Source organism: Brevibacterium sp. S22 (assembly GCF_004745485.1).
GTDB lineage: Bacteria > Actinomycetota > Actinomycetes > Actinomycetales > Brevibacteriaceae > Brevibacterium.
This window is the reverse complement of record NZ_RHFG01000021.1, coordinates 1-57,671: the sequence shown is the minus strand read 5'-3', so window position 1 is coordinate 57,671 and position 57,671 is coordinate 1. Positions and strand designations below refer to the sequence as shown.

At 65.3% G+C, this 57,671-nt stretch carries 52 protein-coding genes and 1 riboswitch (1 of these 53 running past the window's edge); of the genes, 10 read left to right on the top strand and 42 right to left on the bottom strand.

The genetic code is table 11. The features are described from left to right. On the top strand, positions 1-782 hold the 3' portion of the coding sequence (locus EB835_RS15280) for an ABC transporter substrate-binding protein (protein ID WP_135810311.1). 769 nt of this gene lie to the left of the window's left edge; the window shows 782 of its 1,551 coding nt (coding positions 770-1,551); its start codon lies beyond the left edge, outside the window; the stop codon is at positions 780-782. Between the two features lie 147 nt (positions 783-929). On the opposite strand, the gene EB835_RS15275 is transcribed toward EB835_RS15280, so the two are convergent. The 10 genes from EB835_RS15275 to EB835_RS15230 form a co-directional block, all read right to left on the bottom strand. Beyond that, on the bottom strand, positions 930-1,496 hold the full coding sequence (locus EB835_RS15275) for a cysteine hydrolase family protein (protein ID WP_135810310.1): 567 nt from the start codon (positions 1,494-1,496) through the stop codon (positions 930-932). A 109-nt stretch (positions 1,497-1,605) separates the two neighbouring features. Continuing rightward, a complete protein-coding gene (locus EB835_RS15270; RefSeq protein ID WP_135810309.1) occupies positions 1,606-2,556 on the bottom strand; it encodes a hypothetical protein in 951 nt (316 codons plus the stop codon). Positions 2,557-2,689: 133 nt separating this feature from the next. Continuing rightward, positions 2,690-3,340, bottom strand: coding sequence for an energy-coupling factor transporter transmembrane component T family protein (locus EB835_RS15265; RefSeq protein ID WP_135810308.1), 651 nt, complete (start codon positions 3,338-3,340; stop codon positions 2,690-2,692). Beyond that, a complete protein-coding gene (locus EB835_RS15260; protein WP_135810329.1) occupies positions 3,337-4,047 on the bottom strand; it encodes an energy-coupling factor ABC transporter ATP-binding protein in 711 nt (236 codons plus the stop codon). The genes EB835_RS15265 and EB835_RS15260 overlap by 4 nt, the downstream gene beginning before the upstream one ends. A gap of 14 nt (positions 4,048-4,061) precedes the next feature. Continuing rightward, complete coding sequence (locus tag EB835_RS15255) at positions 4,062-4,718, bottom strand: biotin transporter BioY (RefSeq protein ID WP_135810307.1); 657 nt, start codon at positions 4,716-4,718, stop codon at positions 4,062-4,064. Between the two features lie 170 nt (positions 4,719-4,888). Then, on the bottom strand, positions 4,889-6,472 hold the full coding sequence (guaA, locus tag EB835_RS15250; protein ID WP_135810306.1) for a glutamine-hydrolyzing GMP synthase: 1,584 nt from the start codon (positions 6,470-6,472) through the stop codon (positions 4,889-4,891). 141 nt (positions 6,473-6,613) lie between these two features. Next, entirely contained in the window at positions 6,614-7,051 is a 438-nt protein-coding gene (locus tag EB835_RS15245; protein ID WP_135810305.1) for a DUF3817 domain-containing protein, read from the bottom strand. A gap of 2 nt (positions 7,052-7,053) precedes the next feature. Continuing rightward, a complete protein-coding gene (locus EB835_RS15240) occupies positions 7,054-8,031 on the bottom strand; it encodes an SURF1 family protein (protein ID WP_135810304.1) in 978 nt (325 codons plus the stop codon). A gap of 49 nt (positions 8,032-8,080) precedes the next feature. Next, on the bottom strand, positions 8,081-9,214 hold the full coding sequence (locus EB835_RS15235; RefSeq protein WP_135810303.1) for a GuaB3 family IMP dehydrogenase-related protein: 1,134 nt from the start codon (positions 9,212-9,214) through the stop codon (positions 8,081-8,083). A gap of 91 nt (positions 9,215-9,305) precedes the next feature. Beyond that, positions 9,306-10,253, bottom strand: coding sequence for a LysR family transcriptional regulator (locus EB835_RS15230; RefSeq protein ID WP_135810302.1), 948 nt, complete (start codon positions 10,251-10,253; stop codon positions 9,306-9,308). A 195-nt stretch (positions 10,254-10,448) separates the two neighbouring features. Between EB835_RS15230 and EB835_RS15225 the strand changes: the two genes are divergently transcribed. Further along, positions 10,449-11,141, top strand: a complete 693-nt coding sequence (locus tag EB835_RS15225) for a LysE family translocator (protein WP_240688776.1) — start codon at positions 10,449-10,451, stop codon at positions 11,139-11,141. Positions 11,142-11,247: 106 nt separating this feature from the next. Here the strand turns inward: EB835_RS15225 and EB835_RS15220 are convergent, their stop codons facing one another. The 3 genes from EB835_RS15220 to panB all read right to left on the bottom strand — a co-directional run bounded on the left by EB835_RS15220 (position 11,248) and on the right by panB (position 14,676). Further along, positions 11,248-12,597 (bottom strand): mechanosensitive ion channel, encoded by a 1,350-nt coding sequence (locus EB835_RS15220; RefSeq protein WP_135810300.1) that lies wholly within the window; start codon positions 12,595-12,597, stop codon positions 11,248-11,250. A gap of 295 nt (positions 12,598-12,892) precedes the next feature. Continuing rightward, a complete protein-coding gene (panC, locus tag EB835_RS15215) occupies positions 12,893-13,747 on the bottom strand; it encodes a pantoate--beta-alanine ligase (protein WP_135810299.1) in 855 nt (284 codons plus the stop codon). After that, on the bottom strand, positions 13,747-14,676 hold the full coding sequence (gene panB / locus EB835_RS15210; RefSeq protein ID WP_205749952.1) for a 3-methyl-2-oxobutanoate hydroxymethyltransferase: 930 nt from the start codon (positions 14,674-14,676) through the stop codon (positions 13,747-13,749). The genes panC and panB overlap by 1 nt, the downstream gene beginning before the upstream one ends. Before the next feature lie 354 nt (positions 14,677-15,030). On the opposite strand from panB, the gene nadA reads away from it, so the two are divergent. The 6 genes from nadA (at position 15,031) to EB835_RS15180 (ending at position 20,925) form a co-directional block, all read left to right on the top strand. Further along, on the top strand, positions 15,031-16,314 hold the full coding sequence (gene nadA, locus EB835_RS15205) for a quinolinate synthase NadA (RefSeq protein WP_135810298.1): 1,284 nt from the start codon (positions 15,031-15,033) through the stop codon (positions 16,312-16,314). Continuing rightward, on the top strand, positions 16,314-17,909 hold the full coding sequence (nadB, locus tag EB835_RS15200) for an L-aspartate oxidase (protein WP_135810297.1): 1,596 nt from the start codon (positions 16,314-16,316) through the stop codon (positions 17,907-17,909). The genes nadA and nadB overlap by 1 nt, the downstream gene beginning before the upstream one ends. Further along, positions 17,903-18,754: a carboxylating nicotinate-nucleotide diphosphorylase gene (gene nadC, locus EB835_RS15195; protein WP_135810296.1), complete on the top strand. Its 852-nt coding sequence runs from the start codon at positions 17,903-17,905 to the stop codon at positions 18,752-18,754. Before nadB ends, nadC begins: the two co-directional genes overlap by 7 nt. Before the next feature lies 1 nt (position 18,755). Further along, complete coding sequence (locus EB835_RS15190) at positions 18,756-19,931, top strand: cysteine desulfurase family protein (protein WP_135810295.1); 1,176 nt, start codon at positions 18,756-18,758, stop codon at positions 19,929-19,931. Between the two features lie 183 nt (positions 19,932-20,114). Continuing rightward, positions 20,115-20,330 (top strand): hypothetical protein, encoded by a 216-nt coding sequence (locus tag EB835_RS15185; RefSeq protein ID WP_135810294.1) that lies wholly within the window; start codon positions 20,115-20,117, stop codon positions 20,328-20,330. 70 nt (positions 20,331-20,400) lie between these two features. After that, positions 20,401-20,925 carry a DUF1648 domain-containing protein gene (locus EB835_RS15180; protein WP_135810293.1) on the top strand — a complete coding sequence of 175 codons (525 nt, stop codon included), beginning with the start codon at positions 20,401-20,403 and terminating at the stop codon, positions 20,923-20,925. Positions 20,926-21,031: 106 nt separating this feature from the next. Here the strand turns inward: EB835_RS15180 and EB835_RS15175 are convergent, their stop codons facing one another. The 14 genes from EB835_RS15175 to EB835_RS15110 all read right to left on the bottom strand — a co-directional run bounded on the left by EB835_RS15175 (position 21,032) and on the right by EB835_RS15110 (position 39,353). After that, complete coding sequence (locus tag EB835_RS15175; RefSeq protein ID WP_135810292.1) at positions 21,032-21,772, bottom strand: TenA family protein; 741 nt, start codon at positions 21,770-21,772, stop codon at positions 21,032-21,034. Positions 21,773-21,911: 139 nt separating this feature from the next. Then, positions 21,912-22,781: a bifunctional hydroxymethylpyrimidine kinase/phosphomethylpyrimidine kinase gene (thiD, locus tag EB835_RS15170; protein ID WP_135810291.1), complete on the bottom strand. Its 870-nt coding sequence runs from the start codon at positions 22,779-22,781 to the stop codon at positions 21,912-21,914. Further along, positions 22,778-23,524: a thiamine phosphate synthase gene (gene thiE, locus EB835_RS15165; RefSeq protein WP_135810290.1), complete on the bottom strand. Its 747-nt coding sequence runs from the start codon at positions 23,522-23,524 to the stop codon at positions 22,778-22,780. Before thiE ends, thiD begins: the two co-directional genes overlap by 4 nt. Further along, positions 23,521-24,435, bottom strand: a complete 915-nt coding sequence (locus EB835_RS15160) for a hydroxyethylthiazole kinase (protein WP_135810289.1) — start codon at positions 24,433-24,435, stop codon at positions 23,521-23,523. The genes thiE and EB835_RS15160 overlap by 4 nt, the downstream gene beginning before the upstream one ends. Beyond that, positions 24,423-24,555, bottom strand: a riboswitch (TPP riboswitch). It overlaps the preceding gene by 13 nt. Positions 24,556-24,869: 314 nt before the next feature. After that, positions 24,870-26,081 carry a sugar ABC transporter permease gene (locus tag EB835_RS15155; RefSeq protein WP_135810288.1) on the bottom strand — a complete coding sequence of 404 codons (1,212 nt, stop codon included), beginning with the start codon at positions 26,079-26,081 and terminating at the stop codon, positions 24,870-24,872. Then, complete coding sequence (locus tag EB835_RS15150; RefSeq protein WP_205749951.1) at positions 26,078-26,902, bottom strand: ATP-binding cassette domain-containing protein; 825 nt, start codon at positions 26,900-26,902, stop codon at positions 26,078-26,080. Before EB835_RS15150 ends, EB835_RS15155 begins: the two co-directional genes overlap by 4 nt. A 113-nt stretch (positions 26,903-27,015) precedes the next feature. Then, complete coding sequence (locus EB835_RS15145; RefSeq protein ID WP_135810287.1) at positions 27,016-28,110, bottom strand: substrate-binding domain-containing protein; 1,095 nt, start codon at positions 28,108-28,110, stop codon at positions 27,016-27,018. Between the two features lie 92 nt (positions 28,111-28,202). Next, a complete protein-coding gene (locus EB835_RS15140; RefSeq protein ID WP_135810286.1) occupies positions 28,203-29,300 on the bottom strand; it encodes a LacI family DNA-binding transcriptional regulator in 1,098 nt (365 codons plus the stop codon). 166 nt (positions 29,301-29,466) lie between these two features. Beyond that, a complete protein-coding gene (locus tag EB835_RS15135) occupies positions 29,467-32,091 on the bottom strand; it encodes a GNAT family N-acetyltransferase (protein ID WP_205749950.1) in 2,625 nt (874 codons plus the stop codon). After that, positions 32,088-33,629 (bottom strand): lysine N(6)-hydroxylase/L-ornithine N(5)-oxygenase family protein, encoded by a 1,542-nt coding sequence (locus EB835_RS15130; RefSeq protein WP_135810285.1) that lies wholly within the window; start codon positions 33,627-33,629, stop codon positions 32,088-32,090. Before EB835_RS15130 ends, EB835_RS15135 begins: the two co-directional genes overlap by 4 nt. Next, complete coding sequence (locus EB835_RS15125; protein WP_240688775.1) at positions 33,626-35,371, bottom strand: pyridoxal phosphate-dependent decarboxylase family protein; 1,746 nt, start codon at positions 35,369-35,371, stop codon at positions 33,626-33,628. The genes EB835_RS15130 and EB835_RS15125 overlap by 4 nt, the downstream gene beginning before the upstream one ends. Positions 35,372-35,864: 493 nt before the next feature. After that, positions 35,865-37,391 carry an IMP dehydrogenase gene (gene guaB / locus EB835_RS15120; RefSeq protein WP_135810284.1) on the bottom strand — a complete coding sequence of 509 codons (1,527 nt, stop codon included), beginning with the start codon at positions 37,389-37,391 and terminating at the stop codon, positions 35,865-35,867. A 171-nt stretch (positions 37,392-37,562) separates the two neighbouring features. After that, positions 37,563-38,225, bottom strand: a complete 663-nt coding sequence (locus tag EB835_RS15115; protein ID WP_135810283.1) for a GntR family transcriptional regulator — start codon at positions 38,223-38,225, stop codon at positions 37,563-37,565. A 9-nt stretch (positions 38,226-38,234) separates the two neighbouring features. Next, complete coding sequence (locus tag EB835_RS15110) at positions 38,235-39,353, bottom strand: pseudouridine synthase (RefSeq protein ID WP_135810282.1); 1,119 nt, start codon at positions 39,351-39,353, stop codon at positions 38,235-38,237. A 155-nt stretch (positions 39,354-39,508) separates the two neighbouring features. Between EB835_RS15110 and EB835_RS15105 the strand changes: the two genes are divergently transcribed. Next, positions 39,509-39,961: a hypothetical protein gene (locus EB835_RS15105; protein ID WP_135810281.1), complete on the top strand. Its 453-nt coding sequence runs from the start codon at positions 39,509-39,511 to the stop codon at positions 39,959-39,961. A gap of 151 nt (positions 39,962-40,112) precedes the next feature. Here EB835_RS15105 and EB835_RS20785 read toward each other — a convergent pair whose 3' ends face one another. The 15 genes from EB835_RS20785 to EB835_RS15035 form a co-directional block, all read right to left on the bottom strand. After that, a complete protein-coding gene (locus EB835_RS20785; protein ID WP_276606004.1) occupies positions 40,113-40,238 on the bottom strand; it encodes a hypothetical protein in 126 nt (41 codons plus the stop codon). Then, positions 40,235-40,894: a DUF1707 SHOCT-like domain-containing protein gene (locus EB835_RS15100; RefSeq protein WP_168216751.1), complete on the bottom strand. Its 660-nt coding sequence runs from the start codon at positions 40,892-40,894 to the stop codon at positions 40,235-40,237. The genes EB835_RS20785 and EB835_RS15100 overlap by 4 nt, the downstream gene beginning before the upstream one ends. Before the next feature lie 190 nt (positions 40,895-41,084). After that, on the bottom strand, positions 41,085-42,506 hold the full coding sequence (locus EB835_RS15095; RefSeq protein WP_135810279.1) for an FtsX-like permease family protein: 1,422 nt from the start codon (positions 42,504-42,506) through the stop codon (positions 41,085-41,087). Beyond that, the gene (locus tag EB835_RS15090) at positions 42,503-43,279 is read right to left on the bottom strand and encodes an ABC transporter ATP-binding protein (protein ID WP_135810278.1); all 777 of its coding nucleotides are present in this window, start codon (positions 43,277-43,279) and stop codon (positions 42,503-42,505) included. Before EB835_RS15090 ends, EB835_RS15095 begins: the two co-directional genes overlap by 4 nt. Before the next feature lie 252 nt (positions 43,280-43,531). Continuing rightward, entirely contained in the window at positions 43,532-45,130 is a 1,599-nt protein-coding gene (locus tag EB835_RS15085; protein ID WP_135810277.1) for a polysaccharide pyruvyl transferase family protein, read from the bottom strand. A gap of 323 nt (positions 45,131-45,453) precedes the next feature. Then, positions 45,454-47,046 (bottom strand): chaperonin GroEL, encoded by a 1,593-nt coding sequence (gene groL, locus EB835_RS15080; RefSeq protein ID WP_135810276.1) that lies wholly within the window; start codon positions 47,044-47,046, stop codon positions 45,454-45,456. Between the two features lie 36 nt (positions 47,047-47,082). After that, on the bottom strand, positions 47,083-47,376 hold the full coding sequence (gene groES, locus EB835_RS15075; RefSeq protein WP_039209993.1) for a co-chaperone GroES: 294 nt from the start codon (positions 47,374-47,376) through the stop codon (positions 47,083-47,085). 393 nt (positions 47,377-47,769) lie between these two features. Next, positions 47,770-48,990, bottom strand: coding sequence for a resuscitation-promoting factor (locus EB835_RS15070; protein ID WP_135810275.1), 1,221 nt, complete (start codon positions 48,988-48,990; stop codon positions 47,770-47,772). A gap of 301 nt (positions 48,991-49,291) precedes the next feature. Further along, the gene (locus EB835_RS15065) at positions 49,292-50,269 is read right to left on the bottom strand and encodes a TatD family hydrolase (protein ID WP_135810274.1); all 978 of its coding nucleotides are present in this window, start codon (positions 50,267-50,269) and stop codon (positions 49,292-49,294) included. Beyond that, on the bottom strand, positions 50,269-51,984 hold the full coding sequence (gene metG, locus EB835_RS15060) for a methionine--tRNA ligase (protein WP_135810273.1): 1,716 nt from the start codon (positions 51,982-51,984) through the stop codon (positions 50,269-50,271). Before metG ends, EB835_RS15065 begins: the two co-directional genes overlap by 1 nt. A 163-nt stretch (positions 51,985-52,147) precedes the next feature. Further along, positions 52,148-53,212, bottom strand: a complete 1,065-nt coding sequence (locus tag EB835_RS15055; RefSeq protein WP_135810272.1) for a hypothetical protein — start codon at positions 53,210-53,212, stop codon at positions 52,148-52,150. Between the two features lie 339 nt (positions 53,213-53,551). Next, positions 53,552-54,520: a 16S rRNA (cytidine(1402)-2'-O)-methyltransferase gene (gene rsmI / locus EB835_RS15050; RefSeq protein ID WP_346763155.1), complete on the bottom strand. Its 969-nt coding sequence runs from the start codon at positions 54,518-54,520 to the stop codon at positions 53,552-53,554. Continuing rightward, complete coding sequence (locus EB835_RS15045; protein WP_135810271.1) at positions 54,517-54,951, bottom strand: DUF4190 domain-containing protein; 435 nt, start codon at positions 54,949-54,951, stop codon at positions 54,517-54,519. The genes rsmI and EB835_RS15045 overlap by 4 nt, the downstream gene beginning before the upstream one ends. A gap of 165 nt (positions 54,952-55,116) precedes the next feature. Beyond that, positions 55,117-55,614: a DUF4190 domain-containing protein gene (locus tag EB835_RS15040; protein WP_135810270.1), complete on the bottom strand. Its 498-nt coding sequence runs from the start codon at positions 55,612-55,614 to the stop codon at positions 55,117-55,119. Positions 55,615-55,838: 224 nt separating this feature from the next. Continuing rightward, positions 55,839-56,645, bottom strand: coding sequence for a DUF4190 domain-containing protein (locus EB835_RS15035; RefSeq protein WP_240688774.1), 807 nt, complete (start codon positions 56,643-56,645; stop codon positions 55,839-55,841). Between the two features lie 282 nt (positions 56,646-56,927). On the opposite strand from EB835_RS15035, the gene EB835_RS15030 reads away from it, so the two are divergent. Then, the coding region (locus EB835_RS15030; RefSeq protein ID WP_240688773.1) for a phospholipid carrier-dependent glycosyltransferase at positions 56,928-57,671 on the top strand (744 nt) is incomplete at its 3' end.

Sequence of the window (57,671 nt, the reverse complement as noted above, 5' to 3'; positions counted from 1 at the left end):
CTCTACCGCCGGACAATATCGACATGCTTGAGGGCGATGACAATATCTCCGTCACAACCGGAGACAATGGTTTCAACGCAGCGATCTTCAACAAGAAGACCGGTGTGATGTCTGACCCGAATATGCGCCGTGCGGTGTTGGCCGCGACAAACATCGACGACATCCAGAAGGCAGCCTTCTCTCAAGACAAACTCTTCGACACGAATGGCGCGCTGATGCCGAAGTCCTCCGAGTGGTACTCGACTGAAGGCTTGGGCGACTACAACAATCCCGATCCTGAACGAGTTGCTGAACTGCTCAAGAAGGCCGATTACAACGGAGAGCCAGTCCGCATTCTCACCTCCCGCGAGTACGAAGAGCACTACAACAATGCCGTGGTGATGAACCAGGAACTCAATGAGGTCGGAATCAAATCGCGACTGATCGTCACGGACTGGGCCACTGTCCTACAGAACAGGACCGACGAATCAAGCTACGAAATCTTCATCACCGGTTTCTCACCGACTTCGACTCCACTGACTCAGGTGTTCTTCGACCCTGTATGGCCTGGTTGGACAGATAGCCCCGAGATCGAAGACGCATTCGACAAAGTGATCCATGCACCCAGTAGTGAGAAGGCGGTCTCAGCCAAAGACGGCCTGCAGAAGGCGTTCTATGACTATCTGCCGGTGCTGAAATTCGGAGCGAGAACGACGACCACAGGCATCAGGTCGGGGTTCAGCGGTCACGTATTCACTGCCGCGTCGGGCGACATCTTCTACAACGTCTACCCGGACAGCTGAGGGCTGAATCCCCTGCTAAGCGTCGCGAGCGGAATGATGAGTCGAATGCAGACCTCTTGCCAAGGGTCTGCATTCGACTTATCAGACGGCAATCGGCGTATAGTATGTGGGTTTCAGTGCTGGGACGGCACACGGGGCACGTAGGCGTCATCCGAGACCCGACGTCCAGTCGGCGACAGTGAGCACCTTCGCCTGTTTGGGGAACACCTTCTCGGTGAGCACCTGATGGACCCCGGGGTCGCGGTCGGCGCAGGCGTCAGAGAGCACGGTGAGTTCGAAGTCGAGGTCGGCGGCCTGACGCACGGTTGAGAGCACGACACCGCTCGTGGCGACTCCGGTCAGCACGAGGGACGAGGCACCGTATCCACGCAGCAGCACCCCGAGGTCGCTGCCGGTGAAAGCGCTGATACGCCGCTTGGTCACGATCGGCTCGCCCTGATGCCGGTCGAGGGTCTCGTGGATGCTCGTCGAGGCATGAGTCTCATCGACATCCCCGTGGGCAGCGATCTGAGCGAATGATGCAGTCGCCGCCAGCTCGGGCTGCCCCTCGCGCAGCGCCACCCTGACCCACACGACGGGGATGTCATGCTCGCGTGCGGCGGCAACGGCGTCGCGGGCGCGTTCGAGGACTCCGGTGGAGGTGAAGACCTCGTCTCCGGCGATGCCATTCTGGAAGTCCATGGCCAGCAGGACGGTGCGGTTCGCTCCGGTCATCATGTCTCCTTCGGTTCTGGAGGGGCTCGGCCTCTCTTCCGACGAGGCTACTCCCTGCTTCACAAGATCCGCTGAGCCTGACCTCGAGACCGACTGAACCTCACACGCCTCATGGCGTTCTGCGGCGCGCTCCCTCCCGCAGTGCACGTATCTGGCGCATGAGATCACGAGCCACTGACTGCCCGGGAGCAGACGGCTTTCCTTTGTCGACAGCATAGCGCGCTGGTAAGATAGGCGGCGAAGCAACGTCATGCCCCGGGCTACCGGATAATCCCGGCCTTTGGGAAGACGGCCCCCTGGTTATTGCGCAAGCACCCAGGGGGTGCTTCATATTCACCAGCTTTCCGTCGACGGCGTTGATCATCGTCAGTTTGCCCTCCCGCAGAGTCGGCTCGATGAACCTCACATCATCGCGGAGGACATTTCGTTGCACTGCCCACGACACTGTGTCCGCCGACCACAACAGCGGCTCGTCACCCATCCGGCCGTGAGTGAATGCCACCTCGGGGTGAATTGCGCCGGTCTTACGCAGCTTGTCGACGACCTGTTCGTCGAGACCGTTGAGCCTCTGATCCTTGTTATTGTCAGCGACGATCCCACGAACAGCCTCCTCTCCGGTTCCGCTGACGAGGTTGCGGACGAGCCGGTCCAGGCACATGGCCCTCGCTCGTGCGAGGTCTCTCCTGGAGCTGCCTGCCAACGGCAGCTTCACAGCAATCACGTTCCACACCGATTCATCGGTAACCGCTTCGATCATCTCGACGATGTCACCACGATCGACATCGGTTCCTCGAAACTTCTTGTTCGTGTGCCAATAGGATCCTCCGGCCACATCCACCAGCCTCTCACGAATGGCATCCAAGCGAGCATGAGAGAAGATGACAGCGGCCATCTGATAGAACGAAACATCCTGCCCTGCCGGCCCGTCCCCCGCACCCGTCGGGTGCCGCATCGACTCGTCGACGAACGCGATCGGACTGGGTGCAGCGGCAAGGTAGAACCTCTCCAATACAGGCGACCGCAGACTTGGGCTCGACATGTCTCCGCTTTCATCCGGCAACGTTGCTCTCATCCGATAACGTGCCAGCACCCTACGGGCCGCCCATGACACGGAATGGTTCAAGGCACACCAGGTCGGGGCAGCAGATCAGAGCGGAACTGTCGACCGGAGACGGCCGATTACGCAAACGCCCTCAGTCCACGATGCCGCGGGCATCGAGTGCTCGGCCGGTGTCCTGCGCGTATTTCACCGACCGCAGGATCGCCGGCACCACCCTGGCCTTGATGCTCGAGTCCAGACCACGGGCTCGGGCGGCCCGTTCGGCCTCGCCCAGCAGACCGGAGATATGCGAGATCGCGCGCACCATCAGGCTCGCTGTCAGTGCGATCGCATCCGAGTTCACGCCGAGGTGCTGAAGCGGGCTGACCAGCGTGGTGAACGCGTCGAGCAGCTTCGCCACCGACGTCGTCAGAGTCAGGAGCAGCGCCGCCTGCACACATGCGAACACGGTCCCGCCGACGGCCAGACCCGACTCCATGGAACCGAAGAAGTACTGCAGCCCCATGACGATCGCCACGAGCACCGCTACGTAGACCCACGTGCGCAGGAAGTACTTCAACCGCAGCCGGGCGGTGAATCCGATGACCACGAGGACGGCGAACATCGACCAGTTGATCATCGCGTCACGGAAGATGAGCGCAACGATGCCGATGACGGCGATCACCGCCAGCTTCACTCCCGTGGGCACATCGTGCAGCCATCCCCGAGGATGTGCCACCCTGCCGAAGAGCTGCGGACGGGCCTTGATGCCGGCGTTCCTGCGCCATGTGTCCTGCTGGGTCATGGCGTATCACTCATGATGAGGTTCCGATAGGTTTCGACCGCCTCGGCGGGGGTGGAGTCGGCGACGATGCGACCGTTCTCCACGACGAGGCCGCGCTGGGCGATCTGGGCGAACTCGAGGTCATGGGTGGTCAGGATGATGCGCACCCCGCGCCTGGCCACCAGTTCCTGCAGATGCACACGCAGACGCTGCCTGTTCCGCAGGTCGAGCAGAGTCGTCGGCTCATCGAGGACGAGGATCTGCGGATCCACCGCGAGCACCGCGGCCAGGGCCACCAGCTGACGCTGGCCGCCGGAGAGTTCGTAGACGCTGCGTTCGGCCAGGTCAGCGATGCCGAGCTCAGCGAGCACCGCCAGGGCAGCGGCCCGCCTGCCCGACTTCGGCACGGACTTGCGCAGGGACAGTTCGATGTCCTCGACCGGGGTCGGCATGACCAGCTGCGCGGCCGGATCGGTGAAGACGAAACCGACCCGTGATCGCACTTTCGCGGGCTGCCGACGCGGATCGAAACCATCGACGAGGACCTGCCCCGCATTCGCGGTGACCAGTCCGTTGAGCAATTGCAGCAGAGTCGACTTCCCCGAACCGTTGGCGCCGATGACGGCGATGACGTCCTCGGTCAGGGTGAGGTTGACGTCCTGCAGGATCGGACGCACGACATCGCCGTCTGGTCCTTCGTCGAGGACTCCGACGCCGACGTCGCTCATCCGGATCTCTCGTGTCACTTCGCGGCCTGTGCCTGCCCGGCCGACACCGATTCGACGCTGATGCCGCGACGCCGCAGCACATCGGGGAACGCGCGGTGGATGAGCACCGCCACCGAGGCGGCCAGGATGTTCTTGACAACATCGCCGGGCCAGTACGCGAGGTCTGCGACGGCGGCCACACCGAGGGGCAGGTCGCCGTTGAGCGACATGCCGAGGATGCCCAGCGGGTGGTTGAGCAGGAGGCTGCCGCCGAAACCGCCGAGGAACAGCACCACACCGAGCTTCATTCCGCTGAAGCGACGCACGGCCCAGCGGGCGATGAGGCCGGCGAGAAGAGCGTAGAGGGCGAAGGAGAGGATGTAGCCGGCGCTCGGACCGGCGAGGACGCCGATTCCGCCGCGCATTCCCGAGAAGATCGGGAGCCCGACGAGACCGAGGACGACGTAGAGCAGGGTGGCTGCGAATCCGCGCCACGGTCCGAGCACCATTCCGCACAGAGCGATTGCGAAGGTCTGCAGGGTGATCGGCACGCCGAGAGGGCCCACCGGGACCGGGGGCATCATCGCGAAGGCTGCGAGCATCGCTGCGAAGACCGCGACGAGAGCGATATCGCTGCCGGCCGATCGGGAACGGATGATCCCCGCCGAGGTTGCGCTGTGGGCCTGTGTCATGAGTACTCCGTTAGTCGTGATCCGTCCGGACCGTGATCAGGGACGCCCGAGGCGGCCTCGAGCACCCTATCACTGTAACTGAACAGTGTTCAGGGCCAGTATTCGGGGGCGCGGTCGAGGCCGCCTCGGTGAGGGGGTCCGCACGTTGACCCGTCAACGGTCGCGGAGGATCACTCCCATTCGATGGTGCCCGGGGGCTTCGAGGTGACGTCGAGGACGACGCGGTTGATGTCGTCGACCTCGTTGGTGATGCGGTTGGAGATCACGGAGAGCACATCGTAGGGCACGCGCGTCCAGTCCGCGGTCATCGCGTCCTCGCTCGAGACCGGGCGCAGCACGACGGGGTGGCCGTAGGTGCGACCGTCTCCCTGGACGCCGACGGAGCGGACATCGGCGAGGAGGACGACCGGGCACTGCCAGATCTCTCCGTCGAGGCCGGCCTTCGTCAGCTCTTCGCGGGCGATCGCGTCGGCCTTGCGCAGGATGTTCAAGCGCTCCTCGGTGACCTCACCGATGATGCGGATGCCCAGTCCCGGGCCGGGGAACGGCTGACGGGAGACGATGACCTCGGGCACCCCGAGCTCACGGCCTATCGCGCGGACCTCGTCCTTGAACAGGGCACGCAGGGGTTCGATGAGTTCGAACTGGATGTCCTCGGGCAGACCGCCGACGTTGTGGTGGCTCTTGATGTTCGCGGTGCCGGATCCGCCGCCGGATTCGACGACATCGGGATAGAGGGTGCCCTGGACGAGGAAGGCGATGTCTTCGCCCTCACCCTCCTGAGCTTCGAGGACGAGGTCGGCGGCGGCGGTCTCGAAGGTGCGGATGAACTCGCGGCCGATGATCTTGCGCTTATCCTCCGGGTCGGTGACTCCGGCGAGCTGGGACAGGAACTGCTCCCGGGCGTCGACGGTGACCAGACGCACGCCGATCGAGTCCACGTAGTCCTTCTCGACCTGGACGCGCTCGTCCTGACGCAGGAGTCCGTGGTCGACGAAGACGCAGGTGAGCTGGTCGCCGATGGCCTTGTGCACGAGTGCCGCAGCCACGGAGGAGTCGACTCCGCCGGAGAGGGCGCAGATGACCTTCTTCGATCCGACGCGTGCGCGGATGAGTTCGACCTGCTCGTCGATGACGGATTCGTTCGTCCAGTCGGCTTCGAGGCCGGCGACGTTGTAGAGGAAGTTCTCGAGGATCTTCTGCCCGTTCTCCGAGTGGAGGACCTCGGGGTGCCACTGCACTCCGGCGAACCTCTTCGCCGCGCATTCGAAGGCGGCGACGGGTGTGTCCGGGGTGGAGGCGAGGACGTCGAAGCCGGCGGGCGCCTCGGCGACGGAGTCACCGTGGGACATCCACACCTTATAGTTCTCAGGGGTCTCGGCCAGCAGAGCGCCTGTCCGGGACACGGAGACCGGGGTCGATCCGTATTCGCGCTTATCGGTCTTGGCCACGCGGCCGCCGAGGGCCGTCGACATGAGCTGGAAGCCGTAGCAGATGCCCATCGTCGGGATGCCGAGATCGAACACGCCGGAATCGAAGTTCGGGGCTGCTGCGTCGTTGACGCTCGACGGTCCGCCGGAGAGCACGATGGCCACGGGATTCTTCGCCGCGAACTCGGCAGCGGGGGCATCGTGGGCGATGATCTCCGAGTACAGACCGGCTTCGCGGATGCGGCGCGCGATGAGCTGGGCGTACTGGGCGCCGAAATCGACGACGAGGACAGGGGGCACCTGCGTGCTCTGGGATTGCGTCATGATCCAATTCTAAGCGTCGGCGACCAGACGCCCGAATTCGGGGCTCACCCCGCGGTCAGGGCACGTGGACGGCGAGGGCGGGTCGCCTCGGCGAGGGTGGGTGCGGACAGTGCGACCGCCTCGGCAAGAGCGGATCCGGTCTCAGGATTTGGGGGCGACGACGACGGCGGCTTCGAGTTCGGCGTCGACCTGACGGTGGATGCGGCGTTCGAGGATGAACGACATCACGGGCACGACGCCGGCCAGGGCGAGGATGAGGTAGCGGCCGAGGCTCCAGCGCATCTGCTGATTGAGCCAGAAGCAGCCGATGAGATAGACGACGTAGCACCAGCCGTGGCAGATCGCGATGGCCGCGGCGAGGTTGAAGTCGCCGAAGGTCAGAGCCGTCTCGGAGTCGGCGGCGATGAGGTACTTGTAGATCATCTCGACCGTGAGGATGAGCAGCATCGTACCGGTGATGAACGCCATCACGCGGTAGAACTTCAGCGCATTGCGCGCCGAGGTGAAGCGTTTGACGCTCCACACATCGTTCTCATCGAAGTCGGGGCGGGAGTCCAAGGACTCGTGTTCTTCGCTCACGCTCAGTTTCCTCCGGTCGTGGATGTGTCGGTGTCGGTTGGGTCGGTGTCGGCGGGATCGCTTGTCGCGGATGCTCCGACAGTCGTCCCGGTCTGCTTTTCGGGTCTCTTCCCGGGCTTCTTCCCGCCATGGCGATGGGCCGGCAGTCCGGTCAGCCCGGACATCACCTCGGGGTCGATGGTCGCATCGCCCGCGGGCTTGACGACAACATACTCGACGCTCTTCTCCGAATCCTGGGAATCCGCGCCGAGGCGGCGCCGGAAGTAGTCATCGCGCAGCAGCTGGAACCACATATAGAGGGCCATGGCGGCGAAGATGATCCATTCGAGGGCGTAGACCGCCGACTGCAGATCGAATCCGCCCTCGTCGCGGGTCGTCGTGGTCGGAACCTGCTCGAGCCCGTCGGTGCCCACTGAGGCGGCCGCCCCGTCTGCGGTTTCGGGAATGAGGAATCCGGAGTAGGTGAGCAGGTCGGGGAACAGGTTGATGATCTGCGAGGTCGAGACCGTGTGCACCTGCCCGTCGGGCAGATCATTGCCCTCGACGGGGCCCTCGATGGGCCCGATCCGCGCGGTCAGCTCGACCTGACCGCCCTGGGCCTCGGAGGTCATCGCCGTATCCTCGTCGGTGGTGAATCCGCGGACGACGGGGATCGCGATCGTCTTCTCGTCCGCGTTCGCGGCCTCGACGCCTTCACCGAGGTGGCCCCCGTCCGGGGCGAACATCGTGACCACCCAATAACCGTCGTCACCGTCCTGGACGCGGCCGGGGATGACGATCTGAGCGTCGGGGATCCAATGTCCTGACAGACTGACCCGCTGGTCGGCGAGGATGCCCGGCATCGGAGCCTGGGCATCCATGACGTCGTTGAAGTCCTTGAGTTCATCGACTCCGGAGGATTCGGCGACGTCGTTCTTGTGCTGGGCTCGATCGACCTGCCATGCGGAGAGGCCGACGAAGCAGGTGACGAGCACCAGCACGAGGAGCAGGGACCCCAGCCATTTGGGGGTCAGAGCCAGGCGGAACAGTTCAGACCACCGAACCAGTCTGGTAGGGCGAGACGGTGACGTCGACGCGTTGGAATTCCTTGAGGTCGAGATAGCCGGTGGTGGCCAGGGCGCGGCGCAGAGCGCCGGCGAGGTTGAGTTCGCCGATCGCGGTGCGACCGGGGCCGAAGAGCACCTGTTCGAGGCTGCCGACGGTGCCCAGTTCCACCCGGTGGCCGCGCGGCAGATCCGGGTGGTGGGCTTCGGCTCCCCAGTGCATTCCGCGGCCGGGAGCTTCGGTCGACCGGGCCAGGGCGGTGCCGAGCATCACCGCGTCGGCGCCGACTCCGAAGGCCTTGACGATCTCGCCGCTGGTGCCGAGTCCGCCGTCGGCGATGACATGGACGTAGCGGCCTCCGGATTCGTCCATGTAGTCCCGCCGTGCGGCGTGGATGTCGGCGACGGCCGTGGCCATCGGGGCGTGGATACCCAGGGTCTTGCGGGTTGTAGCCGCCGCTCCCCCGCCGAAGCCGACGAGGACTCCGGCGGCACCGGTGCGCATGAGGTGCAGGGCTGCGGTGTAGGTGGCGGCTCCGCCGACGATGACGGGCACATCGAGTTCATAGATGAACTGCTTGAGGTTGAGAGGTTCGGTGTGGGTCGAAACGTGCTCGGCCGAGACCGTGGTGCCGCGGATGACGAAGATGTCGACTCCGGCGTCGACGACGGTCTTGTAGAACTCCTGGGTCCGCTGCGGGGTCAGAGCACCTGCGACGGTGACTCCAGCTTCACGGATCTGTTCGAGGCGAGCGGTGATGAGTTCGGCTTGGATGGGTGCGGAGTAGAGCTCCTGCATCCGGGCGGTCGCCATCTCGGCCGGCAGCTGCGCGATTTCGGCCAGCTGCGGGGTGGGGTCCTCATACCGGGTCCACAGCCCCTCGAGGTCGAGGACGCCGAGGCCGCCGAACTTGCCGAGGGCGATGACCGTCTCCGGGGACATGGCCGAGTCCATGGGAGCGCCGATGAAGGGCAGCTCGAACTGGTAGGCGTCGATCTGCCAGCTCAGGGACACGTCTTCGGGGTCGCGGGTGCGCCGAGCGGGGACGATGGCGATGTCGTCGAGCGAATAGGCGCGACGACCGCGCTTGCCTCTGCCGATTTCGATTTCAGAACTCACCCCAACAGCCTATCCCACCACCTTCGGCGCGAGGTCTCAGCTCACTATGAGGAACACAGAATCTCCCCTCCCAGGACTACCTGACGGGGGCTTAACAACCTGGCGCCAGGTTGCTGAGCCGCCGTCGGGTAGCAAATTGGGTGGGGAGGTGGGCTTGGACGGCGGATTCTGTGGCAGCGGCGAAGGCGCGGACGTGAGGCAGGTGGGCGTCCTTCTCCCGCACGTGCATGACGACCCGGCGAACCGGCACCGGATCGGTGAGGTCGACGGCGACGAGGCCCGGCGGCAGCTGCAGTGTCGACAGGCGCGGCAGCACGGTGATCGCGAGATTCGAGGCGACGAGCGCCAACGCCGCGAAATCGTCCTCGGAGGCTGCGAAGTTCCGCGGTTCGAAACCCGCGGCCGCGCAGGCGAGGTCGACGACCGTGCTCGTCGGCCCCCTCCACAGGTCGTGGTCGACCCAGCGCTGGTCGGCGAGGTCGATGAACGGCACGGACTCGCGGCCCGCGAGTGAGTGGCGCTCGGACACCACGACCCGATAGTCGTCATCGAAGAGCGGGATGCGAGCCATCCCGGGCAGATGGACCTCCCCCTCCTGCGGCACTTCGGCGCGGACCTCGATGAGGCAGTGGCTGCGTCCGCTCTTCGCCGGCTCGTTGAGCTGGATGTCGAAGCGCAGATCGGGGTGCTCTGCGGCGACGGCCTCGATGATGCCCGGCAGCAGGCGCGCATTGAAGGAGGTGAATGCGGCGATGCGCATGCGGGGTCGGCTGACGTTGCGGAAGCTCTCGACGAGGTCGTCGAGCTTGGCCACCGAGGCGAAGACCTCGCCGGAGTCCTCGGCCAGACGTTTGCCGAGCTCGGTGATCTCGATGCCGCGGCCAGACCGCCGGTACAGAGGTGCGCCGACGGATCTCTGCAGCGTGGTGATGTGCTGACTGACCGTCGCGGGCGTGTAGTTGAGGCTCTTCGCCGCGGCCACCACGGACCCTGTGGCGACGACGGCTCGCCAGACCCGCAGTCGATTGAGATCCCACATGCTGACAGTCTAACCGCCAATCATTCGGCATGACCTGATGATCATTCATGATCAATTGCTTTTCACGATCGATCGTGGCCCTCAGAATGGTGATGCGCCCCCATGAGATACATGTCGTTTCCGTGGGGACCTTCCACCCAGCCTCACTCGAACCAACTCCCACCCACACCAGCCCCACCCGCCCGAAGGAGACCCGTGACCGGTCCCGAGATCATCACCATCACCGGAGCCGCTGCCGCCTTAGCCGTCACCCCCGGCCCCGAGACGATCCTCACGATCCGTCTGTCCTCGCTGCGCCGGAAGGCCGGACTCGTCTATGCGCTCGGCACAGCCACCGGCACCGTGATCTGGATGGTGCTCGCGCTCACCGGCGTCTCCGCGCTCCTGACCGTCTACCCCGCGGCAGTGCAGGCGCTCAAGATCGGCGGCGGTCTCTATCTCTGCCTCCTCGGCGTCCTCGCCGGCCGGCAGGCCCTGCGCCTGCGCCGTGAGCTGAAGACCGCCTCGGCGTCGGCCTCCGGTGACCCCGATCCCGACGGCCCCGTCACCGAGATCGCGACCGTCATGGAGTCGGGCTCGTGGGGCCACCTGCGCTCGCTCGTGTCCTATCGCCGCGGCATCATCTCGTCGCTGAGCAATCCGAAGGTCGGACTCTTCTTCCTCGCGATCCTGCCGACCCTCGTGCCCGCCTCCCCGACCGGCATCGACTACGCCGTGCTCATCGCCCTGATTCTCGGCGTGCTCCTGTCCTACCAGCTCGTCCTCGCGTGCATGGCCAGCCTCGCCGCCTCCGCGATGGCCCACCGCAGCGCCGACTTCTTCATCGAAGCCGCCTCCACCGTCATCCTGCTCATCATCGGCATCGCCGTCATCGCGATCCCGATCTGAGCCGGCGAAGACGCGAAAAGGGGCGGGGGAATCGAGATTCGCTCTCGACTCCCCCGCCCCTTCTGCGTCCGGCCTCATGGGCCGGTCGCCGAGTGGTTTCAGTGCATCAGCTCTGAGGATCGCCCGCCGAGGCGGCTCCCCCACTTGGACCTGCACCGCCGGTACCCGTGGTGCCCGTCCCCGGACCTCCGGTGCCCTTGTCCTCTGCCACCTCGTCGAGGTCGACCCTATTCAGCATCTTCGCGGCCGCGTCACGACCGCCGAGACCGAAGGCCAGGGCGGCTGCCGCGGCACCGCCGATGACGACCGCGCCGAAGGCGAGGTTGATGATCGAATCGGCCAGTCCCATGTAGCGCAGACCCATCGCGATGAACAGCGCGATGGCCGAGTAGCGCAGAACCTTCGACGCGAGGTTGTTCGTGATGAACTTGCCGATGATCGCGGCGATGAGGAAGCCGGCTGCGATGATCGCAGCGCCGAAGAGGACGCTGCCGCCGAGGTCGAGGATCTCGTTGAGGATGTTCGTGATCTCTGGGAAGCCGAGCATCCGGGTGGCCATGATCGCGAAGAAGATCATGATGGCGACCTGGACGATGCGGGTGATCACGTTCGAGGCGCTGGTGCCCTCGGGGACGATGCCGATCTCGTTGATGGCCTTGTCGGTGCCGATGCCCTCGAGGATCTGTTCGAGCAGATTGCCGAGGAACTTCGCGATGACGAAGCCGATGGCCAGCAGGATGCCGGCTGCGATGATGAGCGGAACCGCATTGAGGAAGATCTGCAGCATCTGCTCGGCCGGACCGGAGATCGCTTCGATGCCGAGGACCTGCAGCGAAGAGATCGCGACGACGATGATGATGACCCCGAAGACGAGGTTGCCGACGAGGTTCGAGATCTTCGCATTCGCCTCGGCGTTCGGGTTCGGTGCGGAACCGGGCTGCTGCGGGTGGCCCTGCGGAATCTGCTGGGTGGCATCGTGCTGAGATGCTCCGGCATCGGCCGAACCGTCGACCACTCCGGTGGCCTTGTCGCCGAGCGACCGGAACTTCGATGTCAGCTTCGTCAGGTCGACGGCATTGAGCGCCGTCTGGACGAGCTGCTTGGCGATCTTCGCAAAGACGTAGCCGATGAAGAAGATGAATCCCGCGCCGATGATATTGGGCAGGAATCCGAATATTCCGTCGAGCAGACCCTGCAGCGGCGTGAGGACCTGATCGAGCTCGAAGAGCTGCAGGACGGCGATGAGGCCGAGCAGCCACACGACCAGTCCGGATATCTGTCCGACCGATTTGCCGATCTGCTGTCCGTTGCTTCCGTCTTTCTGAAGTGCGGGCACCTTGGTGACGAGTTTGCCGATCGCCCACTTGACGATGGCGGCAAGAATCCAGGTGACGATGAGAATGACGATTGCCAGTCCGACCTTCGTCAGGACCGACCATATGTCTTGGCTTTGCATGTCGCTTTTCTCCTTCGGCTACAGCAATTGACAAGGCGTTTTTTCACTTGCTGTTTTTGAGTCTATTCTTAGCGAACATTCAGAACAAGAGCTGCCCGACCGATATCGCTTTATCGAAACCACATGTGTGAGCAAATCGCGCACGGGATGCATACGAATGTATCGATGGGTTAACAGAATGTTCATAGAGCGATCACGATTGCGTATCGAGATCGCAATTCGGCGGCCTGATCGGGGCCACCATCCGGCCGACCGCCGCGGCCGACCGCCCCAGCCGACAGACCCAGCCGCGCCGTCAGAATTCGAGCGGAAGATTGTCGATGAGATGGGTGCCCCCGACGGTCGCGGAGACGAGCAGCAGGGCAGAGCCCCGGAAGTCCGGGCTGCACGGCTGCAGCGTCGCTTCGTCGACGAGGCTGAGGTAGATGAGTTCGAGCTCCCCGCGTTCGACTGCGTCGTCGATCACCGACCTGGCCGCGTCTTCGACTGCCCCCGGCAGGTTCCCGCCGGCACCCGACTCCAGGGCCACCTCGGCGGCGGCGTCGAGAGCCCGCGGAATCGCCAAGGCACGGGCCCGATCCGCCGGGGCGAGATAGGAGTTGCGGCTCGACATCGCCAGACCGTCGGCGTCACGGACGACGGGCAGGCCGATGAGTTCGATGTCGAAGTTGAGATCGGCGATCATGCGCCTGACCAGGCAGAACTGTTGAATGTCCTTGAGTCCGAACACGGTGACGTCGGGGGCGATGAGGGTGAACAGCTTCGCCACGACGGTGAGCACACCGTCGAAGTGACCAGGCCGGGCCTCGCCCTCGAACACGGCGCCCATACGCCCGGCGACCACCCTGACCTCGGGGGCCGAGGGGTACATCTCCCCCAGCGCGGGAGCGAAGACGAAGTCGACCCCGGCCTCCTCGCACTTCTTCAGGTCCTCCTCGATCGGGCGCGGGTACTGCACGAAGTCCTCGTCCCGACCAAACTGCAGCGGATTGACGAAGATCGACGTCACGACGAGGTCGGCCTCGGCGCGGGCACGGGTCATCAGCGCCTGGTGCCCCGAGTGCAGGGCACCCATCGTCGGAACGAGACCGATGCGTCCTGACTGCTCGGCACTCCACCGGCGCAGCGCCTGGATCCCGCCGACCTCCATCAGTCGAAGCTCCTCTCCGGTTCGGGGAAGACCCCGGACTTCACCTCGTCGACATAGGTCCCGACCGCCTCGGTGAGCACGGAATGAAGGTCGGCGTAGCGCTTGACGAAGCGCGGGGAACGGCCCGTGCGCAGGCCCGCCATGTCCTGCCACACGAGGACCTGGGCGTCGCAGTCCGCACCGGCGCCGATGCCCACGGTGGGGATCGTCAGCTCGGCGGTGACCTGCCCGGCCAGTCCGGAGGGGACCATCTCCATGACCACGGAGAACGCTCCGGCCTCGGCCACGGCACGGGCGTCGTCGAGCAGCGCACTCCCTGCTTCGCCGCGACCTTGGACCTTGTAGCCGCCGAGGTTGTGCTCGGCCTGCGGGGTGAAGCCGATGTGCGCCATGACGGGGATGCCCGCGTTCGTGATCGCCTTGACCCGTGAGGCCATCCGTGCCCCGCCCTCGAGCTTGACCGCGTGGATTCCGGCTTCCTTCATGAAGCGCACGGCCGTGGCCACGGCCTGCTCGTCGGAGATCTCGTAGCTGCCGAAGGGCAGGTCGGCGACGATGAGCGCACGGTTCGTCGCCGAGGCGACGGCCCGGGCCAGTGGAATGAGTTCGTCGACGGTGACCGGCAGGGTCGTCTCGTGGCCGAAGACGTTGTTCGCCGCGGAATCGCCGATGAGCAGAGCTTCGACGCCTGCCTGCTCGAACAGGGCGGCCGTGTATTGGTCATAGCTGGTCAGCATTGCCCACCGTCGGCCTTCGGCCTTGGCTTTGATGAGGTCGAGCGTCCGGATTCGCCGAGGCGGGGCCGCGGGAGCGGACACCGGACCGCCGTATGGGGCGGGCTGTTCCGCCGAGGCGGCCCCGTTCGCACTGCCGACCGCATCGGCGGTGGAGGTGGATGTGGACTGGTTCGAATGTGCCGCTTCGGGCATGAGAATCCTTCAGATAAGCGATGTCGTCGGTGCCGGCGCGGGCGGGGCGAGACCGACGCTCCGGTCCGAAGCTTCGGTGACTCTCACGGGGGCGCCCACCGCAGTGCGCATCGACTCGGATTGCGAGCCAGACCACAGCCTATTCCATCCCCCGGCGCAGAGCCATCAGCATCGACACGACCGGTGGTCCGGCGTCGCACCCACCGCCTGAGAGTTGTGCATTGCCCGTCCACAGTATTAAGCTCAAATCTGCGCAAACAAATAAACGCACAACTGCGCAAAAGATTTCGGGCGGCTCTCACCACCTGCGAGACACTGCAGGCACAGGCTCCGCCCACCGAGCGAAGGACGATGATGACCACGACAGCTTCGATCGAACTCACCCTCAAAGACATCTCGGCGAGCGGCAGACAGGACGATATGTGCTCGACGGAGCTGCTCGATGCCCCGTGGGACGTCGACGAACGCCCCGGCTATGGGCCCGGTTCTTCGATGGCCGACCCGATTCCGGCCGTCGCCCCACGTCAGGGCGACATTCCCGAGGAATTCAAACTGGCATCGCCGGCCGAACTCGATGCCCGGATCCGCGCCGCCAAGGCCACCCTCGGCGATCGGGTCGTCATGCTCGGCCACCACTACCAGCGAGTCGAGGTCGTCGAACATGCCAACTACATCGGCGACTCGTTCATGCTCGCCCAAGCCGCCCAGAACCACCCGGAGGCCGAGGCCATCGTCTTCTGCGGCGTCCACTTCATGGCCGAGACCGCCGACCTCCTGTCGAAACCGGAGCAGTCGGTCATCCTGCCCAACCTCGCCGCCGGCTGCTCGATGGCCGATATGGCGTCGATCGATCAGGTCGAGGACTGCTGGGAACAGCTCGCCGAACTCTTCGGCACCGAACCTGATGCCGACGGCCGCGTCCCGGTCATCCCTGTCACGTACATGAATTCTTCGGCCGCGATCAAAGGTTTCTGCGGCCGCAACGGCGGAATCGTGTGCACCTCCTCCAACGCCGAGGTCGTCCTGGAGTGGGCGTTTGAACGCGGTCAGCGTGTCCTGTTCTTCCCCGACCAGCACCTCGGCCGCAACACCGCGGTGAATATGGGCATCGGCCTGGACGAGATGCCGCTGTGGAACCCGGCCCGACCGCTGGGCAACAACGACGACCAGACGCTCACCGAGGCCCGCGTCATCCTGTGGCAGGGCTTCTGCTCCGTGCACAAACGCTTCACCCCTGCTCAGATCGACAAGGCCCGCACAGAGCACCCGGACGTGCGCGTCATCGTCCACCCCGAATGCCCGCGTGAGACCGTCGAGGCCGCCGATGAGTCCGGATCGACCGCCTACATCACGAAGGCCATCGCCGAGGCGACCGAGCCGACCACATTCGCCATCGGCACCGAGATCAACCTCGTCCAACGTCTGGCCGCCGAGCATCCGCAGCACGAGGTCTTCTGCCTCGACCCCGTCATCTGCCCGTGTTCGACGATGTACCGCATCCACCCCGGCTACATCGCGTGGGTCCTCGAATCCCTCATCGCCGGTGAGGTCGTCAACCAGATCACCGTCGACGCCGAGGTGGCCGACCCGGCCCGCGTGTCTCTCAAGCGGATGCTCGCCGCGAAGCCGCGGATCTGATGAGCGGGGTCATCGTCGCAGGCTCCGGGATCGCGGGGCTGACCGCGGCACTGCACCTGTCCGGCCGCCATCCGGTCACGCTCGTGACGAAGGGCCGCCTCGGGGAGTCGAACACCGAATGGGCGCAGGGCGGCATCGCCGGTGTCATCGGTCCTGATGACACGGTCGACGCCCATGTCTTCGATACGCTCACGGCGGGCGCCGGCCACTGTGACCCGGAGGCCGTACGCATTCTGTGCGAGGCCGGTGGGGATGCGATCATCGCGCTTGCCGAGGCGGGTGTGGACTTCGACGCCGACCCGACCGGCGCCTGGGCCAGGTGTTTGGAAGGGGCGCATTCGCATCCGCGCATCTTCCACTCCGGAGGCGATGCGACCGGGCGGGCGATCAGCACCGCACTGGCGGGGAGACTGCGCGCTGAGGTGGCCGCGGGGCGAGTCACGCTGCTTGAGAACACAGTGCTCGTCGACGTCCTCACCGATGACGACGAACGCCTTTCGGCTCGCGCCACGGGAGTCACTGTGCTGCGCAGCGGTCGTCTCGACCACCTGAGCGCCGATGCGATCGTGCTCGCCACCGGCGGGGCCGGCCAGCTCTTTGCGCACACGACGAACCCGGTCGCCGCGACCGGAGACGGTCTGGCCGCAGCCATCCGTGCCGGCGCCGAGGTCGCCGATCTCGAGTTCTTCCAATTCCATCCCACCGCCCTGGTCGGCCCCGGCTTCCTCATCTCCGAGGCAGTCCGCGGGGCCGGCGCCCTCCTCCTCGACGAACGAGGTCGCCGGTTCATGTTCGATATCGACGATCGCGGCGAGCTCGCCTCCCGTGATGTCGTCGCTCTCGCCCTGCACCGCCGCCAGGCAGCTCAGGACGGACGTCCGTGCTTCCTCGATGCGCGGGCCGTCCCGGATGCGGCGGCGAAGTTCCCGAGCATCTCCGCAGGGCTCGCCGCCCATGGTCTCGACCTGTCCCGGGATCTCATTCCCGTCACACCTGCCGCCCACTACTTCATGGGCGGGGTCGCCACGGATCGCGACGGTCACACCAGCATCGCAGGTCTCTTCGCCATCGGCGAGGCCGCGTGCACCAGAGTCCACGGTGCCAACCGGCTGGCCTCGAACTCGCTGCTCGAAGGCGCGGTCTTCGCCGCCCGCGCCGCAGCGGCAATCGACGCACATACGCCCACTACAGACCTCACGACACCCCGCACAGACCTCCGCTCCGGGGTCTCGGACTCGCTACACCACCTCCCATTCCCTCGGTTCGACTCATTGCACCAGACGGCACTGACACGGACCGAGCTGCAGGCTCTGACCTGGGCTCATCTGGGGGTCGAACGCACGGCAGCGGGCCTGCGCACCCTGCTCGACCGCCTCGGCGAAGGTCGCGAAGTCGGCCACGATGAACGTGCCCTCAGCACCACCGGCCCCGCCGTGACCAGCGTCGAGGAACTCGAGACCGCGAACCTCGCCCTCATCGCCGAACATATGGCTCGACAGGCGCTGGCCCGGGAACACAGCCTCGGCGCGCACACCCGCACCGACACCACGATCACGCCGTCCACTGCCCGACTTCAGGAGGCCACCGCATGCTGACCGCTGCGACCATCGATTCCGCACTTCGCGCCGCACTTGACGAGGACGCCCCCTGGGGCGATATCACCGGCGAGGTCTTCATTCCCGAGGCCGCCTCGTCAAGGGCCGATCTGCGTGCCCGCGAAGACGGAGTGCTCGCCGGGCTCGAGGTCTTCGCCCGCGCCTTCACCCTCATCGACCGGAGCGTCACAGTCGACCTGGTCGCCTCCGATGGTGACTCGTTTACCGCAGGTCAGGTGCTCGCCACGGTGACCGGTCCGGCTCGCGCGGTGCTGCAGGCCGAACGGATCGCGTTGAATTTCTGCCAGCGGATGAGCGGAATCGCCACCCAGACCCGCGCTTATGTCGATGCCGCCGCCGGGCGGGCACGCATCGTCGACACACGCAAGACGACCCCGGGGCTCCGGGCGTTCGAGAAGCACGCCGTGATCTGCGGCGGCGGGCACAATCACCGTTTCGGACTCTCGGACGCCGTCATGGCCAAGGACAATCACCTCGCCGTACTCACAGGTCAGGGACTCGGCGTCGCCGAGGCGATCCGGTCCGCCCGCACCCGCCTGCCGCATACGACGACGATCGAGGTCGAGGTCGACCGGCTCGACCAAGTGCCTGCGGTCCTCGAGGGCGGCGCTGACATCATCATGCTCGACAACTTCACCCCCGCTCAGCTGCGCGAAGGCGTCGAACTCGTCGCCGGCCGGGCCGTCGTCGAAGCCAGCGGCAATGTCACTCTGGAGACGATTCCGGAGATCGCCGCCACCGGTGCCGACGTCATCTCTTCGGGGGCGCTCACCCACAGCGTCCGGGCGATCGACCTCGGCCTCGACCTCTCCCTCGAGGCCTGAGATGACCGGACGTCTCTACCTCGACACCGCGGCCGCGGCCCCCGTGCGCCGGGAGGCCCTCGAAGCCGCGTGGCCATATCTGGCCGGCGCGTTCGGCAACCCGTCGAGTCATCACGAATTCGGTCGCGGACCCGCCGAGGCTCTCGCCGATGCCCGCTCCCGGGTGGCGAAGGTGCTGGGCCTGCGGGCCACCGACATCACGTTCACCAGCGGCGGCACCGAGGCGGACAACCTCGCGATCATCGGCATGGCCCTCGGCGCACAGACTCAGCGTCGGGCCGGGAATGCGGCACCGCCTCGGCGACATATCGTCACCTCGCCCATCGAGCACGAAGCGGTGCTCGCCTCGGTGGAATTCCTCTCCCGCGTCCACGGTTTCACCGTCACCGAGGTGGCCCCCAGTCCCGATGGGATCGTGGCTCCCGCGGCGCTGGCCGGGGCCATGCGCCCGGACACCGTGCTTGTGACCTTGGGTTATGCGAACAATGAGGTCGGGACCGTCGCAGACATTCCGGCTCTGGCCGGCGTCGCCCACGAGGCCGGGGCACTGTTTCACTCGGACGCAGTGCAGGCGGCCGGCTGGCTGCCGCTGACTGGGCTGGGCGCCGACGCGCTCAGCTTGGCCGGGCACAAGGTCGGTGCGCCGAAGGGCATCGGGGTCGCCGCGATCCGCGCCCGCATCCGTGTCGAACCGCTCATCCACGGCGGCGGCCAGGAGTCCGGGCGACGCTCGGGCACGGAGAATGTGGCCCTGGCCGTCGCGTTCGCCACGGCCCTCGAACTCGCCGAGGCGGAGCGGGCAGAAGCCGCCGGCCGCGTCCAGGCCATTCGCGATGAGTTCATCACCGCGGTCCTCAGCAGCGTGCCCGGGGCGTTCCTCACCGGCAGCGTTGGATCACGGACGCCTAATCATGCGTCATTCTGCTTCTCGAACACCTCCGGTGAGGCGGTGCTGCTCGAACTCGAACGCCGCGGAGTCACGGCCTCGAGCGGTTCGGCCTGCGCAGTCGGCTCCGACGAGCCCTCGCATGTGCTGACGGCTCTGGGCATTGACGCCGAGGTCGCGCAGACGAGTGTGCGCTTCACCTTCCCGTCCTCGATCACCGCTGAGCAGGGACAGGCGGCCGCGCATGCAGTCATCGCGGCGACCGAGAGCCTGGCCACCAGCTTCGCGTGAGCGCGACAGCAGGCTCCGCCCGAACCGGCCCTCCGGCTCCGACTGGACACTGGCGACGACGCGACCGTGAGCTGCGTCAGTTTTGAACACTGTCGCCCCACCAGGTGGGATACCTCTATCTTTCTCTGCGTTTTGGAGCGAAACTGGAGGGAAGCATTCGCGCCAGGGTGTGAGGGGGCCGCCATGGATCTGTTAATTCTGTTCATGATCGCAGTGATGTTCTCGACGATCGTCTTCTTCATCGGACGATACGCCTGCCCAAGACATGACCGAGTGCCGCTCATCGAGGTCGATCACGTGCTCCTGTGGACCACTCTGCGCCGCGGCTGGTATGCACTCGGGTCATTCGGTCCGCTGACTCATTACCCGGATGATCCTTCGGGAACGTCTCGCACCTGAGACCGGACCGCCTGCACCGACTGCCCCACGCCGCCGTCAGGCTGCTCGCGGCTGTTGTTAAAGTGGCAACATGCCTTCCCCTGAACAGCCGCGCCGAAACCGGCCGAGCGAGACCGCCGCGCTCGTATTCGCGATCGTCTCGATCCTCGTCTTCTTCGGGTGCTGCGTCTGGTTCTGGGTGCAGGCTCCGGGCAACATGGCAACTCACTTCGATTCCGGCGGCCAGCCCGATGGCTGGACGTCGAAGGCCGACCTCCTCTGGATCTTCGTGCCGACGGGGATCGGCCTGCCGGTTCTCATGTCGATCCGGGCGCTGTACGAGAAGCTGCCGATCTCACTCATCAACGCTCCGTTCAAGGAGTATTGGCTCGAACGCGACGAGAAGGCCTTTCTCTTCGGCTGTCTCATGGAGTTGCTGCGCACCGTCGCCGGACTCACCGCGCTGCTCTTCGCCTCGATCCTCGTCATCATCATGGGACAGGCGCGCTCAGCGACGATTCCGGAGTGGATGACGCTGGTTCCGACGGCCGTCTTCCTCATCGCCGCAGGACTCGCCGTGTGGCGTCTCTACCGCAGGCTCACCCCACCGAGGTGACCGCGCAGGCGATGACGATCGCTGGGTCGGGAACGCTCCCGCCCGCCGAGGTGACCGACCAGAGGTCAGGGCCGCCTCGGCGAACGGGCCGACGATCACCCCGAGATCAGACGGTGGCTTCCTGCGGCAGGAACACAGAGGCGTCCCAGTTCTGCATCGCATGTGCCGAGGCCCAGAAGTGCAGTTCGTACACGCAGGCCTGTTCGAAGGCGGCGCGCATTCGAGCGGCCTCCTCGCTCGGGGCTTTCGCGAGTTCCTGTTCGAGGATCTGCACGGCATGGCGAGTCGATTCGTCGAAGTCCGGTGAGTCGTAGGTCTGCACCCACGTGCGGTAGGGGTGATCGTCTGCCATCTGACCCGCCTGGTCGACGAGGACCTTGCCCATATGGGCGTAGACCCAGAAGCAGGGCAGGACTCCGGCGACGCCTTCGCCGTAGGAGCGGCTGGAGGCCGTGGCGACGAGGAATGATACATATCCCAGCGTCGTCGGGGAGGCCTTGAACCGGGCGCCTTCCGCAGTGATCTCCTCCAGCGCCGAGGCGAGTCGAGCATCGGCGAGCAGCTCACCGTGCATCTCCTCTTCGACGGTGATCGCCTCGGCAGCGGATCCGGCCCAGAACCGGGACTCGTCGCGGTCGACGGTCTTCGCGGCCAGGAACGACATGGCCTTGGCGTATCCATTGAGATACAGGCTGTCCTGCGAGATGTAGTTGACGAAGGCCTTCGGATCGAGGCTGCCGTCGGCGAGCTGGGCGAGGAACGGCAGAGCTTCGATCTGCTTCACGATGGGCCGGACCCGGTCCCACAGCTGGGTGGTCAGTGGGCCTGCGGTGTAGTTGACGGTCATGGAAACTCCTTTGTACTCGTGTGACGTGGCGGTTCGTGTGACGTGTGTACTCGTGTGACGAAGCAGGGCTGGCCGGTGCTGGTCAGACGCGTCGATGAAGGTCAGGCGCATCAATGTTGGTCAGGTGCGCCGGTCCTGGTCACGCGGGCAGACCGCGGACGATGTCGACCTGGTGGTCGACGGGGCCGTGGGCGCCCTCCGGGTCCAGGCTCAGCTGCCAGTCCGCGGCCGAGTTGAGTGCGCGCGCAAGAAACTCGAGGGCATTGCCGACCGCATCGCCGAGGAGGTTCGACCCGATAGCTGCGCGTTCACGGCTGAGGACGGCCACCTCAGCGGTGATCGCGGCCGAGAGGGTGCATCCGGTTCCGTGCGTGTTCGCGGTCGTCACGCGGGGATGCGTGAACTCTCGGACCTGGCCGTCGGCGGTGGCGAGGATGTCGATGACCTCGTCATCGCCGCCGTGCCCGCCCTTGAGCAGGACTGCGCCGGGACCGCGTTCGAGCAGGCGTTGTGCCTGGTCACGCATGGCTTCGGCAGTCTGTGCTTCGGGTTCGTCATCGGACAGCAGCAGGGCCGCCTCGGGGAGGTTGGGGGTGATGAGGTCGGCGACGGGCAGCAGGTGAGTGCGCACGGCGTCGACGGCATCGGTCTCGAGGAGCCGGTGGCCGGAGGTCGCGATCATCACCGGGTCGACGGTGAAGAAGCCGAGTCGGCCTTCGGCTGCGCGGGCGACGACGAGCTCGACGAGTGCACGGCTGCCGAGCATCCCCGATTTCGCCGCGTCGACGGGCATGTCGCCGAGCACGGAGTCGAACTGATCGGCGACGAAATCGACGTCGATCGGGTAGACGCGGGAGACTCCGTGGGTGTTCTGGGCGACGAGGGCGGTGATGACGGTCGTGCCCAAGGTCTTCCGCGCGGTGAAGGTCTTGAGGTCGGCGTGGATTCCGGCACCGCCGGACGGGTCGGTGCCGGCGATGGACAAGGTGATCGGCGGGCGGGTCGTCACTGGCCGCTCCCGGTGAATGCGGCGAGCAGCTCTGCGGCCGCGGTCTTCGGGTCGTCGGCCAGACAGATCGCTGAGACCACACAGATCCCGATCAACCCACGTCCCCGCAGGTCAGGAGCTCGATCGGCACCGATGCCGCCGATCGCGACGGCGGGGATCCGGGCTTCTGCCACCAGATCGCCGAGGCGGTCCGGCCCGATTCCGTCTGGTGCGTCGGCCTTCGTGGAGGTGTCGTAGACCGGCCCGACGCCGACGAGGTCGACGACACCGGTGTCGCGGGCGGCGCCGAATTCTTCGCTGTTAGCGGCGGAAAGGCCGATCAGCGGTTCAGAACCGAGTGCGGCGCGCACCTCGGCGACGGTGGTGTCCGACTGGCCGACGTGGATGTGGACGTTCTCGCCTTCGTCGATGAGGCGGCGGGCCACCTCGACGCGGTCGTTGAGGACGACGGGAACGGTGCGGTCCGTGCCGCGAGTGGCGGTATCGACGGCGGCGATGACCTGGCGGGTGAGCGAGTAGAAGTCCCCGTCGTCGATGTCCTTGTCGCGGACCTGGACGATGCCCACTCCCCCGGCGACGGCGGCCTGCACGGTCTCGGCGACGGTGCGACCGGCTGCTTCGCACTGTGCGGAGTCGGTGACGAGGTAGAGACGCGTGTCGATTCCGGCGAAGCGGTCGGGCTCGTCCTCATGCTGGCCGGCCGGGTGTGCGCTGTCGGCAGTGTGCGCGGATCCCGCGGTCATGCCTGAACGCTTTCGTTCGCGGGCAGCGTGCTCAGACTGACTCTCGCCCCGGCCAGCTGCTCGCCGTCGACGGTGTGGAGTGCGTCGAGGAAGTTCACCGAGTAGCTGCCCGGCCCCTTCGCCCCATCGGCGGCGAGTTCGCCGGCGACCGCGAAATGGGCGTGGGCGGCGGCGACGGCTTCGAATCTCGCCGAGGCGGCCCCACTGTCGGTGGTGCGCTCGCCTACGCTGAGGGCTGAGGCGTCGGCGTCGGGATCGGCCAGTCCGCTGCGGGCGGCGGCGAGGTAGGCGACGGTGACGGCGCCGAGCGAGCAGCCGGTGCCGATGACCAGCGGCATGAACTCGTGGCCGCCGGAGATTCGGGCAACGTGGTCGGTTCCGTCGATGTGAGCGACGACGGCATCAGTGGGTCCGGAGACCGCGACGATCGCACCGGTTTCCTGGGCCAGCTTCGCGGCGGCGGGGAGGACGGCGTCGACTTCATCGGTCGAGTCGACTCCGCGTCCGCCGAGGCCGACTCCGGCGAGAGCAGCGATCTCAGAGGCATTGCCGCGGATGGCCGTCGGGTGATCGGCAGCGGCGCGGCGGATGCGGGAGGTGCGGAAGTCGACGGCACCGACGCTGACAGGGTCGAGGGCCCAAGGTTTGCCGGCGGCGTTCGCGACGTCGATGGCGGCGTCTGCGGCGAGCAGCTGGTGGTTCGAGGCGGTGCCGAAGTTGACGAGGACTCCGCTGGCGATCCCAGCGAACTGCCCGGCGTCGGCTTCATGGTCGAGCATCGCCGGGGAGGCTCCGACGGCCAGCAGCACGTTCGCGCTGAACTGCTGCACGACGGTGTTCGTGATGCATTGGATGAGTGGATTGCTTGCGCGCAGTCGCGCATTCGCAGAACGCAGGTCGAAGTCAACCATGACGATCCCTTCGCTAGTATGGCCCAGATCAGGTTCGATGGGTGTTCTCTCAGCCTCGCCGATCTCCGCGTGGACTCTTCAGTCTGTGCGGATCGTCATGAGGCACCCCATGTCATTGGCTTCGACTGTATCAGCCACACCGAAGCGGAGCGACTCCTCCGATGTCGGCGAGTGGCCGCCGGCGCGTCGCGTCATTGCGCGCATAGTGGCAGAGTGCGACTATTGGGGTGGTGGCGAGGAGGTCGTCCTCCTAGAGCGCCAAGTCGCAAACCCACGTCTTCGACGTGGGTTTCTGCGTTGAGTGCGGCGTTTCACTCCGCTCGTGAACGCGGCGAGGTCTCAGCAGCTCATGCCGCAGAGCAGACCGCTCGGCATTCAGACAACCATTGATCTCGGTGCTTCGGGCCAAGCGGTCCGCTCTGCGCAGGTGACGCCTACCCCCGCCCGACGTACCTCTGGCCGCGACGGCTGAGCGCATCGATGACGACCGCAGCCAGCAGAACGACTGCGGTGATGATCTGCTGCGCATCGGAGTTGAAGCCGATGAGGGACAGCCCATTCTTGATCGCCCCGACGACCAGGGCACCGAGCACTGCCGCCCACGCGGTTCCACGACCGCCGAAGAGCGAGGTGCCGCCGATGACGGCCGCGGCGATCGCATCAAGCAGATCTTGGGTGCCCACCAGCGTCGATCCCGCATTCGTTGTCACACCAGTTTTGATGAAGCCGAACAGTGCGGCCAAAACTCCAGCGGCCATAAATACGCTGATGCGTACCCACGTCACACGGATGCCCGCTCGCCGGGCGGCCTCGACCTTGCCGCCGACGGCGTAGATCGAGCGACCGTAGCGAGTCTTGCGCAGAACGAGATCGATGACGATCGCGATCACGAGCATGAGGAAGAACGGCATCGCCAGACCGAAGTCCTGATTGACGAGGATGAGGAACCCGAACACGATGATCGTCAGCACTGCGATCCGCACGAACACCGAGGTCCAGCTGGGCGCGTCGAGGCCCTCGCTGTGTCGTCGCATCTTCGAATAGACGATGCCGCCGCCGAAGCCGATGACCGCGATCGCACCGAACGCATACGCCCAGAGCGCCGGGAAGTAGAAGCTCGAGAATTCGAAGGCGAAGGTATCGGCCATCGACAGGTTCTTCTGCGTGCCCAACGTCGTCAGCGTCAGCCCGGTGTAGGCAAGCAGCCCGGCCAAGGTCACGACGAACGCCGGTATTCCGACCACGGCGAAGAACCACCCCTGGATCGCACCGACGACCAGGCCGAGCAGCAGCATGATGATCAGAGCCATCACCGGCGGCACGCCCTGTCTGACCACGAGCACGCCGAGGAGAGAGGCCGCCAGACCGCCCAGTTGAGCCAAGGACAGGTCGATCTCACCGAGGAGCAGGATGAGGTTGATGCCCAGGGCGAGGATCGCGATATAGGCAACCGTCGTCGAAAGATTGACGAGGTTGGCCGGAGAGATGAACTTGCTGTTCGCGGATTGGAACACGATGACGATGACGACGAGCGCGAGGATCACCGGCAGAGAGCCGAGCTGTCCCTCTCGCACACGACGGATGAAGGTCGCCAAGAAGCCCTCATGAGAGATTCGTTCGTCTGTGATGAAGGAATTTCGGGTCATCGGCGCTCTCCCCTTCGTGTCGCCCTCTGGGTCACGACGTTGTCACTGGCCCCCGTGATCGCGGCCACGAGCACATCGGTGCGCTCATCCCCGGCGAAGTCGCCGACGTCCTTGCCCAGCCGCAGCACGTGGACACGATCGGCGACGGCCTGCACATCGGCCATGTTGTGGCTGACGAGCAGCACTCCCAGATCGCGCTCCTTCAGCCTCTCGATGAGGTTGAGCACTTCGGCCGTCTGGGCCACACCGAGGGCGGCCGTCGGTTCGTCGAGCATCACCAGAGATGGTTCGCCGAGGAGGGACCGGGCGATGGCGACCGTCTGCCGTTGGCCGCCGGACAGGGCCGCGATCGGCACCCGTACGCTCGGGATCTTCGCCGACAGGCTCCGCAGCAGCTCCCATGACTTCGCTTCCATGGCCACCTCGTCGAGCACGGCTCCGCGGGTCTTCTCATGCCCGAGGAACAGGTTGGCCACGACGTCGAGGTTCTCGCACAGCGCCAGGTCCTGGAATACGGTGGCGACTCCGGCTTTCTGCGCGTCCTTCGGGGAGGAGAACTTCTGCGCCGTGCCGTTCATGATGAGTTCACCCTCATCTGCGGTGTGGACTCCGGCAATGACCTTGATCAGCGTCGATTTGCCGGCGCCGTTGTCACCGACGAGGCCGACGACTTCGCCGCGACCGACGGTGAGATGGATGTCGGTCAGAGCCTGCACGGCTCCGAATCGCTTATTGATTCCGCGCATCTCGAGCACGGGTTCGCTGCCGTCTCCCGGCGGCCGCGATGCTGCTGGACCCGGTTCGGGTGTCTCAGATGTCATCTGTTCCTACTTGTCACGGTTGTCGGCCCTGACTGCCGGCGACCTCGTCTCGGTCGCCGGCAGATGGACTGTTACTGCGCGTCTGCGTCTGTGCAGAAGCGCCTGACACACGGTCATTTGACGCCGGCGTCCTCGCAGAGCTTCTCCACCTTGCTGGTGCAGATGTCGGAGGCCTTGATCTGGTCGCCGACGATGTCCTTGATGGTGTCCTTGGTGACGACCTCGGCCTCGACGAAGTCCGTCGGAGTGTCCTTGTAGGTCGTTCCGGCCTCCGGCTCCTCTCCTCCGGCCAGCGCGATGGCAGCCTTCGCGGCGAATTCGGCCTGCGGCGGAATCGACTTGTAGATCGTGGCGTACTGATCGCCCTTGAGGATGTTCTGCAGACCGTCGACCTCGGAGTCCTGACCCGTCACGACGGGGTCGACCTTGGCTCTCTTCGTAGCGGCGATGACGCCGCCGGCGGTGCCGTCGTTGGCAGCGTAGATCGCGATGGGCTCCTCGTCCGCGCTCTGCAGCTGGCCTTCGACCCATTGGCGGGCATCGTCGGGGTTCCAGTCGAGGGTGTCGTGGCTGCCGGCGATGTCGACGCCCGCTTCCTTGAGGGTCTCTTCGGCTCCGGCCTTGAAGTCCGCGGCGTTGGGATCCTTCGGGTCGCCGTTGACCATCCACACCGGGCCCGATTTCGGGTCGGTGCCGTCGGCCTTGAGCCCGTCGAGCACGGCCTGGCCCTGCAGATTGCCGATCTTCTTGTTGTCGAACGAGGTGTAGTAGTCGGCCCCTTCGAAGAAGCGGTCGTAGGAGACGACCGGGATCTTCTTCGCTTTGGCCTTCGACAGCGCAGACGAGACCGCAGAGGCATCGACGGGGTCGAGGACGATGGCGTCGACGCCTTCTGTCACGGCCGCTTCGACCTGCTGCTGCTGTTGAGTCGCATCCTGATTGGCATTGCTGTACTTGACGGTGGCGTCAGGATTGCCCTCCTTGACATACTTCTCGAAGTTCGGCTTGTCCAGCGACTCGTAGCGGGTGGTCTTCGATTCGGGAAGGAGCAGCGCGATGGTGACGTCGCCGTCGCCTCCGGATCCGCTGTCAGCTTGATCGTTGCCTTGACCCTTCTGATTGCCGCAGCCGCTGAGCGCAAGAGCGCCGATTGCGACCGAGGCACCGAGGAGGGCCAGCTTCTTCCGGGACTGCAGGTTGTGCCTCATTGTGAACCTTTCAATCATTCTGACAACGTTGTCAGGCTGTTGATTATGATTCGCCGAACGGCGCCTGCTGTCAACTGTTTCGGCAAAAGTTTTCAACGGGAGTCCGGAGGCTCCTCGCCGCTGCCACGAGCGATGACGCACAGCGCATTGTCGAAATCCGACTCGCTACCATTCCCACGACCGTTCCCCGTCGTCTCCTTCCGGATCGGACCGTCCCGCTCGCCGAGGCGGCCCCCGCCACCTCCTGCGCCGTCGGGTTCCGCGGCGGCTCGCAGTCGGCGGACCGCCTCGGCGGCGAGGGATTCGACGTTGCGATCGACGACGGTGACGTCGAGGAGTTCGGCGGTGGGAAAATCATCGATGCCGACCAGGGCCGGCCATTCGCCGAGGCGGCGGCAGGCGTCGATCGCACCTTGGGTCACGGTGGCTGAGAGGGTGATGAGGGCACCGGGGGCGCTGCGGGAGCCGAGCCAGGCGGCGACGACGTTCTTCGCACTGGATTCGTCGTGGGCGTCTTCGCGCATATAGGCGCGCCAGCCGACGCCGTGACGACCCGCGATGGCGTCCTGGACTCCCTGCAGCCGGCGGCCGGCGATGAGACTGGGCGAATGGTCGCCGATGACGCCGAGCGCCACATGTCCGTGGGCGAGCAGCTGTTCGGCGGCGAGTCGACCTGCTTCACGGTCATCACCTGCGACGACGCTGATTCCTGGTCCGTCGACCGCAGGGTCGAGCGAGACGATTCCGGTGCCCGGCGCCGAGGCGGCTCGGGCGTAGATCTCCGCCGCTTCCGGGTGTGCGCGGATGACGATGATGCCGGACAGATCGTTGGCGAGGCATTCGTCGAGGAAGGCTTCCTCACGGTCGGGGTCGTCACCGACCACGGTCACCACCGGGCGCAGGTCGAGGGCCGCGAGTTCAGCTTCCACGGCGGCGAAGGCGCGAGCCTGGAAGGCGTCCCCGGTGTCGGAGAGGACCACGCCGATATAGGGTGAGCGGCCCCCTGCGCGCAGCCGTCTGGCCGTGGGGTTGAGACGGAAGCCGAGTTCTTCGGCGGCGGTCTCGACCTTCTCGGCGGTGGCGGCGGCGACGTGCTTTTCCCCGTTGAGCACGCGGGAGGCGGTCTTGATGCTCACTCCGGCGCGGGCAGCGACCGTGGCCAGGGTCGGCCGATCGTTCTGCTTCGCCATGACCACGCCTTTGAGTCCGAGAACCGGTTCACACTGCTGCACGGTTCCGCACAGGCAACCGTTGGAATGATACTAACCGCTGGGTGTGAGGGAAGAACGCAATCGCCGAGGTGGGGCTCCGTTACGGTGCCCCACCTCGGCGGTTTCGAGTCGGTTCGCTGACTGCTCAGCGAGCCACGGGGTTGTCCATGGTGCCCGCGTAGAGCAGCGATTCTGCCTGGTTGCCGATATCGACCATCTGCTTCGTGTTCTTCAGCTGCAGCCGGTTGAGGCAGGAGTGGGCGAACGACTCGGCCCGCAGGTCGACGTCGCCGCTGACTCCGCGGGCAGCGTCCGGGTGCTCGGCCTCATAGTCGTCGAGGGTCTCGGCGACGATCGCCCAGAACCGGTCGGCCGGCAGCAGTCCGTCAGCATCGAGGATGCCCGACAGGTGGCGCAGAACGCCGTCGAACATATCGGTGAAGACCGACAGGGCCTTCTCCTCCCCCGGCACCACGGCGCGGATGCGTTCGACGTCGGCGGGCAGTTCGCGGTGGCCGAGCACGGCGACCTCCTCACCGATGTCCTTCATGAATGCTCCGGTCACGACGTGGTCGTCGAGAACGAGGATGAGGTTCTCCCCGTGCGGCATGAACACGAGATCGTGCGCGAGCAGCGCGTGCACGAGCGGCTTCAGATAGGACCGCAGGTAGCTGCGCAGCCACTCCGCGGCACTCAGGCCTGAGGCGCTGATGAGCTCACCGGCGAAGGAGACGCCCTCGTGATCCCGATGCAGCAGGGCGGCCATCGTGATGAGCTTCTGGCCCGGATCGACCTGATCGACTGGGTTCTCGCGCCAGAGGGCGGCGAGCATCTTCCGGTGCGGGTTCGTCTCCTTCGTCCGGTGGTAGACGTCGCCGGTGTAGCCGAGTGCGGAGCGTTCCCGCAGGACGCGGAATCCGGCGTCGGCGAAGGCGTCATCGGAGGCGATGAGGTTCGCGACCCAGTCGTTGATGGCGGGGGTGTCACGCATGTACTTCGGCGACAGCCCACGCAGGAAGCCCATATTCTGCACGGCGAGTGCGACTTTGACGTACGGTCCGGTCCGCGAGTGGTTGAAGAACGTGCGCAGGGACTGCTGCGCCTGGTGTTTGTCGAGCCCAACGCCTAACGGCAGCAGATCGCCGCGGGCGATGTCCGCGGCGAAGGTGATCGCCAAGCGATGGTCGGCCTGCCACGGGTGGATCGGCATGAGGTGGAAGTCCGCCGGGTCCTGCCCGGCCGCCCGGATCCGGGAGCCGAAGAGGTCCCTTTCGGCTCCGCTGAGCGCCTCACCGAGGTGGCTCTCCTCGTCGAGTCCGACGCCTAAGGAGAGGTGGCTGTGTTCGCGTCTCACCGCCACCCATTCGATGCGGTTGAGTTCCCCGTTCTCCGGTGCCCACCTGCGGAAGTCGTGGAGTCCGAAACCGATGCGCCCATTGTTCGCAAGGAACCCGGGGTGGCCTTCGGTCATGGCCGCCTCGGTGGTCTGGAAGTCTGCGTCGACGAGGTCGCGTGAGCTCGGGCGATGCCCGGCCCGAGCCTCCTCGAGTTTGAACGCAGCGCCTGCCAGGGTCGAGGCGAGTTCCTCGAGGTAGGTCGAGATGAGGTCCTCGGGGATGGAGAGTTCGTCCTGGAGTTCGACGACGAGTTCCTGGGCATCGAGCGGAACCTCGGACTCATCGCGCCACCGAGTGATGCTGGCTTCATCGATGACCCAGTGTTCGAGCGGCAGGACGCGAGCGGCGAAGGTGTAGCGGGTGGCGCCGTCGATGGTCAGTTCCCAGGTCTGGGCGCCGTCAGCGGGTGCGCCGTTGTCCGTGCCGGAACCGCCTTCGACATCGATCCGGGCCGGGGTGATGAGTCGCTCGTGGGCGAATTCGGACAGAGCCTTGGCGACGAGGTGGCGTTGCACGACGGCGAAGGCATCGGCGTTGAGATGGGAATAGGGTGCGGGCGGCACTGCGGCGCCCTGGCTCGGACGTGATTCGGTCGGCCTCTGATCATCGTGCGATTCCTCGGTCTCGCCGATCAGCGGGGCCAGTGCACTGGCGGCGAAGTCGGCACGCGTGCACACGCTCACCAGTGCCTGCTTCTCGATCTCGCCCATCATGATGGTCGCCTCGGTGACGGGCGTGAAGCCGGCGGCACGGTTCTTCTCGATGATCGCGTCGTTTCGGGCATCGGGTTCGACCACGACACGGCGTGCTCCACGTCCGCCCTGGTCAGCGGGCCTCAGGCAGAAGTCGATGACCTCGGCCATAATGCGGTCGGTGAGTCCGTGTACGGCCGGTCCGGCCGGGGGTGCGACGAGCAGGTGCATCCCGATGTCCTCGGGCCCGGTGGTCAGCGCGCTCTGCGGAATGAGGCTGTCCGGGGTGTAGGTCTCGACGTAGAAGCAGTCGGCGCCGTCGACGGATCCGATCCAGCCGGCGTCGGTGGCGGAGTCGCGGATGCCCTCCAGATAGGTCCGGACTTCGTCCTCATCGAGGTCGGTCATCATCCAATAGCGGGCACGCGGGTGGGTGAGCCATTCGTGGATCCGGTCGGTGTCTCGTTCGACGTCGAGTGGGCGGATGTCCACCCTCGCCGAGGCAGCCGTGAGCTTCACGTCCGTGCCGAGTCCCGTGACTTCGGCGTTCGCATCGGCCGCGGCGGGTGTCGGGGCGGTGCCCTCCGCCTCGGTGGTTTCGGTCGGGGCGGTGCCCTCCGCCTCGGCGGTGTCGTTCGGGTCGGTGGTGTCGTTCGGGGCGGTGATGAGTTCTGTGGTCATACGTGTGACATCTCCTTGGAGTCGTCGAGTGCGAAGGCGGCGGAGTCAGCCTCGGCGGAATCGTTCGCGCCGGCCGAAGCGTTCCCGCCGGTCGAAGCGGCCTGGTCGGCGGTCGCGGTCGAGTTCGCGGATGCCAGCGCGGACGCATCAGATTCATCGGCCGGCACCCCGAAGGTCTGGAAGGCGATAGTGCGTTCGATCGGATACGGCTCTCGGCCGGTCACCTCGGCGAGCACGACCGAGGCCCGCCACGGACCGAAGCCGAGGTCGGGTGCGGTGACGCCGTGGGTGTGCTCTTCGCCGTTCAGGACATGAATCGTGCCCTCGTCGTTGATCGTGTAGTGGCGGCTGACGTCGAGGCGTCCGTGCGAATCGAGGCGCACCTCGTCGCCGAGCGGGCTCAGGAAGTCCGGCACCCGTGACTTGTAACCTGTGGCTGCGACGACGGAACCGGACCTCCTGGTGAAGGTCTCATCCAGTGCCGTGTTGCGGAAACCGAGCAGGTATTCGCCGCTGATCGGATCGATCCGAGCGGTCTCGAGTTCGGCTTCGGAGATGAGATTCGTCAGCAGCTGCCGGCCGCCTCGGCTGAGCCGGTAGAGGGTGTCGTGGATATCGTCGACGAGATCGGCCGAGATGCCCTTGTACAGGGTACGCTGTTCGCGGCCGACGCGTTCGCGCAGCTCGTCGGGCAGGGCGCGGAAGTGGTCGGTGTACTCGGGTGACGTCATTTCCAGAGTGAGCTTCGTGTACTCCATGGGGAAGAACCGCGGCGACCGGGTCACCCAGTCCAAGCGCACTCCACGGTCTTCTGCGTCATCGATGAGGTCGCGGTAGATCTCCGCGGCAGACTGACCGCTGCCGATGATCGTCACCGCACCGGAGTCAAGCAGCGCTTCCCGATTCTCGAGGTAGTCGGCGGTGTGGATGAGCGGTCCGGCACCGGCGGACGGGCCCGATTCGGGGGTCGCGGTGTCTGCCGGATCCGCGGCCCGTTCAACGGCACCGTTCGCCCCGAGTCCCTGGAGGGCAGGCGGCAGCACCGGCTGCGTGCCCACCCCGAGCACCAGATGCCGGGCACGGTAGGTCTCGGTCACCACGATCGAACCGGAGTCGTCGGCCACCTCGGCGAGGACGGTGAAGATTCCGTTCTCCCTGGTCACGGACACGACGCGACGGTTCCAGCGCAGCGATTCCAGCTGGGCGGCGACCCATCGGCAGTATTCGTCGAATTCGGCGCGCAGCGGGTAGAACGATTCGCGGATGTAGAACGGGTAGAGGCGCCGGCGTTCCTTGAGGAAGTTGAGGAACGAGTACGGCGACGTCGGGTCGGCCATGGTGACGAGGTCGGCGAGGAAGGGCACCTGGATGGTCGAGCCCTCGATCATCATTCCCGGGTGCCACCGGAATTCGGACCGCTGGTCGAGGAAGACCGCGTCGACGTCGGGCAGCGGATCCGACAGCGCTGCCAGGCCGAGTCCGAAGGGACCGATGCCGACGCCGAGGATGTCATGGATGTGCGTGGAATCTGCGCTCATGCTGCGCCTCCTTCGGTCGCGGTGCCCTCGAGATCCCGACCGGCGAGGATGCCGTGTCCGGTGGCGCGCACGAGGTCGAGGACGGCGGTGACATCATCGATGCTGGTGTCGGGGTTGAGCAGGGTGAGTTTGAGCCACGGTGTGCCGTCGATGACGGTGCGGGCGACGGCGGCGCGGCCGGAGCGGAAGAGGACCCGGCGGATCAGTGGAACGAGTTCGTCACACGCTTCAGCGCTGGTGGCCGCCGGGGTGAACCGGAAGAGCACCGTGGACAGGTCCGAGGCACCGAGCACGTCGAAATCCGCCTGATCTTCGAGCAGTGCGCGGACGTCGGCGGCGAGGTCGCAGATCGTGTCGATCATCGCTCCGATCTCGCCTGCCCCGCGGGCGCGCAGAGTCATCCAGAGCTTGAGTGCGTCGAAACGCCGGGTGGTCTGCAGGGACTTGTCGACCTGGTTCGGTTCGGCGTCGGCTTCGAGTGCTTCGGCTTCCGGGTTGAGGTAGTCGTGGTGGTGGATCGTCGGCGCGAACAGGCTCGCGTCTCTGATCAGCAGGGCAGAGGAGGACACCGGCTGGAAGAACGTCTTGTGGAAGTCGATGGTCACCGAGGTGGCCCGACTGATCCCGTCGAGCAGGTGGGCACGAGCCGGGGCCCAGAGCAGACCACCGCCGTAGGCGGCGTCGACGTGCAGCCACACGTTCGCGGCTTCGCAGACCTCGGCGATGGTCTCGAGCGGATCGATGACGCCGAGGTCGGTGGTTCCGGCGGTGGCGACGACGGCCATGGGGATGGCGTCGTGTGCTTCGATCGACAGCAGGCTCGCGTTGAGCGCTTCGGCGTCCATGCGGCCGGAGGCGTCGGTCGGGACGGTCACGACCGCCTCGGCGTCGAGGCCGAGGAGGAACGCCGCACGGGAGACGGAGAAGTGGGCCTGATCGGTGGCGAGGATCCGCAGCCGGGACAGTGCCTCGCGGCGGATCGGGACGGTGGAGCCGCCTCGGCGAGGTTCGGCATCATCGGAACCGGCGCGGTCGAGCTCGTTCGCGTCATCGGACCCGGCCCGGTCGGGCTCGTTCGCGTCATCGACGAGTCCGGTCAGGACGTTTTCGCGGGCGAGGAACAGTGCCTGGAGGTTCGATTGGGTGCCTCCGGAGGTGAAGATCCCGTCGCCGGAGGAGAATCCGAGGTGTCCGCAGGTCCAGTCGACGAGGCGGCGCTCCATGAGGGTGGCGACCTCGGACTGGTCGTAGGTGTCGACCGAGGTGTTGATGGCTGCGAGCATCGCCTCGGCGGCGACGGCGGGCACGGCCACGGGGCAGTTGAGGTGGGCGACGTAGCTGGGGTGGTGGAACCACACCGCATTGTCGGCGTAGAGGGCGTCGACTTCGCGCAGGGCCTCGGCGTTGCCGACGCCGGGGGTGTCGAGGTCGACGGCGTCGACGGCGGCCTGGAGCTGGCTGCGGTCGTTCGCCGAGGTGGCCGCCTCGGTGGCGTGGAAGCGTCGGCCGAGCGAGTCGACGACGTCGTGCATGAGCGCCGTATACTCGTCTGCGCTGTGGGCGCCGAGCAGAGCGTCGGTGCAGGTGGTGGGAGTCGAATCCTGGGGAGTCGAGTCAGGGTGGGGAATCTCGGGGATGTGAAGGGGTGCTGCGGGTGGTGTCGCTTCGGTGTCAGAGAGCAGAGAAGTCGTCACTGTGAGGTTTCCTCCTTCGATGAGCGAACCGCGGAGCGCGGTTGGCATTAGGGAAACCTACCCTAAGTGTCACGCTTTTCGAAGGGCGTTCGCCGGACCTCCCCGACTACGGGAGTAGCATCCTGACCTGGGGTGATGCCGTCCTTCCCAGCGCTGGCAGGGCAAGGCGACCGTTCGCACTACGGGTGCATCGCCTGGAAAATGCGCACGTGGCATTCATCACATCAGGGTGTGCCATCCAGCATCGTGAGACAGCAGGGCCCCACAGATCGGCGATTCTCTGGTCGATCCCCGGCGTTTCAGCCGGGCAAAACGCCCTGGATCGACCAGACAATCGGCCCAGATGCTGAGGTTCTGCACCCGTGGGGACTTCCGTGCACGAGGCACCCGCGGTCGCAAGCTCGCAACCGCCGGCCCGCGGTCGCATGCCCAAGCTCGCTTCGGACACATATGCAAGAAGCCGCAGCCGCCGCGAACAAGCGGGAACTGCGGCTTCTCAACAATCAGGGGCCCAGATCCTCGACCCAGGAGCCTCCCTACATCACTTCACGACGTAGTTCGGGGCCTCCACGGTCATCTGAATGTCGTGCGGGTGGCTTTCCTTCAGCCCCGCAGTGGTCAGGCGGACGAACTTGCCCTTGGCCTTGAGGTCGTCGATGGTGCGCGCGCCGACGTAGAACATCGTCTGGCGCAGACCCCCGGTGAGCTGGTGGGCGACCTGCTTGAGGTGGCCGCGGTAGGCGACTCGGCCTTCGATGCCCTCGGGAATGAGGTCGGTATCGGTGGCGATATCGGCCTGGAAGTAACGGTCCTTCGAATACGACTTGCCCTTGCGCGGGGCCATCGCACCGAGCGACCCCATGCCGCGGTAGGCCTTGTACTGCTTGCCGTTGACGAAGATGAGCTCACCTGGTGACTCGTTGCAGCCGGCCAGCAGAGACCCGAGCATCACGGTGTCGGCGCCGGCGACCAGGGCCTTGCCGATGTCACCTGAGTGCTGGAGACCGCCGTCGGCGACGACCGGCACGCCGGCCGCACGAGCGGCCTGAGCGGCGAGGTGGACGGCGGTGACCTGCGGGACACCGACACCGGCGACGACGCGGGTGGTGCAGATCGATCCGGGACCCACACCGACCTTGACGGCGTCGACTCCCGCATCGACGAGCGCCTGCGCGCCTTCCTTCGTGGCGACGTTGCCGCCGATGATCTGCACGCTCGCGAACGCCGGGTCGGACTTGACCTTCTTGATCATGTCGGTGACTCCGCGGGCGTGACCGTTCGCGGTGTCGACGACGAGGACGTCGACGCCCGCCTCGGCGAGCATTCCGGCACGCTCATAGGCGTCGCCGTAGAAGCCGACGGCGGCACCGACACGCAGGCGGCCTTCGTCGTCCTTCGTCGCCAGGGGGTATTCCTCGGTCTTGACGAAGTCCTTGACGGTGATGAGGCCCTGGATGACGTTGTCGTCATCGACCAGGGGCAGCTTCTCGACTTTGTGTTCGGCGAGCAGCTCGAACGCCTTTTCGGCGGCCACGCCGACGGGCGCGGTGACCAGGGGCATCTTCGTCATGGTCTCGGCGACAGTACGGGTGGGGAATTCGCTGCGGGTGACGAAGCGCAGGTCACGGTTGGTCACGATGCCCACGAGCACATTGTTCTCATCGACGACGGGAAGTCCGGAGATGCGGTACTTGCCGCAGATCTCGTCGAGTTCTTCGAGTGTCTTCTCCGGAGTGATCGTCAGCGGGTCATTGATCATGCCCGATTCGGAGCGCTTGACGTAGTCGACCTGGTCGGCCTGATCTTCGGCTGAGAGGTTGCGGTGGATGATCCCAAGACCGCCGATGCGGGCCATGGCGATGGCCATGCGCGATTCGGTCACGGTGTCCATAGCGGCCGAGACCAGCGGGATGTTGAGCTCGATCTCCTTGGTCAGCCGGGAGGAGGTGGAGGCTTCGGAAGGGATGACATCGGTGTCGCCTGGCAGGAGGAGGACATCGTCATACGTGAGACCCGTGAGGGAGAACGGATCGTTTGCGGCCTGTGATTCCTGCTCAGGATTCCCCATGAAAACAGCCTTTCGACGCGAAGATACGGTGGCTCAATGGTATCGGAGCGAGAGAGCCACCCGCTATGGGTTCAAGTACCGAGCACTGTGAGACTGGCTACACGGAATACGCTGTCGTGACAGTACAGTCACCCAGGTCGCCCCAGGTCGCCCCAGGCACCCGAGGAGCACCTACCGCCCCTCCCCCACAGACCGTGCGAGATCGAGCGTCGAGGCTTCGGAATCGTCGAGGTGGATGCGCAGGAGCCCTTCGGCTCCCTGACGGTCTCCGGACTTCATCTTCTCGAGGATGTCCCGGTGCGGATTCGCCCAGTGCGAGTGGTACTTCCCCGGTTCCGAAGAGCGGGAGAACGTCGTCGACAGCCGCGCCATGAGGTTGAGGTAGAACTCGTCGAGCAGCGGTGAGCCGAGCAGTCCGACGATCGCCCGATGAAACGACGCCGAGTGTTCCTGCGCATCTGCCCAGGTTTCGTTCTTCGGTGCGGTTTCGGCGCGGATGACGGAGGCCTCGACGGCGGCCATCGCCTCGTCGGTGGCGTCTTGTGATTCCTGGACGGCGCGGATCTCGAAGACCCTGCGGGCGCGGTAGAGGTCCTTGAGTTCGTCGATGCCGAAGGTGGAGACGAAGAAGCCCCGGTTGGGCTCCTGAGTGAGCAGCCCGGCGTGGCGCAGCAGGCTGAGCGATTCGCGGGCGGTGTTGCGCGAGACGTTGAATTCCTTGGCCAAGGCACCATCGCGGACGGGGCTTCCTGCCGGGTATTCACCGTCGGTGATACGGGTGCGGACAAGGGCGACGATGGCCTCTGAGGTGCATCCGGGGGCGTTTGGACTCATAACACCAGGCTACCGGGTTTCGCCTGATTCGGAGCTGACCGCAGCAGGATCGAGCTCGAGTGCGCTCTTGAACCGTCGTCTCAGCCCGGTCAGCGGATCATCGAATGCGATCTCCGCGGCCAACAGCTGCAGCGGTGACGTGAAGTCGTACGGATCAGGGCCGACATCGACCGGATAGACCGGATCACCGAGGATCGGCGGCCCGAGCGCGTTCATATGCACCCGCAGCTGGTGTGTCTTGCCCGTGATCGGTTCGAGCACATACTCCGCGATCTCCCCCCCTCCCCGAGGTGGCCCTGCGACCGATTCCACCGACCGTTCCCGTGAGGAACCGTCCCCTCCCCGAGGCGACCCCGAGACCGATCCCATCGACCGTTCCGGTGCGGACCTTTCCCCTACCCGAGGCGGCCCTGCGGTCCCAGCATCGCTCGGCGGCGAGATGGTGCGAAGCAGCCGGATGCGGCTGATCGCATTCGGCTCACCGTCTACTTCGAGGACCTGCCGACCGCCGACAGGTTTGACCAGACGTGATTTCCTCACCAGCGGAAACTCCAGATCGGCCGGTGGAGGCGGCGCCAGGGCACGGTAGGTTTTGTGCACCTTCCGGTCTTGGAACAGTCGCTGGTAGCGGCCGCGTGTTTCGGGCCGTTTCGACAGAACGAGCAGGCCGGCGGTGATCCGATCGAGGCGGTGGATGGCGACGAGATCGGGCTGGTCGAGGTCCACGCGCAGACGGGTGACGACGCATTCGCGGACGAAGCGTCCGTTCGGGGTGCTGGCCAGGAAGTGGGGTTTGTCGACGACGAGGAGGTCATCGTCCTCGAACACGATGCCGACCTCGAAAGGGATCCGCTCTTCGGGCGGTACGGGGCGATGGAAGAAGTAGAACCCGCCGGGGATGACCGGATCGTCCCAGGTCACCGGGTGCCCCTCCTCGTCGCGCATATCCCCTTCGGTCAGCAGCGCCCGTCTGGACTCGGGGGCCGCCTCGGGGAATTCGGTTTCGAGCCACTCTCCGATCGAATCGGGAACGGGCAGGTGGTTCTTCGCGTGGGTGGCCTTGCCTCCGGGGGCGCGCAGCGCGGTCGCCGAGATTCCCTCTCGAGGCGGAAGCGGACTGCGGGGCATTGAACCAGTCTAAGCCGGGCCTCCGTGATCACGGTCGGCCGCGCACCGGCGCGGAACCGCATGAGGGCTGCCGCAGACCGCCGATCGACGACGTTTCCCGCAAAACTCCGAGACGCTTTCGAAATCCCAACGCGTCAGCACCTATGGTGGGACACATGGACCGTACCGAGCTCACGCAGGACTTCCTCTGCGAGAAGGTCGTCACGCCGATCGTTCTCGCGATGTTCGCCGATTACGAGTGGGACAGCATAGCGATGCTCCACGATCCCGATGACGATCGCCGCACCATTGCGAGGGTCGTCGTCGCCGGAGAAGCCGTCGAAGTCCTCCTCGATTTCCCCGGCAACGAGGAGAGCCTCTATGACATGCAGGAGCGGCTCGTCGACGAGTTCAGGACCTTCATCGACAGGTCCGAATTCGGTGCGCGTCGCACATCGGGATGGGAGGCCGATACGTTCAATGCCGAACGCACACCGCCCGCGGTGACCCGCACTCCCCGACCGGACTTCGTCGGCCCGTCGGAATGCACGAAACGTCACCTGCGCAATCGCGGTCGGGTCATGCGCATCGACCGCCGCCGGTGCGTCTCCGCTCACCGTCGCGGCTGAGGTCTCAGCTGTTCTGAGGATGACCGCCGTTCTGCGCGGCGCCTTCGGCGGTTCAGCACAGTTTGAAGTGGGCAGCCCAGGTTTTAAACCGGGCCGCCCACCTCAAACTGTGCTCGATGCTTCGTGGCCGGCACCGTCGCGGCCAGAACGCTCACGCCCGTTCGACGAGGACGTCGATGTCGACTCCGTCGGGCAGCGCTCCGTACTCGCGCCCCCGATCGACACGGCGGCGGGCCCTGGGCGAGACCGGTGACCTCGCCCGACGGACATCAATCACTTCTTCATCCTGCGTCGCTGGCGGAAGCCGGGTCCCCGGGCGATGAAGACTCCCGATCCGATGCTGCCGCGGACTCGGATGGTGGGGTATCCCTCCTGTGCGAACTCATTGGCCTTGAACGTGATGACGGAGATCGGGCTTCGAGCGAGCCCCGTGGGGTCGACTCCCCAGCTGTCGGGCACGATGAGCTTGAGTGTGCCGGTGCGGGCTGCGACGTCGATGTCGATGATCTCGAGGTCGGTGTCCACGTCGAGGAAGTTGAGTTCGAGCACCACTCCTGCGGGCTCGCAGCGCAGATATGGCTTCACCGGCCAGCGACCGCGTTTGGTGAGGCCCGTCCACGGCGAGCGCAGGACCTCCCGGTTGCCGGGAGACTCACCGGGGCGTGTTTCCATACGCGAACCGTCCTGGGTTCCGCTGACCACAGTCCCCGAATGTTCCGACGGCAGCTCGGTGACGATGTCGGCGAGGACTCGATCAAGGTCGGTGGGATATCGCGCGACTGCAACGAGTTCCATGCGGTCGTCGAGTTCTTCGACAGTGATCCTTCCGTCGCCGGCAGCGGTCCTCAAGACCTCAATGGCAGCATCTCGTTCGGCGTCGCCGATGCGCACGGCCCGGTCACGGTGGTCAGGGTGGCGATCGTCTTCAGACACTTTCATCTTCCTTCCGCAGCGGTTCCGACAATACCGGTACCTCCGCCCTTTTCTCTGCGGCCGCCGTACTCACAGAGAGCGCGCTGCCCCTCTTCTGCAGAATCACCCGCCATAACGCGGTGGCGGCGAGTGTGGACGGACCGAGCCGTTATGATCTCGAGCCTACGCCAGTCGCCTTGGCCCGCGCGCCTCACACGGTTTCGAGCGCCTCGACGGGGCTGATCGACGTCGCCGCGCGGGCGGGTTCGCGGCTGGCGATGAACACGGCGACGAGGGTGCCGACGATGACGGCGATGACGACCGCCCAGGGCACGCTCGGGGCGAAGAGGCCGAGCAGGGGCGACAGCAGAGTCAGCGCGCCGACCCAGCCGAAGCCGATGCCCAACGGAACCGCGACCACGCAGGCGGTCAGGCTCAGCTGCAGACCTTCGGCGGCGATCATCCTGCGCACGCGCTTCGGGGTCTGGCCGAGGGCCATGAGCAGTCCGATCTCCTGAGTGCGCTGGCGCACGGAGAGCATGAGCGTGTTCGCGACGCCGATGACGGCGATGATCACGGAGAAGAGGATGAGGGCGAGCGCGAACAGCATCGACTTGTCGATGACGGTGGCCAGCGCGTCCTCGAGGCCTCCCCAGCCCTCCTCGCCGAGTGATCGCGCATACCGCAGCATCTGATCGCGGAAGGTGGTCATGGCGGTGGCGAACATGACGATGAGCGTGATGCCGATGACGAGCCCGATGACCGTGCGCGCGTTCCGGGTGGGGTGACGGGCGATCGTCGAGGCGGCCAACCGGGACACCGCGGTGCGCCCGCACAGCCGGCCGATCGCCGACTGCAGGGGCGGCAGGATCCACGGGTGCCCGATGATGACGCCGAGGAAGGTCAGCCCCGATCCGAATGCGGTCAGCACCACGCTCATCAGGCTGATCCGATGGTCGGCGGCCCCGATCACGGCGTTGACCAGGAACGTCAGCCCCATGGACAGCAGAACCAGCGAGGCGGTGAGTCCGCCGAGTGAAGCGCGGGCATCCTCGGGCCGGCTCTCAACCGCCTGCGAGGTCGCCTCGATTGGTGAGATCCCCGTGATGCGGCGCGCTCCCAGGTACGCCGACAGCCAGGTCACGATGATGGTGGCGAGCGCGGGAACGGCCATGGTCGGGGTGAGGAGGGCGACCTCCTCGGTGATGGAATCGCCGAGGTAGTTCTGCGCCGCCGTCGCCAGCCCGGTCGACGCGGCGAAGGCGAGCACCGCGGCGGGAACGGAGATGATCAGCCCCTCCACCGAGGCGGCCCTGCGCAGCCGTTTCGACGACGCCCCGATGAGCCGCAGCAGAGCCAGTTGGCGGCTGCGGCCGGCGATGATGATCGAGAACGTGTTCGCGATGACGATCGCGGACACGAAGAGGGCGATGAGGAAGAAGGTGAACCCGACCATCGACAGCAGACTCTGCGCAGTCTCGGATTCGGCGATGATCTTCGCCGAGGACAGCCACGCGGTCAGGATCGCGATGCCCTGCATGATCGCGGTGCCGAAGAGCGCGGCGATGAAGACGACGAGGACGCTGGGAAAGAACTGCCGCGGGTTGGTCCGGATCTCGCGCAGCGGATTCATCGGCTCACCGCAGATTCGGCGCGTTCGTCGATATCGAGCATGGTCGCGGCGATCGCCTCGGCGCTGATGGCGTCGGCCAGCTCTGTCACCGGGGTGCCGTCGGCGAGGAAGATGACGCGGTCGGCGTGGGCGGCGACGATCGGGTCGTGGGTGACGAGCACGATCGATTGGCCGAAGTCTCGGACGGCGTCACGCATGATCGCCATGACTTCGCGACCGGACTTCGCGTCGAGATTTCCGGTCGGTTCGTCAGCGAAGAGGATGTCGGGGCGGGTCGCCAGAGCGCGAGCGATGGCGGTGCGCTGCTGCTGGCCGCCGGAGAGCTCATTGGGCCGGTGCTTGAGCCGATCCTCCAACCCCAGGCGCTGGACGACCGTGGCGATCCAGGAGCGTTCGTCGGCGTTGGGTCGGCGGTCGTCGAGTTCGAAGGGCAGCCGGATGTTCTCTTTGACGTTGAGCGTGGGCACGAGGTTGAACGATTGGAAGACGAACCCGATCCGGCGACGGCGCAGGGCGGTGAGGTCATCGTCGCGCAGCTTCGTGATCTCCTCCTCGCCGAGGTGGACCGTGCCCGAGGTGGGTCGGTCGAGACCGGCGAGGACGTGCATGAGAGTGGATTTCCCCGAGCCCGAGGGCCCCATCACCGCGGTCAGACGAGCCGGTGCGATGTCGAGGCTGACTCCGCTGAGGGCCGTGACCGCGGCCCCTTTCGGATCGAAGACCTTCGATACGTCGCGGAGTCGGGCGATGGGCATCGTCGGGCCGGTGGTCATAGATTCCCTCATGCGTCGGTGCAAGCTGTCTCTTCCAGACTAACGAGGATCGGCGCTCAGAAACATGAAAAGCGACTGGCCAGTAGGTGTGAGCCAGCTGTGCGACTGAAGATGTGAGGACTTTTCATCGTCTGCGTGCAGATGCCCGGGCGCGCACATCTGCATGCTTCGGGTCAATGAAGCCGAGTTCGACCGGGACACGGATACGGTCCGAGTCGACTTCGCTCACCTGCGTGAACAATGAGTGCGCGACTAGCTCACTTTGCGGACAGATCTCGACGACGACCCGTCGAAGCGACCGAGCGTCGCCTTAGCCACGCCTCGCACACGGCGGTTGAGCGTCCGTCTCCAGCTTCGAACCGTGCGAGCAGCCCGGACAGAGCGCATGTTCTCCTGCTTCTCCAGCTTGGCTTTGCTTGCCTGCAGTTCTTCCGTCGCTTCCTTCGCCTGCCTCTTCGCCACTGCCAGCTGACGATCGCGCTTGGCCAGCAGCAGACCGTAGTCTTCGATCGATGTCAGCCGCGCACGATTCGCGCTCGGTGTGGAGCCGAATCGGTTCTCCAGTTCCTCGGCGTGGAAGAAGCCGGGCGCTGGAACGGATGAAGCACTGGGCTTCTCCCCCGAACCGTCACCGACAGTGTGTGCCACGACGAAGTCCCACCAGTCTCCATGCTCGGCGCGACGACGAGCGGCGCTGTCCTTCAGCGCATCGGCGATGGCCTGGCGGTTCTCGGCTACCCCGATCCCTGTCTCGACGACGTCATCGACGGAGTCCACCGGGAGGACGAACTGCTCCATACCGACGTTCTCGGCGGCTCCGCGCATACGGATGGACGAGTAGAGGTTCGGCACAAGAGAGATGAACGGCACTGCGGCAGCGCCGGCGAAGATCCCCGCATGGTAGCGGGTGCCGATGACGAATTCGGCCTTCTCCGTCAAGGCGATGAGTTCACGAGCGGTGAGCATTCGGGTAGGCGTGACGGAGTCGCGACCGACCTCGGCAGCGATCTGAATATCGGTGAGCTGGTCGCGTGTCGGCGAAGCGGGCGGCAGTCCGCCGCCATGGGGCACCAGCAGCACATTGAGACCGGTCTCATCGGTGAGACGGCGAGTGATTTCGACGAGGTGCGCGTGATAGGCACCGTCGGAGAGCACCGGTGACGACGCCTTCTCGGCAAAGCTGGCCAGGATGAACGGCTCTGCGGTCAGATCGTCGACAGCGCGGCGGTCTTCTTCGCGTGCTTCGAGTGAGAACGCATCGTCGACCTGCCTGCGCACAACGGCGCGTTTGCCCCCGACTTCTTTGGCGAACGTTGTCGTATAGCTCTCCCGGCTGCCGACGAACTCGGCATCGGCCAAGAACTCGTAGACGAGCTTGCGGTCCTCGTCATAGATGAGAGGGCCGAGAGTCTGGCTGGTCAGAGCGTAGGGTTTGCCCAGCAGCTGCGCGATCCGCCCCAGAGTCACCCGCTCATAGATGTGATGGGCGAACATCGAATTGAGATTCCCGCCGCCGGCGATGAGCACCGCGTCGGAAGCGCGCACGGCGTCGATCACCTTCAGGGCCGGGTCCCCTGCTTTGAGAGAGCTTCGGGCACCATTGGTCTCGACATGCTCGAGCACCTTCTCCATCCGCGCGATGTTCGGCTCACGGTCACGTCTGTAGCCGATCCGCGCGATGGCATCGACCCCGTACATCTCCGCCGCGTAGTCCGGTTCACCGGCGATGAGGGTGATTTCGATGTCGGTGCGCGCGCGGAGGGCATCAATGGCCAGTTCGGTCATCGCCTCATCGCCGAGGTGGTAGAACCGGCTCCAACCGACATCGCCGATCATCGTTATGCGTTTCATATCTCCCTTGGATCTGGTGGCCCGGTCAGGACCCGAGGTCGAGGGTCCGCACACCGCGGCTGGATGCAGGCCCAGAACGTGAGCCTTCGCGACAACATAGTCACGACAGACCTCGGGAAGGTGAATGTCGCGCGACTGCCGAATGAACAGACGCGGGAACGGTGGGGCCGCCTCGGCGAGGAGGGGAGACCGCTCCGCCTGTCACTGCGGATCCGACGGAAAACGCGCGGCGACCTCGGTGAGGGTGAATGCACCAGTGGCCCGGAACTTCATGTTCCGGGCCACTGGTACGGGTCAGAGGTGACTCAGTCCGAGCGGATCGCTCAGTCCTCGTCCTCGTCTTCCTGCTTCTCGACGACCAGGGTCTCAGTGGTGAGAACCAGGGCGGCGATCGAAGCGGCGTTGCGCAGCGCCGAGCGGGTGACCTTGACGGGGTCGATGATTCCGGCACCGATGAGGTCGCCGTAGTCACCGATTGCGGCGTTGTAGCCCTGGCCCGACTCGAGGTCGGCCACCTTGGCGACGACGACATAACCGTCCTGGCCTGCGTTCTCGGCGATCCAGCGCAGCGGCTGGACGACTCCGCGCTTGACGATGTCAGCACCGGTGAGTGCGTCACCGGACAGACCGAGGTCGTTGCCGTCGAGGACCTTCGCGGCGTGGATCAGAGCCGATCCACCACCGGCGACGATGCCCTCTTCGATGGCGGCACGAGTAGCGGACACAGCGTCTTCGACGCGGTGCTTGCGCTCCTTGAGCTCCACCTCGGTGGCGGCGCCGACCTTGATGACGGCGACTCCGCCGGAGAGCTTGGCCAAGCGCTCCTGCAGCTTCTCGCGGTCCCAGTCGGAATCGGTGTTCTCGACCTCGGCACGGATCTGAGCGACACGACCGGCAACAGCATCGTCGGCACCTGCACCATCGATGATCGTGGTGTTGTCCTTGGTGACGGTGATGGTGCGGGCGTTGCCGAGCTCTTCCAGGGTGACCTGGTCGAGCTTCATGCCCATGTCCGGGGTGACGACCTGGCCGCCGGTGAGGACGGCGAGGTCTTCGAGGATGGCCTTGCGGCGGTCACCGAAGCCGGGAGCCTTGACGGCGGCGACATTGATGATTCCGCGCAGCTTGTTGACGACCAGGGTCGACAGAGCTTCGCCCTCGATGTCCTCAGCGATGATGAACAGCGGCTTGCCGGCCTGCTGCACCTTCTCGAGGACGGGCAGGAGCTCCTGGATGTTGGAGATCTTGCCCTGGTTGATCAGGATGAGTGCGTCGGAGAGCACAGCTTCCTGACGATCGGCATCGGTCACGAAGTGCGGCGACAGGAAGCCCTTGTCGAACTGCATTCCTTCGGTGATCTCGAGCTCGACGGCGGCAGCCTGCGACTCGTCGATCGTGATGACGCCGTCCTTGCCGACCTTGTCGAAGGCATCGGCGATCAGCGAGCCGATCTCAGGCGACTGAGCGGACAGTCCGGCAACGTGCGCGATCTCCGAGGAGTCGGCGACGTCGCGGGCGATGGTGCCCAGCTGCTCCGAGACGGCCTCGACGGCGGTCTCGATGCCGCGCTTGAGCTGACCGGGTGCGGCGCCTGCGGCGACGTTGCGCAGTCCTTCGTTGACGAAGGCCTGAGCAAGAACGGTCGCGGTGGTGGTTCCGTCACCGGCGATGTCGTTGGTCTTGGTGGCGACTTCCTTGGCCAGCTGTGCGCCGAGGTTCTCGTACGGATCGTCGACCTCGACCTCACGGGCGATGGTCACACCATCGTTCGTGATCGTGGGAGCTCCCCACTTCTTGTCGAGCACGACATTGCGGCCCTTGGGCCCCAGCGTCACCTTGACGGTGTCGGCGAGGGTGTTGACACCCTTTTCGAGTGCACGACGAGCTTCGTCGTTGAATTCCAATGATTTAGGCATTCGTCCTCCTGTCTGCGGGTTAGTTGTTCAGGGGATTCAGCCGATGACTGCGAGCACGTCGCGAGCCGAGAGCACGAGGAACTCTTCACCTGCGTACTTGACTTCGGTGCCTCCGTACTTGGAGTAGATGACCTTGTCGCCGACGGCGACGTCGACCGGCACGCGGTTTCCGTTGTCAGCAACGCGGCCTGGGCCGACTGCGACAACTTCGCCTTCCTGAGGCTTTTCCTTGGCGGTTTCGGGAATGACCAGACCACTGGCGGTAGTCTGTTCTGCTTCGACCTGACGGATGACAATCCGATCTTCGAGTGGCTTGATGGAGACCGACATATCGGGCCCTCTCCCTTCGCTGGGTTCTTCTTCATCGAGTCAGACGGCGGCTTCTGCCATGAACCTCTCGTCGTCGCGGGTGCCGAGCGATTCGACCGTCTCATGAAACTGGCACTCAATGAGTGCTAGTGCTAATTCGACTCTAGAACGCTCTTAGCACTCGGTCAACTTGAGTGCCAAGGTTTCGTCATGCTCTGGGCGAAAGTTCAGATTAGGGCCCTGAAGACCGGGCCGGCAGGGAGAGTTCGGAGGAGTACAGCACGCCCGGCCGAGCGCGCGGAAACTGAGAAGCGCGGGCCCCGAGGATTTCTCCTCGGGGCCCGCGCTCCTTGCTGACCGCCTCAGCTCAGTTGTCGATATCTGTTGTCAACGGCGGCCAGAGCTCGTTGCCGATCAGGCGCAGGTCCACTGTCCCCAGCCGGCTTCGGCCTGGAGCTTCTTCGCACGCTGGAACTGCTCCTGCGGGCTGGCGTCGGACGGGTTGCCGCTGCCGCCCATGGAGTGCCAGGTCTGCGGAAGGAACTGGAACAGACCGAAGTGCGTGCCGTTCGAGGCCTTGGGATCGAAGTTCGACTCGCACTCGACGACCTGGTACCACTTGGATCCGGGTCCGCCCAGCATGTCCTTGATCTCCTGCGTGCTCATCGAGCCGCCGCCGGAGCCGGAGCCACCGCCGGTGCTCGAGTCGCCGCCGGAGTCACCGGAATCGCCGGAGTCGGAGCCACCGGAGTTGCCGGAGTCGGATCCGCCGGTGTCAGCCGGGGTCTCCTTCTTCTTAGTTCCCTGAACGACGACCTTGGTCTTGGGTTCGGAGAGGACCTTCTCGTCCTTCTTCTCCTTCTTGACCTCGTCGCCGTTGATCGTCTTGACCTTGTAGACGACCTGCTTCTCGCCGTCCTTGCCCTGGGACTCGACCTTGGTCTCGCCCTCATAGAGGGAATCGGACTTCTTGGTCTCGACTTCGGCCTTGATGGCCTGCTTGTCCTTGACGGTCTTGTTCTCGACGCGGTTGACGGTGAGAACCTGGCCGTCGGAGAGCGAGGCGGACATCGGCACGGAGAGGAAGTCGTCCTTCTCGAGCTTGACGCCCGTTTCCTTGAGCGCTTCCTTCGCGGTGCCCACGGCAGCTGAGACCTTGTGGTCCTTGCCATCGGCGACGACGGTGAGGTCCTTCGACGTGGTCACGTCGATGTCGTTGCCCTTTTCCTTCAGCCGCTGGTTGGCCTTCGCGTTGAGGTCGGCGCCCTTCGCGTCCACACCGAGGTCGGCCAGAGCCTGACCCACGGTGTTCGCGTTGGTCCATTCGTTCGTTTCTTTGCCATCGACGGACAGCGCAACCTTCTTCGCCGTGTTGACGGTGATCGTCATGTCACGGTCGACCTTGGTGCCCACACCGGGCTTGACGTGGTCGCGCTTATCAACATCGATTTCGTGGCTGTCGAGGATGTCCCCGACGGTTCCACCGAAGGTTCGGATCTCCTCGGCCTGTCCGTTGACCTCCAAGGTCACAGGCTTGTTCATGGTCACAACTGCGCCCGTGCCACCGACGAGTCCGGTGATCACGACCGCCTGTGCGGCGATCTGAACCTTGCGGTTCTTCAGAAAATCAATCACAAAAATATCCCTGAGCAGAGTTTATCGACCTGTTCACTGTAACCGATTCGTTACACGCTTCGCAAAATATCACGGAAATGTAACGGTGTGAGTTTCCTGAAGGCCCGTCTGACCTGGAGTTCCCCGTGTTTCTGGGGCATTCCCGTTCGTGATATTTCCTCGCCGAGGCGGCCCTGCGTACCGTTATCTCGCTCACAGAACGACGGCCTGAGCCCGGTCTGCCGGCTGCAGTTTCCCGGCGGGTGCGGCTTCCCGACAGTTGCCGCTTCACACCGGCTGCAGTTTCTCGGCGGGTGAAGTCTCAGTCCCAGCTGCCGAGGGCTCGCTCTGCGTTGTTCCACACGGCAGCGCACAGATCCTCTTCGTTCATCCCGCGCACCTCGGCGAGTTTCCGCGCCGTGATCGCGGTGAGGTAGGGCCCTCCCGGCTTCCCGCGGTGCGGGTGCGGTGTGAGGAACGGAGCGTCGGTCTCCGTCAGCAGCAGTTCGAGCGGCGCCGCGGCCGCGGCCCGACGCAGCTCATCGGCGTTCTTGAACGTGAGGTTGCCGGCGAAGGACATGAAGTAGCCAGCCTCGGCACACTCACGAGCCATCGCTTCGTCACCGGAGTAGCAGTGGAAGATCGTGACCTCGGGGGCGCCTTCCTCTTTGAGGATGCGCAGCACATCGGCGTGGGCCTCCCGATCGTGGATCTGCAGGGCACGTCCGGTGCGCTTGGCGATCTCGATGTGGGCGCGGAAGGAGCGCTGCTGTTCGGCCACTCCTTCTTCACCCGTACGGAAGTAGTCGAGGCCGGTCTCCCCCACCACACGCATGCGCTCGTGCGAGTTCACGAGAGATTCGATCTCGGTGAGCGCGTCGTCGAGCAGACCTCGCTCGGCCAGTCGCGGTGCTTCATTCGGATGGAGAGCCGCTCCCCCGAGCATCCACGTCCGACCGGCGGTCGGCGGCGCGGGAACGGAGGCGGAGTCGGTGATTCCGGCCGCCTCGGTGGTACCTGGGTACTGAGAGGCGACGAGTTCGGTCGTCCACCGGGCCGCCGGAAGGTCGCAGCCGATCTGGACGACGCGACGGACCCCCGCCTCGGCGGCGGTGTCGTGGAAGAAGTCCAGCGACGGGAACTCTTCGTCCTCGCTCGGTGTCACCTCGGGTTCGGGCTCGCCGGCACCCAACGGCAGCCGCACACCCGTGCAGATGTCGAGGTGGGTGTGGGTGTCGACGACGGGGTGAGCGAGTGGTTCGGGCACCGGTGGATAGGTTCCGGCGGCGCGCGAGGCCATTACTCGGTCTCCTCCACGAACTTCGGGAACACGGGCTCGGGCTTCGGCAGCGGGGTGCCCGGTTCGAGCGGGAACTCCACGGCCGCGAAGGACCGGGGGTCCGCCTCGGCGGCGGCGATCCCGTCGGCGGCCGCCTCGGCGACGTTCGGCGCGAGTGCTGCCGAGGCGTAGGCGGCACCGGCGGCGACACCGATGGCCGCACTCGCGGATACGGCTTCCATCGCCTCGGCGCCGGAACCGGACTCAGTCGCGGTCGGTAGGACCTTCGCCCCGGCCTCGCCGACACCCGCGGGCACGCCGAGGAGGTCGAGGATCTTACCGGCGGATTCGGGCATGACCGGCTGGATGAGGATGGAGACGATGCGCACGACCTCGATCGTCACCCACAGCACGGTGGCCATGCGATCCGGATCGGTCTTCTTCAGCTTCCACGGCTCCTGAGCGGAGAAGTAGCGGTTGGCCTCGGACAACACCTTCCAGCAGGCCTCGACGTAGAGGTGGAGGGCCTGGGTGTCGACGTGGCGGCGGGCGGTGTCGGGTACGGCACGGGCAAGAGCGAGGAGCTTCTCGTCCGCCTCGGTGAGGGTGCCTGGACGGGGCACCTGGGCGTCGCAGTTCTTCGCGATCATCGACAGGGAGCGCTGGGCGAGGTTGCCGTACTCGTTGGCGAGGTCGGAGTTCTTCCGGGTGATGATCGAGTCCTTCGTGTACGAGCCGTCGTGGCCGTAGGAGAATTCGCGGAAGAGGAAGAAGCGCAGGGTGTCCAGGCCGAAGGCGTCGACGAGGTCGAGCGGATCGACGACGTTGCCGACGGACTTCGACATCTTCTCACCGGAGTTGAAGAGGAAGCCGTGAGCATGGACGCGCCCCGGCAGCTCGATTCCCGCGCTCATGAGGAAGGCGGGCCAGTAGACGCTGTGGAAGCGGATGATGTCCTTGCCGATGATGTGGACGTCGGCGGGCCACCACTTCGCGAACTTCTCCTCGTCATCCGGGAAGCCGGCGGCGGTGATGTAGTTCGTCAGAGCGTCGATCCACACGTACATCACGTGCTTCTCATTGCCGGGCACCGGCACACCCCAGTCGAAGGTGGTGCGAGAAACCGAGAGGTCCTTCAGTCCGGAAGCGACGAAGGAGGCGATCTCGTTGCGGCGGGAGTCGGGGCCGATGAACTCGGGGTGGTTCTTGTACAGCTCGAGCAGCTTGTCCTGGTACTTCGAGAGGCGGAAGAAGTAGGACTCCTCTTCGGTCCAGGTCACCTCGGTGTGGGTCTCTTTGGACAGGCGGACGCCGTCGACGACCTCGGTCTCGTCGTCGGTGTAGAAGGCTTCGTCGCGCACGGAGTACCAGCCGGAGTACGTGTCGAGGTAGATGTCGCCGGCCTCTTCGAGCTTGCGCCAGATCGCCTGCGACGCGGTGTAGTGATCTTCGTCGGTGGTGCGGATGAACCGGTCGAAGGTCGAGCCGAGGGCGAGCTGGGTGTCGCGGAAGTTCTTCGCGTTGTCGTCAGCGAGCTGCTTGGGGGTGATGCCGAGCTTGTTCGCCGCCTGCAGCATCTTCAGACCGTGCTCATCCGTGCCGGTTGCGAAGAAGACATCGTGATTGTCCAGTCGCTTGAACCGGGCGATCGTGTCGGCCGCAATGTACTCATAGGCATGCCCGATGTGAATGGCCCCGTTGGGGTAGGCAATCGCTGTCGTCAAGTAGTAACCCATAGGGAACTCAGTCTAAGGGACTTGCGGTTGCGGGCGCGCACGGGTCCGCAGGCGACACTCGGCAAGTCTTCGCCAGTAGCCCAGTTGGCGGTGAATAGCCCATGTTTGAAGGTGGGCTACTCACCTCGGACTGGGCTGAAACGGTTCGCACCCGGACACCAATTCACAGAACCAGTGGTTCTCCGCATCGACGACGCAGTTCAGGTGCTTGAGAGAAGAGCTTCCGTCCGAAGATCGTCGGGTCCAGAACCTCATTGAATTTGAAACGCAACACCTTGAAGCCCATCGCCAACAGTCGATTATGCTGTCGGCTCTCTTTGTTCATCACGTCAAAGCCGCCTTCAACGTACTTCTGGGTCCCATCCACATAGAGAGCGACTTTGTCCTCGCGAAGGAGGAAGTCGAGTCTCGTCAGAAGTCGGCTTCCATCGGCAATATTCACCTGCTGCGCGAAGTCGTGCAGACCCAAGAGATGCAGGTTGAAAGCGGCTCTGCTCTCCGCATAGCTTTCGGACAACGGTGATACGAGTGCGACCAGCTTCGCAGCCACTTTGCCGCCCCGCGCCAGGCGAGCAATGGGTGCTCCAAACAGGGCTGCGACTGCACCCGGCACCTCGTCCGGCAGATGCGACGGATATCCGAGCCTGAAGATCAGATCTTCGTCGTTGCCGAGGAGATGCCATCTGACCACCTGTTCCATCGCAGCAAACGCCGCAGCGCTGCCGAGCTCGGCCCGCAGATCCAATGCAGTTCGGGCCGGAGATGTGACTCGAAGCCCCTCCACCTGGCAGACGTCTTCAGCTGAGATTGTTCTGCGTCGCCTGATCAGCTCGGTTGATTTGGTGCTCGACACGGGATGGAACACCGAAACTGGTTCATCCGGCTCGTCGAACATACCGATTCTGTGCAGCCGTGCCGCCGAGACCCCGAACACGGTGTCTCCTGCGCGGTAGTGAGGATAATGGAGGACCTGCAGACGCTTCAGATTCGCCTCGTACCTGCGCTGTTGGGAACGCTCTTCATCACGTCGTTCCTCGTGATACGTCATCCACGCTGAGTCCGTGGCGAAGGGAGTGAGGTATCGGTGGGCACGGACTTCACACCGCCTGACTACCGAATAGACTCCACGAGAGAGCTTCCGCAGACAGCATCCCAGTGCGCTGCGGATGTCTGCCGTGGAGGCTCCTGCATTGCGAAGATCCTTGAAATACACGACGTTGTTCTTCATGTCGGCACACTGCCGAACCAGGTTCTGATACCGCAATGCTCAATTCAGTTGCTGTGGAATCAGCTCGGGCGTCCACACGGCGACGGTGCCTCAGCAAGGAGTCCATCAACAAGCGTCAGCGCTCGAGTCGAGTCGGCGCCCGGCTCCGTGAACTCGCGCCCTCCGCTCCCGGGAGCGCATGCGGACAGCGCTACCCAGCCGTTCAACCTCGCTGATAACCCAGCTTGCGGTGAATAGCCCACCTTCAAATATGGGCTACTCACTCAAAACTGGGCTGCCAATTGTCCACACCCTATTGCGCACGAGTCGCCTCACTCGCTGCCCGTGACCGAGCAGCCCTCACTCGCGGTGGAGCCAGGCTTCGTAGACGTCGCGCTTCGACAGGCCGAACTTCTTCGCCACCTGCCCTGCCGCATCCTTGGCCCGGACACCGGAATCGACCAGCGCACTGACCTCGCCGAGGTGGTCCTCCGGAGCCGACTCGACCTCGGTGGCCCCGGCGAGCACGAGGGTCAGTTCCCCGCGCAGTCCGTCGACAGCCTGATCGCGCAGGGATCCGACGGTCCCGCGCAGAGTCTCCTCGTAGGTCTTCGTCAGTTCACGGCTGATGGCCATGGGACGGTCGATGCCGATGACCTCGGCGAAGTCGTCCATCGCATCGGCGATGCGGTGCGGGCTTTCGAAGAACACCATCGTCCGCTTCTCGGCCTTGAGCTCGGTCAGCAGAGTCTTGCGCTGCCCGGACTTGCGCGGCAGGAATCCTTCGAAGCTGAATCGGTCGCTGGGCAGCCCCGAGACGGCGAGAGCCGTGAGCACTGCGGAGGGACCCGGCGTGGACGTGATCAGTTGACCCGCCTCGGCGCAGGCCTTGACGACGCGATACCCGGGGTCGGAGACCGCGGGCATACCCGCGTCGGAGAGCAGAACAACGGTCTCACCAGCGGCGATGATCTCGACGAGCTCGGGCGCGCGGTGACCCTCGTTGTGGTCGAAGACGCTGATGACCCGCTTCGTGTGGCTCAGCTGGAGCCGCTGCGCCAGGGACAGGAACCGGCGTGTGTCCTCGGCGGCGATGACATCGGCGGTTTCGATGGCCTGCCGCATTCGCGGACTCGCATCGCCGAGGTTGCCGATCGGAGTCCCGACCAGGATGAGTCGACCGCCGGTGAGGTGCGGACCGGATCCCAGCACCGCGTCGTCGGTCTGGTCGATGTCGTCGGGCACGGCCCCCTCGGCGAGGTCGTCGTCGCCGATCCCGCGGTCAGTGCGGGCACCCTGGTCAGAGGATTCGATGGAGTCTGAACTCAACTGGACGAACCTGCGCCGACCATTGCCGCGCCGAAGATGAGGACGAAGATTCCGACGTAGACGACCCAGAAGAGGATCCAGAGTGCGGTGCCGATGTAGCCGACCCACAGTGCTGCGATCGCCATGCCGTCGCCGCGTTCTCCGCGTTCGCGGATCTGTTTGCGGGCGATGTGACCCATGATGACGCCGGCGATGCCGCCGAGGAACACGGACGAGATGAAGCCGAAGATCGACGCGCACATGCCGACGATGGCCAACACGTTCGTCGGCGGAAGCTGCTGGTACATGTAGCCGGGCCCGCCGGCGTACTGCGCATTGGCCGCGTAGGCGTTGTTCTGGCTGTAGGACTGGGCACCGTATGAGCCGCCCGCGTTCGGCTGAGGCTGCTGGTAGTACATGTCCGGGTTGTTCCAGTTGTTCTGGCTGCTCATAGCGAAGTCTCCTTGTGGTTGCCTTCAACGGTACAGAGTCGTCGATGGCGGCAAAAGGCGGGGCGGTTACAGGTCAATCACAGTTGAGGGACGGGGGCGTGGTCCGGGGCCTTGGGCTGGGTTCGTGGGGCGGTTGCTGCGACGGGCTCGCCGGGATCCGCCGCCTCAGCTGACGGTTCCTCCTCCGACGGCGATGGCCGTGCCGATCACGAGGGCGATGACGCCGAAGTAGATCAGCCAGAACACGACCCAGAAGATTACGCTCAGATAGCCCAGCCACAGTGCGGCCACGGCCATGCCGTTGCCGCGCTCCCAGCGGGCCTTGATCTGCGAGCGGGCTGCGTGGCCGAAGATGATTCCGATGAAGCCAAGGAAGAACACCGAGGTGACGAACGAGATGAGCGTGAGCACCAACGCCACGATCGCCGAGGTGTTCGTCGGCGCCACCTGTTGGTAGATGACGACCGGTGCCCGGTTTCCGTAGGTGACCGGCGCCTGGATCGGCGCAGGAGTGCGAACCGGTGCGGACGAGTGGAGGGCAAACGGTGCGTGGGCCGCGACGGGTATGCGTCCCGCTGCAGGCGAGTGGGCCGCGACGGGTGCGTGGGGCGAGCCGTTCGATCCGGTGTAGGAGCTCCCGAGGGGCAGTACACGTGTGTTCATGTCCGTTCCGTTCCGCTGGCTGTCGTTGATCGTCGAGTCTGTTCCGGGCCGTCCTCGACGGCTGTCCCAATGTCTGAAATCAACGCTACCCACGTACAGCGAGCACAGCGGCCGAATCGTGTTGCAGTCCTGCACCACCCGTTGCAGAACATCCTCGCCGAGGCGGCTGCACCGTCCCGTACCCACGTGACCGAGGGCTGCCATCCCAGGTCACGCGCGGTGCCTCAGTAGCTGCCCATCATGCCGAGGAAGCCGATGCCGAAGAAGCCGATCACGATGATGAACCCGATCAGCCCGAGCGCAATGCTGATATAGCCGATGATCAGGCCGGCGATCGCCTGTCCGCTGCCTTCTTCGCCGGTGCGTTTGATCTGGCTGAGACCGATGTGGCCGAAGATGACAGCGAGCACCGGCGCGATCCAGAGGAACAGAGCGATGATGCTGAAGATGATGCCGATGAACGGGACCATCGACAGCAGACCGCAGACGAACCCTCCGCCGATTCCGATGATGCCCATCCACATCGCCCACACAGCCATCTTGTTGGGTGCAGGCCGGACGTAGATCGGCTGCGCGCCGTAGGTCATCGGCTGGCTGTACGCGCCTTGTTGGCTGTAGACGTCGTAAGCTCCGGGCTGGCTGTAGGCGCCGGGCTGGCTATAGGCGTCGTAAGCTCCGGGCTGGCTGTAGCCGCCGGGCTGGCTGTAGCCGCCGGGCTGGCTGTAGCCGCCGGGCTGTCCATACGAATTCTGCTGACCATAGGCGCCGAACTGTCCGTAGTTTCCGCCCTGACCATACGGCTGCCCCTGCGAATACTGGTCCGAGCCGGACCCATACTGACTAGCGCCGGACCCGTACTGCCCCGAGCCGGACCCATACTGGCTCGAGCCGGACCCATACTGGCTCGAGCCGGACCCATACTGGCTCGACTGTCCCATCCCGGGCTGCGGCTGGGATCCATAGTTGTTGTTGAACTGCTGCGAGCCGACCTGGGGAGGGTCGCTCGGGCGGTAGTTGGGATTGTTCGACACGTTGTGCACCATTTCGCTCGGACTCCGGCTGTCTCCCACTACTCTAGTGATGCGCATTGGCGAATGCCCAGGAATCTCGCTCAAGGTGCCGAACCTCATGCCACGCCGGCCCACCCGACCATCGCCGGCCCGTCCGACCGTCGCCGGCCCAATCGACCCACCTTCACTCCCCATACCGTCGACTCCCAACACCTCACCGACTCCCATCACCCTCAACAGCGCGTCTCATCCCTGCGGGTCGCATGAGAGCTCCGCCCGCCGAGATCTCTAAACTGGACTCCGATGACACACACCGCAGACTCCCCGGCCCCCACCCGGCGCATCGCCCGCGAGCGCCTGGCGAGGAAACGCGAAAAGGTGCGTGCCGGCGCCGCTGCGATGCGCCGCGAAACCTTCCACGCGGGCATGTGGGCCACCCGCGCGCCATTGTGGATGTGGCCTGCCCTGCTCGTCATCACCGGAATCGGCGCTGCCCTGCGCCTCTTCCGCCTCGACTTTCCTCACCGCCTGATCTTCGACGAGACCTATTACGTCAAGGACGGCTACTCGGTCTTCAACTTCGGCTATGAGCGCTCCTGGCCCGAGCACGCCGACGACTCCTTCAACGCCGGCGACCCCAGCGTCATCGAATCCACGCCCGAATACGTCGTTCACCCGCCTCTGGGCAAATGGCTCATCGGATGGGGCATCGACCTCTTCGGCGCCGACGACTCATTCGGCTGGCGCTTCGCCGTGGCGATCATCGGCACACTCACGGTCTTCCTCCTCGGCGTCATCGCCTGGAAGCTCTTCCGCTCGGCGTTCTTCGCCTGCGTCGCCGCCGGCCTGCTCGCCATCGACGGCGAGCACTTCGTCCACTCCCGCACCAGCCTCCTCGACATCGTGCTCATGGCCTTCGTCCTCCTCGCCTTCTTCTTCATCCTCCTCGACCGCGAGCAGGTGACGAAACGCCTGACCTCCTGGACGAGATCGACGGCAGATCCCTCATCCCCATCCACCCCCGCCGAGGCCGCACTGGCCCCCACG

What these genes read in the sequence shown, in the direction of transcription:
- thiE (WP_135810290.1), bottom strand. Translation starts at nt 23,524, where the DNA reads ATGACCGCGGGATCCGCGCACACTGCCGACAGCGCACACCCGGCCGGC.
- guaA (WP_135810306.1), bottom strand. Translation starts at nt 6,472, where the DNA reads ATGACGCAATCCCAGAGCACGCAGGTGCCCCCTGTCCTCGTCGTCGAT.
- nadB (WP_135810297.1), top strand. Translation starts at nt 16,314, where the DNA reads ATGAGCGGGGTCATCGTCGCAGGCTCCGGGATCGCGGGGCTGACCGCG.
- panB (WP_205749952.1), bottom strand. Translation starts at nt 14,676, where the DNA reads ATGCCCGAAGCGGCACATTCGAACCAGTCCACATCCACCTCCACCGCC.
- EB835_RS15265 (WP_135810308.1), bottom strand. Translation starts at nt 3,340, where the DNA reads ATGACCCAGCAGGACACATGGCGCAGGAACGCCGGCATCAAGGCCCGT.
- EB835_RS15095 (WP_135810279.1), bottom strand. Translation starts at nt 42,506, where the DNA reads ATGAATCCGCTGCGCGAGATCCGGACCAACCCGCGGCAGTTCTTTCCC.
- EB835_RS15175 (WP_135810292.1), bottom strand. Translation starts at nt 21,772, where the DNA reads ATGACCGTCAACTACACCGCAGGCCCACTGACCACCCAGCTGTGGGAC.
- EB835_RS15140 (WP_135810286.1), bottom strand. Translation starts at nt 29,300, where the DNA reads ATGGCGAAGCAGAACGATCGGCCGACCCTGGCCACGGTCGCTGCCCGC.
- EB835_RS15150 (WP_205749951.1), bottom strand. Translation starts at nt 26,902, where the DNA reads ATGACATCTGAGACACCCGAACCGGGTCCAGCAGCATCGCGGCCGCCG.
- panC (WP_135810299.1), bottom strand. Translation starts at nt 13,747, where the DNA reads ATGGAGGTCGGCGGGATCCAGGCGCTGCGCCGGTGGAGTGCCGAGCAG.
- EB835_RS15115 (WP_135810283.1), bottom strand. Translation starts at nt 38,225, where the DNA reads ATGAGTCCAAACGCCCCCGGATGCACCTCAGAGGCCATCGTCGCCCTT.
- EB835_RS15190 (WP_135810295.1), top strand. Translation starts at nt 18,756, where the DNA reads ATGACCGGACGTCTCTACCTCGACACCGCGGCCGCGGCCCCCGTGCGC.
- EB835_RS15090 (WP_135810278.1), bottom strand. Translation starts at nt 43,279, where the DNA reads ATGACCACCGGCCCGACGATGCCCATCGCCCGACTCCGCGACGTATCG.
- EB835_RS15040 (WP_135810270.1), bottom strand. Translation starts at nt 55,614, where the DNA reads ATGAACACACGTGTACTGCCCCTCGGGAGCTCCTACACCGGATCGAAC.
- groL (WP_135810276.1), bottom strand. Translation starts at nt 47,046, where the DNA reads ATGCCTAAATCATTGGAATTCAACGACGAAGCTCGTCGTGCACTCGAA.
- groES (WP_039209993.1), bottom strand. Translation starts at nt 47,376, where the DNA reads ATGTCGGTCTCCATCAAGCCACTCGAAGATCGGATTGTCATCCGTCAG.
- EB835_RS15045 (WP_135810271.1), bottom strand. Translation starts at nt 54,951, where the DNA reads ATGAGCAGCCAGAACAACTGGAACAACCCGGACATGTACTACCAGCAG.
- EB835_RS15260 (WP_135810329.1), bottom strand. Translation starts at nt 4,047, where the DNA reads ATGAGCGACGTCGGCGTCGGAGTCCTCGACGAAGGACCAGACGGCGAT.
- nadC (WP_135810296.1), top strand. Translation starts at nt 17,903, where the DNA reads ATGCTGACCGCTGCGACCATCGATTCCGCACTTCGCGCCGCACTTGAC.
- EB835_RS15110 (WP_135810282.1), bottom strand. Translation starts at nt 39,353, where the DNA reads ATGCCCCGCAGTCCGCTTCCGCCTCGAGAGGGAATCTCGGCGACCGCG.
- EB835_RS15135 (WP_205749950.1), bottom strand. Translation starts at nt 32,091, where the DNA reads ATGACCACAGAACTCATCACCGCCCCGAACGACACCACCGACCCGAAC.
- EB835_RS15155 (WP_135810288.1), bottom strand. Translation starts at nt 26,081, where the DNA reads ATGACCCGAAATTCCTTCATCACAGACGAACGAATCTCTCATGAGGGC.
- EB835_RS15145 (WP_135810287.1), bottom strand. Translation starts at nt 28,110, where the DNA reads ATGAGGCACAACCTGCAGTCCCGGAAGAAGCTGGCCCTCCTCGGTGCC.
- EB835_RS15130 (WP_135810285.1), bottom strand. Translation starts at nt 33,629, where the DNA reads ATGAGCGCAGATTCCACGCACATCCATGACATCCTCGGCGTCGGCATC.
- EB835_RS15085 (WP_135810277.1), bottom strand. Translation starts at nt 45,130, where the DNA reads ATGAAACGCATAACGATGATCGGCGATGTCGGTTGGAGCCGGTTCTAC.
- EB835_RS15160 (WP_135810289.1), bottom strand. Translation starts at nt 24,435, where the DNA reads ATGGTTGACTTCGACCTGCGTTCTGCGAATGCGCGACTGCGCGCAAGC.
- guaB (WP_135810284.1), bottom strand. Translation starts at nt 37,391, where the DNA reads ATGGGGAATCCTGAGCAGGAATCACAGGCCGCAAACGATCCGTTCTCC.
- EB835_RS15185 (WP_135810294.1), top strand. Translation starts at nt 20,115, where the DNA reads ATGGATCTGTTAATTCTGTTCATGATCGCAGTGATGTTCTCGACGATC.
- EB835_RS15275 (WP_135810310.1), bottom strand. Translation starts at nt 1,496, where the DNA reads ATGACCGGAGCGAACCGCACCGTCCTGCTGGCCATGGACTTCCAGAAT.
- EB835_RS15125 (WP_240688775.1), bottom strand. Translation starts at nt 35,371, where the DNA reads ATGCCAACCGCGCTCCGCGGTTCGCTCATCGAAGGAGGAAACCTCACA.
- EB835_RS15055 (WP_135810272.1), bottom strand. Translation starts at nt 53,212, where the DNA reads ATGAAGAACAACGTCGTGTATTTCAAGGATCTTCGCAATGCAGGAGCC.
- EB835_RS15255 (WP_135810307.1), bottom strand. Translation starts at nt 4,718, where the DNA reads ATGACACAGGCCCACAGCGCAACCTCGGCGGGGATCATCCGTTCCCGA.
- EB835_RS15105 (WP_135810281.1), top strand. Translation starts at nt 39,509, where the DNA reads ATGGACCGTACCGAGCTCACGCAGGACTTCCTCTGCGAGAAGGTCGTC.
- EB835_RS15220 (WP_135810300.1), bottom strand. Translation starts at nt 12,597, where the DNA reads ATGCAAAGCCAAGACATATGGTCGGTCCTGACGAAGGTCGGACTGGCA.
- metG (WP_135810273.1), bottom strand. Translation starts at nt 51,984, where the DNA reads ATGGGTTACTACTTGACGACAGCGATTGCCTACCCCAACGGGGCCATT.
- EB835_RS15065 (WP_135810274.1), bottom strand. Translation starts at nt 50,269, where the DNA reads ATGGCCTCGCGCGCCGCCGGAACCTATCCACCGGTGCCCGAACCACTC.
- EB835_RS15180 (WP_135810293.1), top strand. Translation starts at nt 20,401, where the DNA reads ATGCCTTCCCCTGAACAGCCGCGCCGAAACCGGCCGAGCGAGACCGCC.
- nadA (WP_135810298.1), top strand. Translation starts at nt 15,031, where the DNA reads ATGACCACGACAGCTTCGATCGAACTCACCCTCAAAGACATCTCGGCG.
- EB835_RS15230 (WP_135810302.1), bottom strand. Translation starts at nt 10,253, where the DNA reads ATGTGGGATCTCAATCGACTGCGGGTCTGGCGAGCCGTCGTCGCCACA.